Below are 55,882 nucleotides of genomic sequence, written 5' to 3' on the forward strand. Positions count from 1 at the left end.
TCTGCGTCGCCAGACCTTCTTCGGTCTGCTGTCGCGCTGGGCCGAGGGCGCGGCGTTCAACACGTGGGGCGTCTTCGCCATCACCTACGCCACCGGGACGCTGGCGATGGACAACGTGTCGGTGCTGTGGTCGGTGACGATCGCGACCGCGGTGATGGCCGTCGTGATCCCCTTCTCGGGACTGATGGCCGACCGCATCTCCCCCAAATGGATCTTCATCAGCGGGGTCGCCGCGTACGGCGTGGCCGTCTATCCGGTCTTCGCGCTGTTCAGCACCGGCGACATCGTGTGGTTCACCATCGGCCTGGTGATCGTGTTCGGTCTCGTGCACGGGTGGTTCTACGGCGCACAGGGCACGCTCTACGCGCTGGTGTACCCCACCGAGGTCCGCTACACCGGGATCTCGTTCATCTACAACTTCGCCGGCGTCTACGCGTCCGGCCTCACGCCGCTCATCCTCACCGCACTCATCCACAGCGGCAGCGGGAAACCCTGGGGTGCAGCGGGTTACCTCGTCGCGACCGCGGTCATCTCGGTCGTCGGGTCGGCGTTCCTCACGCCCGCACGCCCCGACGAGGCCCTCACATGGGTCGACGACGATGTCCTGCTCGCGCGACCCCATGCGGGCGAGTCGGTGACCGCCGGCGTCGGTGTGCCACGCTCGTAGGCATGACCGAGTCCATCACCTCGCAGTACACCCGCCGACAGGTCGCGGCCATCGTCGACCACACCCTGCTCAAGCCCGAGGCGACCCGCGCCGACGCGGAGGCCACCGTCGCCGAGGCCGCCGAACTGGGCGTCGCGGCGGTCTGTCTGTCGCCCTCGATGCTGCCCATCGACACCGGCCATCAGGCGACCTGCGTCGTCGCAGGATTCCCGTCGGGCAAACATCATTCGTTGGTCAAGGCGGCCGAGGCCCGTCTCGCCGTGGACTCCGGCGCCCATGAGGTCGACATGGTCATCGACATCGGCGCGGCCGTCGCCGGGCACTACGACGAGATCTTCGCCGACGTGCTCACCGTCCGCGAGGCGGTGGGCCCCGAGGTGGTGCTCAAGGTGATCATCGAGTCCGCCGCCCTGCTGGAACTCAGCGGCCCGGACTGCGTCACCCAGGTCTGCGTGAAGGCGGCCGCGGCCGGTGCGTCGATGGTGAAGACGTCGACGGGTTTCCACCCGTCCGGCGGGGCGAGCGTCGAGGCGGTGACGTTGATGCGCGCCGCCGTTCCCGGACGGGTCGGCATCAAGGCGTCCGGCGGTATCCGGACCGCGGAGTTCGCGGCCGAGTTGATCGCCGCCGGTGCCACGCGACTGGGGTTGTCGGGCACGCGCGCGGTCCTCGACGGGTTCGACGACGTCTGAACGCCGGTCGGTCCCGCGCGGTCAGGCGATGAACTGCGCTCTGTCGGTGGTCTTCTCGATGAGCTCGGTGAGCAGCCGGTCGTAGGCGTCGTGCTCCTCGATGTTGCTCATGTGTCCGGTGTGCGGCAGCACGAGGTACTCGTGGAGGTGGCCTGCGTCCTCGAGCGTCGCGGCTATCGCATCCGAGTGCTTGCGCGGGGTGAGGCGGTCGTCGGTCCCGACGACCACCGCGGTGGGCACGGTCAGGTTGAGCACGCCCTGCCACACGTCGAGGTCCAACATCGCGGCGCCCCATCGCGCCCGCGCGACGGCCGGGCACTCGGAGATCATGCGGTCGCAGAACTCCACGTGGGCGAGTCGGGCCTGGGTGTTCAACGCGATGTACTGCGCCATCTTGGGCGAGACGGTGGTGTGCGGCAACGGCATCGGGGTGGTCGCGATCATCCGACCGACCGCGAACTCGAGTGGGCGGGTGAACCGCGGCAACCCCTCGGGGATCACCGCGAGGTTCTGCATGATCTCGACCGCGGCCGTCGAGGTGAGCACGACGCCCCTGGCGAACCGGTCGACGCTCTGCGGATGATTCGCGGCCCACGCGAGCACCGACATCCCGCCCATGCTGTGGCCGGCGATGATGGCCCGGCGATCCGATGGGACCACAGCCTGTAGAACCGATTCCAGATCGGAGCCGAGCAGGTCTGTGCTGAGCTTGGTCTTGCCGAGCGGGGTCTCGCCGTGGCCGCGCTGGTCGTAGACCACCACGCGGCACGTGTCGGCGAAGTCGTTGATCTGCGCCCACCAGTGCCGGGTGTTGCAGGTCCATCCGTGGGCCGCGACGATCAGGTCACCGTCGGCCGGGCCGTAGGCGAGCACGTTGATCGGGTTGCCGTCCGCGGCGCGCACGGCGATCCGTTCGGGCGTCGCACGCGGTCGGTCGAGCAGGTGATCGGGGCCGTCGTCGACCGGCGGGGCGGCGGTGAGCGCCGAGCGCACCAGTGCGGTGAGAATGGTGCCGACGCCGATACCGACCGCGCCGACGCCGACACCTCCGGCGACGGCGAGACCGGTGAGTGCCTTGCTGGACCTGGTCATGGAATCGGTGCCTCTCGTCAGGTGGTCTGGGTTCCGCTGCCGTCAGGCGCGATGTCGAGCTGGTCGTCGAACTCGCCGTGGTCGCCCTCGAGTATCTCCGACGCCTCGCCGATCGCGATCGAGATCTTCCGGTCGAGCGCACGTCGGAAGGCCGACTGCACGATCTCGTGCGCCATCGGCCGCACCGTCCGGATGAGGTGGGCGGCCTTCGCGACCTCCTTCTCCTCGAGGTCGAGCAGTTGCCCGTCCTCGCCGAAGTACTTGTCGGTGATGATCGCGACGAAACTGTCGGCCACGTCGTCGAGGTCGTTCTGCACCCGCTCCCACTTGCGCAGCAACGACTCGAGGTCGATGCCCGCCTTCACCAGGACCTCGGCGCCCTCGAGGAGTTCCGGGCTCTTGATCGCGTACTGCGCACCCTCCTTGGCCAGCAGACCGAGACGCTGACTCATGGCGATGGTGGTGTCGGTGGCGCCGATGGTGCGGCGCAGTTCGGTCATGGTGATCGTCGCGGCCCGTTTGAAGGTCCGCCAGCGGCCGCCCTTGGGCTCGCCGTCGAGAACGTGCTCGACCTTCATCCCGTAGTGCGCGGCCAGCAGCAACTCGCTGATCGTCGCGAACGTGTAGCCGCGGTCGAGCAACTTCGAGATGAGGTTCAGCCGGACGAGGTGCTCCTGCGAGTACCACCCGGTCCGCCCCTTGATCTTGGGAGACGGCAGCAGACCACGGTCCTGGTACACCCGGATGTTTCGGACACTGACACCCGAGATGTCGGCAAGCTCGTTGATCCGGTATTCAGCCACCGGGCGATTCTATCCGCGCACGTCGCGCGTTCTCGTACGCGGCGATCAGATGATCGCGCCGCGACGCAGCAGAATCTTGCCCGGACCGCCGATGAGTCCGCATTCGTCGAGGAAGGACACGGTCTTCGCGCAGCCGTTCCGCTTGCGGTCGTTGTAGAACGTGTTGCGACGCGCAGCCTTGACGGCGGCCTTCTTGTCGAGCCCGGCCGCCTCGTACACCTTGGGGTTGACCAGGCAGAACACGACCATGTAGACGGTGATGGCAAGCATCAGCCGGGTCATGTGCCGACGGATCGGGCTCATGTCGGCCGCGATGCGCACGGTCTCCTCGCGGGCGAACCGGATGTGGCGCGCCTCCTCGAGCACGTGGATCTTGCTGACCGTGCGGGTGACCGGCTGGACGCGCGGATCCTTCATGAAATCGCGCTGCATCATGTCGAGGATCTCCTCGGCGGCCAGCGTGCCACCGAACGCGAGCGATCCCGAGGCCAGTGCCTTGAACGGCCGGCTGAGGAAGTTGATCCACTTCGGGCGCTCGTAGTTCGGGATGCCGAAGTAGTCGGCCGCCTTGGCGAACATCGTCGAGTGGCGGCACTCGTCGGCGATCTCGGTCAGCGCGAACTGGAAGTGCGGCGACGCGGGATCCTGCTTGTAGGCGTCGCGGATGAGCATCTGCATGAGGATGATCTCGAACCAGATGCCGGTCGCGCTGATGCTGGCGGCCTCGTGCTCGGTGAGCGTTATCCGCTGCTCCTCGGTCATCTGATCCCACATCTCGGTGCCGTACAGGCTGCACCACTCGGGGGTCATCCCGTAGAAGCTCTCGTGGTCGATGGGGGCTTCCCAGTCGACCTCGATCAGCGGGTCGTAGGACTTCCGTGCCGACGACGCGAGCAGGCGACGCGCAACATCCTGGCGATCCAGTACCTTGTCGAGCCGGGTGAGCGGTTCTGCGATGGTCATCGTGCACTCCTATGCGGGCCGGACGGCCCGTCGTCGACGACAAAAACCTTGTCAATCAACGATGCAACATGACACTGCTCGATGTCAAGGTATTTCGACAACGAACATTGTCATATCGGGTGCGCTCAGACCTTGCGGAACCACTTCTTGTTCTGGATCGAGTCGACCCGGGGACGGACGTCGACCAGGTAGACCAGCACGGCGACGATCCCGATGATGCCGAAGATGCCCAGGAGTCCGAAGAGCCAGAGGAACAGGGTCGCGACGACCAGGATGCTGACCCAGATCACCTTGCTCTGACGATCGACGGCCGGGAACGCATCGGGCCGCTGGATCGCGGCATGGATGAGTGCGATCACTGCCGCGACACCGGCGATCACGGTGAGGATCAGCACGAAGAAGCTGCGGGAGTAGTCCAACACGGAGACGAAGTTCACGCGCGCAGTCTAACCGGTGGGTAATGCCCTGTTTGTCGCACTCACGCGACCCCGGACACGACGACGCCCCCGGTGGACTCGATGAGTTCACCGGGGGCGCGGTCGAGCTGGTACGGAAGGGTTACTTCGCAGCCTTCTTGGCCGGGGCCTTCTTGGCCGGGGTGGCCTTCTTGGCCGGAGCCTTCTTGGCGGGCGCCTTCTTGGCCGGGGCCTTCTTCGCGGCGACGGGCTCGTTCTTCAGCTCGTCGAGCTTCTTGGCCGGCGAGTCCTTGGCGCCACGGCCCTTGGCCTCGACGGTGCCCGCGGCGCCGGCGACCTTGCCCGAGGCGAGGTTGGCGAGCTTGGCGGCGCGCTCGCCGACGGCCTTGGTCTGCGACGAGATGGTGCCCAGCGCGTCCTCGGTCAGGTCGATCGCGTCGTTGTAGGCCTTCTCCGCCTTCGACACGTTCTCCTGGAACTCGGGCTGCTGACGCAGGCGCTCGACGGTCTCCTCGCCGCGCTCGGCGAGCGAGTTGTAGATGCCGGTGGCGACCTCGATGTAGGCCTCGGCGACCTTGCGCAGCTCCTCCTGGGTGAAGCGGGTACGCAGCTCGTCGATGCCGGCCGGGACGTCCTCGGGCAGCGAGTTCAGGCGCTCACGGGTCTCCTCGATGCGGGTCTGCGCGGTCTCGGCAGCCGCCTCGGTGCGCTCGCGGAGCTGGCTGAGGACCTCGTTGACCTGCTGCAGGGCGAGGTCGCCCGCGCCGACTGCGGCGAAGATCGGGGTGGTGATCTTACGATCTGACTTGCTCATGCTGTCTCCCTCATTTGACTGATCTGGTGATGTCGGCGCGGTGGTCGCGACCGATGGATTCTCGAATAACCATGTGCTGCTAGGACTTCGCGGAGTCCGAGCTGTTCTCTCTGCAGAACGACTCGTAGATCTCCAGCAGCATCTGCTTCTGTCGCTCACTGATCGCCGAATCGACGAGCAGCGCGTCGCGCACAGGGCTGGCTGGGCGTTCTTCGAGAATGCCGGCGCGCACATAGAGCACTTCGGCCGACACGCGCAGACCCTTGGCGATCTGCGCCAGCACATCGGCGGAGGGCTTGCGCAGCCCTCGTTCGATCTGACTGAGATACGGGTTGCTCACGCCTGCGCGCTCCGCCAACTGACGTAGCGACACCTCCGCGGCGACCCGCTGAGACCGGATGAATCCACCGATGTCCAGTGCGGCACTGGCAACGCCCGCGACCGCTCGACTGGCTGCATCCTCGGAATCGACGTCAGCTGACGTGTTCTCCGTGGGATCAACCGCCTCTGGCTTCATCGGTAACCTCCTCTGGTTCCGATCGCCAGTATTCGCATGAGTGCTAGCAAATGCAAGCACTCAGCTAATTTTCCCCGTCATAAGTGGTCGACGCCACATTTCAGGAGAACAACAGCACCGACACCGAGTAGATGGCGAGACCGGCGAGCGAGCCGACGACCGTGCCGTTGATGCGGATGAACTGCAGATCGCGGCCGACCTGCAGCTCGATCTTGCGGCTGGTGTCCTCGGCGTCCCACCCGCGCACGGTCTCGGTGATCACCGAGACGATCTCGGTCGCATAGTTGTTCGCGACGTGGCGGGCGACGCGCACGGTCCACATGTTCATCTTGGCCTGCAACGGCTCGTCGTTGCTGACGCGTGTGGCGACCTTGATGACCGCGTCGGCGAGGTTGGAGCGCAGCGTGCTGTCGGGGTCGTCGAGGGCCTGTCCCAGCACCGCCTTGGCCGAGCGCCACGCCGTCGAGGCCGCACCGGCGACCTCGTCGCGGCCGATGAACTCGTCCTTGATCTGCTCGAGACGGGCAATGGTCTCGGGATCGTGCTGGAGGTCCTGGGCGAACTGTTCGAGGAACTCGTTCATCGCCCGACGGATGTCGTGGTCGGGGTCGGTCCGCACCTTGTCGGTGTAGTCGACGAGTTCACGGTGGATCCGGTCGCCCACCACGGCGTTGAGGAACTTCGGCGCCCACGCGGGCCCGTCCTTGTCGATGACCTTGTCGATCAGGCCCTGACTGCCCTCCGCCCAGTCGTGCGCGCGGTCGCACAGCATCTGGATGACCGGCGCGAGACGGTTCTCCTCGATGAGCGACTCCAGGACACGGCCGGCCGGCGGGCCCCACTGGGGCTCGGCCATCCAGCGCATCCCGGCGACGATGAACTGTTCGATGTCGTCGTCCTGGAGCATCTCCCCGGCGAGTCCGATGGCACGAGACGCCTCTGCACTGACCCGGGGCGAGTTCTTCGGATCGGCCAGCCACCGCGAGACGCGCTGCGGCAGTTCCAGCTTCGACACCTGCCCCTCGATGACCGAGGGGGTCATGAAGTTCTGTTCGACGAAATCGCCGAGCTGCTCACCGATCTGGTCCTTCTTGCGACGGATCAGGGCGGTGTGCGGGATCGGCAGCCCGAGGGGCTGGCGGAACAACGCGGTGACGGCGAACCAGTCGGCGAGCGCACCGACCATGCCCGCCTCGGACGCGGCCCGGACGTAGGCCACCCAGCCGGCGGTGTCATCGCCGCCCCGGTCCTCGAGCCATCGGGTGAAGAGGTAGACGAGCGCGGCGAACACCAGCAGTCCGGTGGCCACGATCTTCATCTTGCGCAGCGAACGGCGGCGTTCGTCGTCGGCGGCGGTACCACCGCTGAGGCCGCCGAGCGTGTTCGGCGACGGGGGCGACACAACGGTGTCGCGCTCCTGGACATGGGTCGGGTTCACCCGTCCAGTCTTACCCGAATCGGCCCCATCGGCAGTCACTGCGGCAGCAACGTCGTCGACCATCGTGACCAGCGATACTGTTGTGTCATGCCAGCCCGCCACACCACAGCCGCCGCCGCACGCGCCGCCGTGGCCGCGGCAGCGCACGCGACGAAGGGGCTGGAGGCGGCGCTGCGCGCCACGGCCCCCGCCGAGGCGAACGGCAGCAAGACCGACGGTCGCAAGCAGCGGTGGACGCAGCACAAGGAGGAGCGCCGCACCGAGCTGGTCGACGGGACCCTCGAGGCGGTCCGCGTGCTCGGCGCCGACGTGGGGATGGACGAGATCGCCGCCCACATCGGGGTGTCGAAGACCGTCCTCTACCGCTACTTCACCGACAAGAACGACCTGAACACCGCGGCGATGGTGCGGTTCATCGAGATCACGCTGCTGCCGCGACTCACCGAGACGCTGGTCGAGGACGTCGACGAGTTCACGATGACCCGGGGCGTCATCTCGGTGTACGTGCAGACCATCTCCGACGAGCCGGAGATCTACGCCTTCGTCACCAGTTCGAACTACGCCAGCCCGAAGGTCCTCGCGGACTCCGAGAAGCTCATCGCGCAGGTGGTCTCCTACGCCATGACCGATCGCCTGTCCGACCGCGACCTCGACACCAGCGGGTTCGAGACCTGGGCCTACGCCCTCGTCGGCGGGGTGCAGCTGGCCACCCACTGGTGGATGGTGGAGCGGCGCCTGTCACAGGAGGCGCTGATCAACCACCTGACGATGCTGGTGTGGACGTCGTTCGTGGGCATCACCGAGGTCGGCGGGTCGGCGGAACTGTTCAACGCGCAGGAACACCCGCTGCCGCACTTCCCCTCCGACGCCGCACCGTGAGCATCTAGTCTCCTTCCATGAGCGATGCCGATGAACACGGCCATGACGATGACGACGCGGGGAGTTACTCCGGCCCCGCCACGGTGACCGTCGCCGGGCGTCGACCCGTCGAGGTCGCCGTGCAGCTGGTCGGCCACTTCGACCCCATCGGTGGGAAGTTCGTGTGGCAGGGTCGTATTCGCGGGTTGTCCGCGGCGTCGGACCCGGCTGATCCGCCCGTGACCGACGGCACCGACGTCCACATCGCGACCCCTCGGGGCGCCGGCGACGGACTGCTCGCGGCGCAGGATGCATTCGGCGGCCACGTCGTGACCGGCGTGGGTGCTCCCCCGTTCGCGCAGCTGCCCGACGACGTGGACCGGTGACCGACCACCGGGTCGCCCTGGTGACCGGCGGCAGCCGTGGCGTCGGCCGCGGTGTGGCCACCGCACTGGGCGCGGCCGGGTGGACGGTCTATCTCACCGGTCGTGGCAGCACCGACCCCGACGACCCTCTCGGTCGGGTCGCGGCCGACATCACCGCGGCGGGCGGGCGCGCCCACGCGGTGACCTGCGACCACGTCGACGACGACCAGGTGGCCGAGGTCTTCGCCCGGATCCGCACCGACGAGTCGCGGTTGGATCTGCTCGTCAACAACGTCTGGGCCGCACCACGGGGTTTCGGCGGTTTCAGCGACACGTTCTGGCAGCGGCCGATCTCGGACTGGGACACCCTGATCGAGGTGGGTCTCCGGTCGCACTACGTCGCCTCGGTGCACGCCGCGCAGACAATGGTCCCGCAGGGCTCCGGGCTGCTGGTCAACATCTCGTCGTTCGGGTCACGGGGTCATCTGCACTCGGTGCTCTACGGGATGAGCAAGACCGCGCTGGACAAGATGTCGTTCGACATGGGCCACGAACTCACCGGCACCGGGGTCACGGCGATCAGCCTGTGGCTCGGCCTCATCCGCACCGAACTGCTCCTCTCGCTCGGCATGGACGAGTTCGCCGGGTTCTCGCTCGAACGCGCCGAGGACCCGACGTTCGTCGGACGTGTGATCGACGCGCTGGCCGCCGATCCCGAACTGGGTACCCACAACGGCGCGACGCTCGTCAGCGCGGAGTTGGGTGCGGGCTACGGACTCACCAACGACAACGGCAGCCGACCGGACTCGCACCGCGAGGCCTTCGGTGGCGGCGGCCTGTTCCCACCGGAAGGGTGAGGTAGATGAGCAAGACCAAGGACCTGGGCAGCAGCAAGAAGCCGGACCGCATCCGATCGTCGACGCTCCGACCGGAGACACTCGGGCGGCTCGACACCATCGACACCCGTGCGAAACCCGGTTTCGACGGGTCGAAGTCGGACGGCGCGAAGCTCCTCACGAAGCGCGGTGAACGTCTGGCCGGTTTGCAGGAGTTGCTCTACGCGGGCGGACGCAGCGGGGACACGCGGTCGGTGCTGCTGGTCCTGCAGGGGATGGACACCTCGGGCAAGGGCGGGATCGTGCGCCACGTGATGGGCATGGTCGACCCGCAGGGGGTGTCGCACGCGTCGTTCGGGAAGCCGACCGACGAGGAGCTGGAACACGACTTCCTGTGGCGCATCAAGAAGAAGCTTCCCGATCCCGGCCAGATCGGGGTGTTCGACCGGTCGCACTACGAGGACGTCCTCGTCGTGCGGGTGCATGATCTGGTCCCGATGCCGGTGTGGCAGAAACGGTATGAGGAGATCAACGCGTTCGAGCGTGAACTCGTCGACGCCGGCACCACCGTCGTCAAGGCGATGTTGCACATCTCCCCCGACGCACAGCGCGAGCGCCTGGCCAAGCGTCTCGACCGGCCCGACAAGTACTGGAAGTTCAACCCCGCCGACATCGACGAGCGCGCGTACTGGTCGGGCTACCAGGAGGCCTATCAGGCGATGCTGGAGGAGACCGACACCGACGTCGCACCCTGGCACGTCGTGCCGGCCGACCGCAAATGGTATGCGCGGCTGGCGATCACCGAGCTGGTCATCGACGCCTTGGAGGCCATGGACCTCGGGTGGCCGGACCCCGACTTCGATGTCGAACACGAGAAGAAGCGCCTCGCCGAGAGCTGACGCGGGATCGTCAGCAGAGTTTCCCGGTGAGCGGGAGAGTTTGCTGACGATCCGACACCGCGGGTCAGCGGGTAGCAGGCGAGCCCGATGAGCACGGCCGAGAAGTGTCCGAGGTTGGTGACACCGACATCGACGATCAGCGGTGTCAGGCAACAGGTCACGATGACCGCGACGTACACCGCACGCCACCGACCGGTGAACCGGTAGGCGAGCACACCCATGATGGCGAACATGAAGTAGCTGACGCCGACGTCACGCATCGACACCTCCGACGGCCCGGCGAACCCTGCGTAGATCGCCAGCCAGAGCGCGCCCTGACTGATGTAGGTGGCCAGCACGTGACCGGCGACCCCGACCATGAGCCACCGGCGCGCGCCCAGCCAGTGCTCGGTCGGGACGAGGAGCACGCCGAAGAACAGCGCGTACGGGAGCCAGTAGGCGCCGTCGAGCCAGACGAGGCTCGACGCCAGCACCGACAGCGGCTCACGCGAGAGATGTACGAGGTCGGTCGACGACTCGGCCAACCACCTCGACACCGTCGCCGCCGACACCGCGTGCTGCACGATCGTGGTGATCAGCAGCACCAGCAACCACGCCGTGGTCAACGGCGCGCGGGCGAAGTGCGTCCGTACCGAGCGCGCGAGTTCCATGCGCTCGACACTGCCGACGCCGCCTGTGGCCGCACTCGTCTGCGGCTGTGAGGTCGCTGGGTGCTCAGACCGGCCGATACCCGGCGCCCACACGACCCACACGGTCGAGGTCGGCGAGGATCGCGCCCATCGACGTGGCGGCCAGCGGGGTCCGCGCGGCATCGGCACGCGTCGAACACGAGGGATACGCGGATCCGGCGACGCCGGAGTAGACGACGCTCCCACGCAACAGTCCGACGACGCGGTCGCCAGCGACGACCGGGCCACCGGAATCACCGGGTTGCGCGCAGGTCGCGACGATGATCGTGGTCGCCGACAGCCGACGGAGCACCGGTCCGCAGCTGTAGCCGGTGGTTCGCCCCTGCTTGCAGGCCGTCGCACCGATGGCGGGGTCCCTTCCGATGCCTGCGATGACAACCCGGCCACGAGCGGCGGTCGGTCGGACCTTCCCGGTGTCGAAGCCGATCACCGCGTAGTCGAGTCCGGACACCGACGACGGTGCGGCGGTTCGTGTCGACGCTCGGACGACTCCGATCACGCCGGAACCCGCTGCATTCTCGAGTCGCACCGTCTCGCCGACGCTCGCACAGTGGCCCGCGGTGAGCCCGACCAGTCCGCCGAAGCGGTCGCGACCGATCGAGTTCAGAGTGCACAACTGCGCCGACGACCCGGTGCCGATGAGCACTCCGGCGCCGCCGCCGACGGTCACGTTCGGCGCGGCCTGCGCCGACCCGAGACCGCCCGACACCGACGCGATCACGAGGGCCACGACCAGAACCGACAATCGGACCCGCCGGCGAGCAGTCATCTCCACCTCACACCTGCGCCACCGGTTCGGTGACGTGGGAGAAGTAAACACCGCCGCCGGCGATCCGGCGCGGGGAATGCGTCTACTTCTTGGCGTACTCGTAGAAGCCGTGTCCGGACTTCTTGCCGAGGCGCCCGGCCTCGACGAGGCGCAGGAGCAGCGGCGGCGGTGCGTACAGCGGCTCCTTGTACTCGTCGAACATCTTGTCGGCGATGGACTTCACGGTGTCGAGCCCCACGAGGTCGGTGAGCTTGAGCGGACCCATCGGGTGCGCGCACCCCAGGACCATGCCCTTGTCGACGTCCTCGGCGGTGGCGAAGCCGCTCTCCACCATGCGGATCGCGGAGAGCAGGTACGGCACCAGCAGGGCGTTGACGATGAAGCCCGAGCGGTCGGCCGAACGCACGACCTGCTTGCCGAGGATCTCACCGGCGAACTGCTCGGCGCGGGCGGAGACCGCGTCCGACGTCGCGAGGCTGGTGATCAGCTCGACCAGCGGCAACACCGGGACAGGGTTGAAGAAGTGCATGCCGATGACCCGCTCGGGGTTGGCGGTGGCCACACCGAGTCGCGTGATCGGGATCGAGGAGGTGTTGGAGGCGAGGACGGCGTCGGGGTCGGTGACGACCTTGTCGAGCTCGGCGAAGACCTTCGTCTTGATCGTCTCGTCCTCGATGATGGCCTCGCACACGATCTGGCGATCGGCGAAGTCGGCGAGGTCGGAGGTGAAACGCAGGTTGTCGGTGGCCTGTTCGCGTTCGCGCTCGGTCAGCTTGCCGCTGCTCACGCCGCGGTCGAGCGACTTGAGGATCCGGTCGCGACCGGCGGCGACCAGTTCGGGGGTGTTCTCGTACACCAGGACGTCGGCGTGGGCACGTGCGCACACCTCGGCGATGCCTGCGCCCATCTGGCCGGCGCCGATGACACCGACCCGCGAAATCTTCTCGCTAGCCACAACTACTCCTTCAACAACACGACGTGAGAATTCAAGATGCTTGCGCAACAACAGATCAAAGGCGAGATGAGGGTAACCCTTATCGGGTACCGACTCAGATGACCGAAAGACCAGCAGGCGGCCCGCAGCGAAACGCTACGGGCCGCCTGACAGGTCGGCGAAGAGTTCCGGGGTGGCGGGCTAGTGGAACTGGCCCTCTTCGGTGGAGCCCTTCAGTGCTGCGGTCGACGTGTTGGGGTCGACGGTGGTGGCGATGCGGTCGAAGTAGCCGGCGCCGACCTCACGCTGGTGCTTGACGGCGGTGAAGCCACGCTCCTCGGCGGCCTTGAACTCACGGTTCTGCAGGTCGACGAACGCCGTCATGCCGTTGCGGGCGTAGCCGTGCGCCAGATCGAACATGCCGTAGTTGAGCGAGTGGAAACCGGCCAGGGTGATGAACTGGAACGTGAAGCCCATCGCGCCGAGCTCCTTCTGGAACTTCGCGATGGTGTCGTCGTCCAGGTGCTGTGACCAGTTGAACGACGGGCTGCAGTTGTAGGCCAGCAGCTGGTCGGGGAAGTCCGCCTTGACCGCCTCGGAGAACTTGCGGGCCAGCTGGAGATCGGGGGTGCCGGTCTCCATCCAGATCAGGTCGGCGTACGGCGCGTAGGACTTCGCACGCGCGATGCACGGCTCGATGCCGTTCTTGACGTTGTAGTAACCCTCGGCGGTGCGCTCACCGGTGACGAACTGCTTGTCACGGTCGTCGACATCGGAGGTGATGAGGGTCGCGGCCTCGGCGTCGGTGCGGGCGATGACCACGGTGGGCACGTTCGCGACGTCGGCGGCCAGACGAGCCGAGTTCAGGGTGCGGATGTGCTGCTGGGTGGGGATGAGCACCTTGCCACCGAGGTGGCCGCACTTCTTCTCCGACGCCAGCTGGTCCTCCCAGTGGGTACCGGCTGCACCGGCGGCGATGAGCGCCTTCTGCAGCTCGTAGACGTTGAGCGCGCCACCGAAGCCGGCTTCACCGTCGGCGACGATCGGGACGAGCCAGTTGTCGATGGACTTGTCGCCCTCGACCGCTGCGACCTCGTCGGCACGCAGCAGCGCGTTGTTGATGCGACGGACCACGGTCGGCACCGAGTTCGCCGGGTACAGCGACTGGTCCGGGTAGGTGTGGCCGGACAGGTTCGCGTCACCGGCGACCTGCCAGCCGGAGAGGTACACGGCCTTCAGGCCGGCGCGCACCTGCTGCACGGCCTGGTTGCCGGTGAGGGCGCCCAGCGAGTTGAGGTAGCTGCCGTCACCCTTGGTGACGCCGTCCCACAGGATCTCCGCGCCGCGGCGGGCGAGGGTGTGCTCCTCGACGACGGTGCCCTGGAGCTCCGACACCTGCTCGGCGGTGTAGTCACGCGTGACGCCGGCCCAGCGGGGGTTGGTGTCCCAGTCCTGCTGGATCTCGGCGGGGGTCTTCGGCTTTCCGACAGTGCTCATGTTCGCCACTTCGCTTTCGTTGTTTCATCGTGCGATTTGCGGACCGCCTACGTCGACACGAATTTCTTCGCAATCAACTGGCTGACTGGGCGGTGCCTGCAACGAGAGTGCCACAGAACAAACGTGCTGGTCCACACCTCGCAACTGCCAATTCAGGCCAGCATTTGCACAGTTCTTGCGAAGTTTGCAAAGTTGGGTCTGCGAAGCCCCGGGGCATCAGGCGCCAAAAAGTACGCCCGTACTGCGTTTTTACACGGGCGGGGCGCAGAGCCCGCCGCGATCGTCCGACGCGGCACACGACGTGTCCACACGGGGACAAGACGGCCCACAGTGACGACAATCACATTCCGGGTCCGACAACCCGGACCCTGTCGTCGGCGCGCGACCCCCGCCGAACGCGTCGTAGCCTGAGACGGTGAGCAAGACCTACGTGGGATCGCGACTGCGCCAGCTGCGGTCGGAGCGTGGGCTCTCCCAGGTCTCGTTGGCCCAGACACTCGCGATCTCGCCGTCGTATCTGAACCAGCTCGAGCACGACGCGCGGCCACTGACCGACCCGGTGCTGCTCAAGCTCAGCGAGGTCTTCGGGGTCGACGAGGTGTTCTTCAGCTCGCAGGACAACGTGCGGCTGGTCGCCGAGATGAACGAGGTGCTGCAGGATCCCGATGTCGGCAGTGGCACCGAATCGGCCGAGGTCACCGACATGGTCCGCGCCCACCCCGACCTCGCCCGCGCCATGGTCAACCTGCACCGGCGCTACCGGATCGCCACCGACCAGCTCGCGGCGGCGACCGACGACCGCGTCGACGGCAGCATGCGTGGCGCGATCACCGCGCCCCACGAGGAGGTCCGCGACTACTTCTACCAACGGCACAACTACCTGCACGACCTCGACACCGCCGCCGAGGAACTGACCAACCGGATGCGGATGCACTCCGGCGACGTGCGCCGCGAGATCCACAACCGGCTCGAGACCGTCCACGGGGTGTCGGTCGTACGCCGCGTCGACATGGGCGACACCGTCCTGCACCGGTTCGACCCGACCGCACGGCGACTCGAGATCTCGCGTCACCTCTCCGGTGGACAGCGGACCTTCAAGCTCGCGGCCGAGCTGGCCTACCTGGAGTACGGCGACCTGCTGAACACGTTGGCCGACGAGGGCAACTTCACCAACGACGAGGCACGCAGTCTGGCGATGCTCGGCCTGGCCAACTACTTCGCCGCCGCCACCGTGCTCCCCTACGCCCAGTTCCACGGTGCCGCCGAGGATTTCCGCTACGACATCGAACGGCTGTCGGCGTTCTACCAGGTGTCCTACGAGACCGTCTGCCACCGATTGTCGACGCTGCAGCGGCCGAACCTGCGCGGCGTCCCGTTCTCGTTCGTCCGGGTCGATCGCGCCGGGAACATGTCGAAGCGACAGTCCGCCACCGGTTTCCACTTCTCCTCGAGCGGCGGCACCTGCCCGCTGTGGAACGTCTACGAGACCTTCGCCTCGCCCGGCAAGATCCTCACGCAGATCGCGCAGATGCCCGACGGGCGCACCTACCTCTGGGTCGCGCGGACGGTCGAGCGTCGCGCGGCCCGCTACGGCCAGCCGGGCAAGACGTTCGCCATCGGCCTCGGCTGCGAGCTGCGGCACGCCGGGCGGTTGGTCTACGCCGACGGCCTGGAGATCGGCCCGCAGGCGCAGGTCACCCCGATCGGCGCCGGTTGCCGCGTGTGCGAGCGGGTCAACTGCGCGCAGCGGGCGTTCCCCGCGCTCGGGGCGACCCTGCAGATCGACGAGCACCGAAGCACCATCTCGCCGTACCTCATCGAGTGACTCGGCTACCGTCGACCGCGTGACCGAACCTCGCATCGCCCCAGGCACCCTCCGCCAACTCGGCCCAGTCAACTGGGCCTTCTGCCGTATCGCGTCGCGCACGCTGGGCCTGCCCGACATGCACATCTTCTCCACCCTCGGGCGCACCGGCGGGCTGTTCCGCGGGTGGCTCTACTACTCGGCCCGCCTCATGCCCTTCGGGACGCTGTCGCGGCGCGACACCGAGATGGTCATCCTGCGGACCGCGCACCTGCGCGACTCCGCCTACGAGATGGACCACCACATCCGCCTCGGCCGTCGCGCCGGGATCGACGCCGCGATGGTCGAACGCATCGTGAACGGACCCGACGCCGGGTGGTCCGCGCGGGACACGGCGATCCTGCGCGCGGTCGACGAGCTCGTCACCGACCGCGACATCACCGACAGCACGTGGCAGACGATCACCGAGCACCTGTCCGAGCGCCAGCAGATCGGTCTGGTCATGCTTGTCGGACAGTACGATTCGCTGGCGACCACGCTCGGGACCCTGCGCGTACAGCGCGACCGATGACCGCGCCCACCGACCGGATCCGGGCCCTGCTGACCGTGCCCGTCCGCGATGACTCCGCCGGCTACCTCGATGTCCTCGACCCCCCGGAGGCCGCGGACTCACTGAGCCTCCGGGTGATGCAGAACCCGCTGTTCGCCGAGGTCTACGAGCGGGCGTGGCGCCCGGTCTTCACCCGCCTGTTCAGCCTGGGTGGTGCGTCGACGGCCGTGCAGGACCGCACCCTGACCGCGCACCTCAGCCGATCGGGCGACCGGAAGGTCCTCGACGTCGCGTGCGGCCCCGGCAACTACACCCGACGCTTCGCCGCCGGGTTGACTGGTGACGGACTCAGTGTGGGCGTGGACTTCTCGGCGCCCATGCTCAGTCGGGCGGTGCGCGACAACAGCGGAGCGCGCACGGGATACGTCCGTGGGGACGCGCACGCACTCCCGTTCGCCGACAACACCTTCGACACCGTCGCCTGCCTCGCCGCGCTCTACCTGATCACCGATCCGTTCGCGGTGGTCGACGAGCTGGCCCGCGTCGTCGCGCCCGGTGGCGAGGTCGCGGTGTTCACCACCGTCCGCACCCGGATCACCGCGGTGCCCGGACTCGGCGTCCTCAACAAGGTCAGCGGCTTCCGGATCTTCGGCCGCCACGAGATCACCGACCGACTGGCCGCGGCCGGCCTGGTCGACATCGAGCAGACCATCACCGGCCAGGGCCAGTTCGTCACCGCCCGGAAATCCCCACAGACGACCTCGCGGTAACGGCCCGCCAGGGCGTCCGGTGGGTTAGCCTGGCACTCCATGCCGGGGGGTATGTACACAAAGCATCCGGGGGGAAGCTGCCATGTTCACAGGTGAGCGCACATCCAGCGAAAAATCGATGACCGACGCACTGCACGAGACATTCCGCTCCTACCTGCTCGATCCGCAGTCCGGGACCGACCTCGCACCGTTGGCCCACCACCTCGTCGACCGTGCCGCGGCCACCATCGCCTCGCACCGCATCCCGGCGCCGGACGCGTCCACACCCGTCGTCGACGCGCTCGTCGAGACGTCGATGCGGGCCGCGATCGCCACGGTGCCCGAGGCCATGGCGCCGGCGGGGTTCCTCCGCACCGGTCCCGAACCCCTTGTCCGCCTTCGTGAGACGGTCGCCGAGTGGGCCCGCGACGGCGTCGACCTCGCCTCGGTGTTGGCGCTGCTCGACCGCGGCTTCGACATCGTGTTCACGGCGCTCGCCGAACGTGCCGCCACCACCGGCCGGTTCACCACTGACATCAAACTCCTCGTCGACGTGCGCGCCGACGTCGCCACCCAGGCGGCCGGGGTGTTCGCCGCCACCGACACCCGCGTGGTCACGGCGTCGTCCCGCCGGGGCTTCGGCGAGGCGCTCCTGGCCGGACGGATCGACATCAGCGGTGCACGCCGGGTGGGTCTCGAGGTCGCGGAGCGCTATCAGGTGATCGCACTGGCCGTCGAGGAGCGAGTGCCCGAGCACGGCGGCGGCGACCCCGGCGCGACCACCCTCGGGTCCCTGGACTCCGCGGTCCGACGCGTACTGGGTCATCAGGCGTTGTCGGTGCTCAGTGAGGCCGGCGGCACCGTTGTCCTGCCCGCCGACCGGGCGCACGCACTCGTCGCAGCCGAGGCGGTGGCGGCCCTGGGTCGCGCCGTCGGCGCCGACATCACCGCGACGCGGGTCGTGGGCACGGCCGAGTCCATTCCCGACATGGCCCTGCGCGCCGACGAACTGCTCGATCTCGCTCGCGCGATCGGCCGACCGCCGGGGGTCTACACGATGGACGACCTGGTGGTCGAGTACCAGATCACCCGGCCCGGTCCGGCCCTCGACCGGCTCGCCGCCCTCATCCGCCCCTTGGAAGAGGCGAGCGCGGAGCTGTTGGAGACCCTGCGGGTGCACATGTCGTGCGGCATGAACCGCCGGGAGACCGCCCGTCGGCTCTCGGTCCACCCGAACACCGTCGACAACCGGATGACGCGGGTGGCGGCCGCCCTGGGCGTCGACCTCAACCGGCCGAAGGCCATCGCGCAGACGCAGTCGGCGATCCTCGCCTTCGACGCCCTGCGCCGACCCGGACGCCTGCGAACTCTGCCCGCGCCGGCGGGCTCGTCGCGTGAACGAACGATTTCGAGTTCTCTGTTCCCGGTCACCAGGACTGCGTTCGTTTCGTCTGTTTAGAATCGTCGGTGCCCATTTCGGTAGTTCTGCCCGCATACAACGAAGAAGCCGGCATCGTCTCCTGCCTGGAGCGCCTGATCCACCAGGGCGAGGCGGTCGCCGAGATCATCGTGGTGAACAACAACAGCACCGACGCCACCGCCGAGCTGGTGACCGGGATCGCGCGACGCGACAGCCGCGTGCGCATGATCGACGAGTCGAAGCCGGGGGTCTCCCACGCGCGATACGCGGGGTTCGACGCGGCCTCGCACGAGGTGATAGCCAGCATCGACTCCGACACCGAGGTCGTGTCCGGCTGGGCCGAGGCGATTGAGCAGACCTTCGCCGAGCACTCCCAGATCGCGGCGGGGGGATCGTTGATGATCATGCACGACCTACCGTTCCAGAAACATTTCCAACGCCGACAGGACCGCATCAAGCGGATGGCGGCGAGGCGGCTGGCCGACGGCAGGCACCTGCGACTGCTGGCGTTGAGCGGCGCCAACTCCGCCATCCGGCGCCACGCGTGGGAGGCGATCAAGGACCAGGTGTCCTACCGCCGTGACGTCTTCGAGGACCTCGACCGCAGCCTGCATCTGCAGGAGGCCGGGTTCGAGATCGCGCTGATACCGGGCATGGGCGCCACCGTGTCCGGCCGACGACTCCTCGCCGGGCCGCGCGAGTTCCTCAAGTACGCGGCGTGCGGCGCCCGGACGTACCGACTGCACGGGAAGACGGCGATGGCCGCGTTGGCGTGGGTCACCGGGATCGGCAACCTGGTCCGCATGACCGTCCTGCTGCCCGTCAACCGGGCCTGGGATCCGGACACCCGCACCTTCTCGCTCCGACACATGCGTTCGCACGACGAGTTCCGCGAGTCGCCGATCAAGTCCGGACTCGACTGAGTCGTCCTCGTGTCGGCGACCGCACTCAGATCGAGCGGTAGTCGCGGATCGACATCCGTGCGCCGTGCCGTTCGGCCCGGATGCCGAACATCTCGGTCAGGCGGACCACGCGATATCGCTGTCCCGCATACGGTTTCAGAAGCTCCAGCATGCCCGCGTCGTCGACCGGTCGGCCGATCAGCGTCTGCCCGACGGTCCGGCAGACGTGGTAGTCCCCGACCGGGACCACATCGGGATCGCCGAGTGCTCGACACCGGGTCTCCGACTCGGTCCACCGGCCGACTCCGCGCAACATCGTGAGCCGGGTGTGGTGGCGTTCGACGTCGAGCATCGTGGCGCCCCGGATGGTCCGCATCCGCACCGGCTCGGCGCCGCTGCGGTGCCACTCCCAACTGGGGATGTCCTGCCAATCACGCTGCGGCGGAGCAACTCTCATGTCGGGCGCACCCGGCGCCGGTGTGCCGTAGCGCATCAACAGATGCCGCCAGGCCCGAAACGCCTCCCGGCCGACGACTTTCTGTTCCAAGATCGCCGGGACCAACGCCTCCCACACGCGATCGGTGCGCCCCAGACGCACGCCCCCGGATCGTTTGATCAGCCCGGCGACCACCTCGTCCTGAGCGACGAGGGCGTCGGGGTCGTCGTCCGCGCCGAGAAGGCTCGGCAGGTGATCGAGCATCCAGGACGCCCCGGGCCCCCAGGCGTGACCGGTGACGACCCCGTCGCGACGGGTGATGGCCACCGTGCCCGGGCCGTCCGGCGTGTAGGAGGTCTTCCAGACCGAGCCGTCGGTGCGGAACCGGAACGCCGGATCGCCCGCGCCGCGGCGGTGCAGCGACAACGTCCGTCGGATGTCGAGCGGCCAGGGCGGTGTCCACGCCCTGGTCAGCTCGGCATCCATGGTGGGCCTCTCCAACAGCAGGCCTCTACGACGTCGGGCCCCTCGAACGGTCCTACAGGTTGATCATGTGGCCGATCGCTCCGTGGAACGTCTCCTGCATCGCCTCCGACAGCGTCGGGTGGGTGTGGACGTTGCGCGCCAACTCGTTGGCGGTGAGGTCCCACTTCTGCGCGAGGGTGAGCTCCGGCAGCATCTCGGCGACGTTGTCGCCGACGAGGTGCCCACCGAGGAGTTCGTCGTGCGTCGTGTCGGTGATCAGCTTGACGAAGCCGGCCGGCTCGCCGAGTCCCTGCGCCTTGCCGTTGGCGGTGAACGGGAAGGTGGTCACCTTCACGTCGTAGCCCTCGTCCTTGGCCTGGTCCTCGGTGAGACCGAACGACGCGACCTGCGGCTGACAGAACGTCGCGCGCGGCATCATCCGGTAGTCGCCGAGCGTCATGGTCTCGGCGCCCGCGATGGTCTCCGCGGCCACGACGCCCTGTGCCTCGGCCACGTGTGCGAGCTGCAGCTTGGCCGTGACGTCGCCGATGGCGTAGACGCCGTCGACGTTGGTGCGCATGTGGTCGTCGATGGCGATGGCGCCACGCTCGGTGAGCTCGACGCCGGCCTTGTCGAGACCGAAGCCGTCGACGCGGGGCGCGAAACCGACCGACATGAGGACCTTGTCGACCGTCAGCTCACCCTCTTTGTCCTTGGCGTCGGTGTACTTCACGACGACCTGCGAGCCCTGGTCGTCGATGGTGTCGACCTTGGTCGAGGTCATGATCTTGATGCCGAGCTTCTTGTACTGCTTGGCCAGCTCCTTCGAGGAGTCCTTGTCCTCGTTGGGCAGCACACGGTCGAGGAACTCGACGATGGTGACGTCGACGCCGTAGTTGGCCATCACGTAGCCGAACTCCATGCCGATGGCGCCCGCGCCGACGATGACGATCGACTTCGGCAGGTCACGGGTCAGGATCTGCGTCTCGTAGGTGACGACGTTGTCCGACAGCTCGACGCCGGGGAGCAGCTTGACCGTCGACCCGGTGTCGATGATGACGTTGTCGAAGGTGATCTCACGATCGTCGACCTTGATGGTCTTGGCGTCGGTGAACACGCCGTACCCGTCGATCTCGGTGATCTTGTTCTTCTTCATCAGGTAGTGGACGCCCTTGACGATCCCCTCGGAGACCTTCCGGCTGCGGTCGAACGCCGCGCCGTAGTCGAAGGAGACGTCTCCGGAGATACCGAAGGTCTTCGCCTGCGAATGGAAGATGTGTGCCAGCTCGGCATTGCGCAGCAACGCCTTCGACGGGATGCAGCCCACGTTCAGGCACACACCGCCCCAGTACTTCTCTTCGATGACGGCGGTCTTCTGCCCGAGTTGCGCCAGCCGGATCGCGGCGACGTACCCTCCGGGACCTGCGCCGAGGACAACTGTGTCAAAGTGTTCAGCCACGATGGTCAGCCTACGTGGCGACCCCGACTCGAGGTAGGCCGAGTGCCCCGGTGTCACGATGCCGGGCATTCCGCGCCAACCGGTCACCGACGTGGCCGAATGCCCTCGGCAGGCGCACACTCGGTCCGGTGAGCGCACTGCACGAACCGCTGACCGTCGAAACCGCCCTCGTCACAGGGCATCTCGACCTCGTCACCATCGCCGTCTGTCTTGTCGTACTTGCCGGATACTGGTGGGGGTGGCGGCGTTCGACGGTGTCGGTCGGGCGCGGCGTCGCGTTCAGCGTCCTCGGGGTCGGCATCTGGGTGGCGAGCACCTCGAGCTTCATCGGCGCATACGCCGACATCCTGTTCTGGGTCCGCGCCCTGCAGGTGGTCCTGTTGCTGCTGGTGGTCCCGTTCGGGCTCGCCGCGGGCATGCCGATCACCGTCCTGCGCGACTCCCTCGGGCCCGCGGGCACTCGCCGGTTCGATGCCGTGCTGGCGAGTCGGTTCGCGCGGGTGCTGACCTACCCGGCGGTCGCGTCGGGCCTCATCCTCGTCACACCGTGGCTGTTCTACCTCACCGGCTGGTACGAGGCGGTCCTGCGCGGGACGGCCACAGACGTCGCGACGCGGCTGCTGTTCGTCGCGGTCGGGTTCCTCTACTTCTATTCGCGTCTACAGCTCGACCCGGTGCCGCGTCGGTTCCCGCAGGTCATCTCGCTGGTCATCACCATCGTGGAGACCATCGGCGACGGTGCGCTGGGTGTGGTGATCTGGCAGGGCCACGACATCGCCCACGGCTATTACGCCGCGCTCGAGCGGACCTGGGGCCCGGCGCTGCGCACCGACCAGATCATCGGGGCCGGGGTGTTGTGGGTGCTCGGCGACGTGGTCGGGTTGCCGTTCCTGCTGACGCTCATGAGTCGGTTCACCTCCGACGAGAAGGTGCGGGCGACCGAGATCGACGCCGAACTCGACGCCGCCGACGCGGACGCGACCCCGTCCGGCACCGACCACGCCGACACCGCGGTACCCGCGCCGCCGGCACTGTGGTGGGAGGCCGACCCGGGCCTCAAGGACCGGTTCACCCGGTGAGTGGGCGGTCCCGGCGACGACACTGAGAGAATCGACCGGTGACCGACATCCACTCCGATCCCGCGGATCGCACCGCTGCCGACTCAGCCGCCGACGACCCGTACCTCTGGCTCGAAGACGTCTCCGGGGAGCGATCCCTGGACTGGGTCCGCGCGCACAACGCGCCGACGGTGGCCGCGCTCACCTCGGGCGACCGGTTCGCCGAGCTCCAGGCCTCCGCCCAGGAGGTCCTCGACACCGACGAGCGGATCCCCTATGCGCGCCGTCGCGGCGCATACCTCTACAACTTCTGGCGCGACGCCACCAACACCCGCGGACTCTGGCGTCGGACGGATCTGGAGTCCTATCGCACCGAGGTCCCCGTGTGGGACGTCCTCGTCGACCTCGACCAGCTCGCCGAGTCCGAGGACGAGAACTGGGTGTGGCAGAGCGCGTCGGTCCTGCGACCCGACTACGACCGCGCCCTGATCTCGCTGTCCCGCGGCGGCGCGGACGCCGCGGTGGTCCGTGAGTTCGACCTCGTCACGCGAACATGGGTCGACGCCGAATCCAACGGTTTCGCATTGTCGGAGAACAAGTCCGACGTCAGCTGGATCGACCGCGACACCGTGTTCGTCGGGACCGACTTCGGCGTCCACACCGACGGCCTGGCCTCGCTGACCGATTCGGGATACCCGCGGGTGGTCAAACGGTGGACCCGTGGAACCCCGTTGGAGGCGGCCGAGACGGTCTTCGCCGGAGACGTCGCCGACGTCGCGGTCCAGGTGGGTCACGATCACACGCCCGGCTTCGAACGCGACTTCCTGGTGCGCGCCACCGACTTCTTCCACCAGGAGATGGTCGAACTGCGTCCCGACGGCGAGGTCGAGATCCCGGTCCCGACCGACGCGCACACCATGATCCGATGCGAGTGGTTGTTCGTCCTGACCCGGTCGGACTGGGAGCACGGCGGCGTCACCCACCCGACGGGCACCCTGGTCGTCTTCGACTACGACGACTTCGTCGGCAGCGGCGACGCGCCCGGCGAGGTCCTGTTCCGCCCCGACGAGCACACCAGCCTGCAGGACGTGCAGTTCACCCGGTCGCACCTCGTGCTGGTCACGTTGCGCGACGTGCAGACCCACGTGCACCTGCGCGACATCGGCGACGGGTGGACCGAGTCGACCATCGCAGGCCTGCCCGAGTTGGCGACGATCTCCGTCCTCGACACCGACCCGGATGTGAGCGACGAGATCTTCCTGTCGGCCAGCAGCTTCACCACCCCGCCGAGCCTGCTGCACGGTACGACAACCGACGGGGTGTCGGTGCTCAAGCAGACACCGGCCTTCTTCGACGCCGAATCCATCTCGGCCACCCAGTTTTTCGTCTCCTCCGACGACGGCACCCCGATCCCCTACTTCGTCGTCAAGCGCGACGACGTCAGCACCGGCCCCACCCTGCTCTACGGGTACGGCGGCTTCGAGAACTCGATGACCCCCGGCTACTCAGCCATCTCCGCCCGTAGCTGGATCACCCGCGGTGGGATCTACGTGATCGCGAACATCCGCGGCGGCGGCGAGTACGGCCCGTCCTGGCACACCCAGGCGATCAAGGCCGGCCGACACCTCGTGTACGAGGACTTCGCCTCGGTGGCCAGGGATCTCGTCGCGCGCGGACTGACGACGCCCGCACAGCTCGCCGCGCAGGGCGGGTCGAACGGCGGTCTGCTGATGGGCGTCATGGCGACCTCGTACCCGGAGTTGTTTGGTGCGTTGGTCTGCCAGGTCCCGCTGCTCGACATGCGTAGGTACCACCTGTTGCTCGCCGGCGCGTCGTGGGTCGCCGAGTACGGGAACCCCGACGACCCGGCCGAATGGGAGTTCATCTCGGCGTACTCGCCCTACCAACGCGTGCGACGGGAGGCGACCTACCCCGCCCTGCTGGTGACGACGTCCACGCGCGACGACCGCGTCCACCCCGGACACGCCCGCAAGTTCACCGCCCGACTCGAGGAGTACGGGCACACCGTGTCGTACTACGAGAACATCGAGGGTGGCCACGGCGGCGCGGCCGACAACAAGCAGGCCGCGTTCAAATCGGCACTCGCGTACGAGTTCCTGTGGCAGACCGTGGGCGGAGCGAACGCCTGACCGAGGCGGGTCAGCGCGCCTGACGACGCTCGAAGATCAGCGACACCAGGATCCCGAGCGCCACGGCCACGACCCCCGCGCCACCGACGACCAACGCGGTGGTGTGGAAGTCGGCCACGGCCTTGTCGATGATCAGTTCGGCGACCCGACGCGGTGAGTTCTCGGCGCCGGCGACCTCATCCCGGGCACGGCTGCGCATCAGCGCCCCGAGCAACCAGCTGACCGCGGCAGCGGCCACCACACCGACACCCAGGGCGGCCAGGGTGAAGCCGCGACGACGGGCGATCACGAGCGCGAGGAGCGCGGCGATCGCGGCTACCGCAGCCGCCCCGAACCCGACCTGTGTGATGCGGTCGCCGATGGCGCGATAACGACCGGCCTCCAGGCCGCTGCGCTGCGACTCGCTCAGCGCCACCTCGATCTGCCCGTCGACCCGGACGCCGGAGAGTCCGTACCCCTTGAGGACACGGTTGACCATCGGCGTCAGGTTGAGCTCCATGATGCCGTTGCGCTGCGCCTCGGTGGTCGGTTCGGTGAACAACCAATCATGTTGCTGGCCCAGGACATCGGCGAAGTCGGCCGGGAACTGATCGCTGCGGGTGTAGGCGCGCGTCGCCGGCTCGACGATCGACGACGGGACCACCCCCGACGCCTGGTCGGAGATCTGCACCGCGAGTTCGTCGGCGATCAGGTCCTGGATGGCACGGTCGGTGGCCATGGGTTCGACGAACGACGTGAAGCCGGCCGGATCGACCACCCGATAGTGCGCCCACAGCGACGGCACCGCGCAGACCACTGCGATCGTCGCGATCAGGGTGAGCAGGCCCGCGCCGAGAGTTCGCACCCGTTCAGGCTACCGATGCGGTCGGTCCGGGTTCGCCTCCCGGTGTTGACGGTAGCGTCGGAGCCGTGATCGTCTGGATCAACGGCACCCACGGCGCAGGCAAGACGACGACCGGCGCCGTCTTGTCGACGTTGATACCGAACTCTCGGGTGCTCGATGCCGAGAAGGTGGGCGTGACCCTGATGGACATCACACCCGGGCTACCCGCGACAGACAACTTCCAACACTGGCCCCCGTGGCGATCGCTGGTGGTGGAGACCGCGCATCACGTGCTCGCGTATACGGGTGGTGTCCTGATCATGTCCATGACGATTCTTGTTCAGCAGTACTGGAACGAGATCAGCACGGGTATCACCGACCACGGGATCCCGTTGCGCCATTTCGTGCTCCATGCCGACCCCGGAACACTGCGCGGACGAATCATGAGCGACACCGCGATGGGCCCCTCGTCGTTCCGTCTGCGGTACCTCGATGCCTACGCAGATGCAGCCGAGACGTGGCTCCACGACGCTGCCGAGGTGATCGACACCTCCCACCGAGATCCTCGGAGCGTCGCTCGCGGCATCGCGGACGCCGTGTCCTAGGACGTGACGGGCCGACTCCGCGGCCATCGGTCGAGTTGTCCACAACCTGGTTTCAGAGACTGTCGGGTGTCAGACCCCCGCATTAGAATCGAACACATGATCGAAGGGGGCTGGTCCGGGGTACCGGCGGCGACGGTCGGATTGCTCGCCGAGCCGATCGGTGCGCCGGTCAACGACCTCCTGCTGGACATGAAACACGCGGCGGCGGGTCTGTCGTATCTCGAGTGGGTGCGGTTCCACCGGGCCGCGGAGTTGTACACGCAGTTGGTGGCGCCGGACGAGGCGAACGACAAGCGACGGCTGGATGCGTTGTCGCGGTGCGCGACCCGGATCGCGGTCGTACACGCCATCCCGCAGGCCACTGCGGAACGTCTGCTGGACACCTCGGTCGCGCTCCGCGACCGGTTGCCGACCGTGAGTGACTGCCTACGGGACGGACTGATCACGGCCCGACAGGTCACGACGATCGTCGAACGCACCGATCTCGTCCTCGACCCGGACCTGCAGTCGTCGGTCGATGCGGACATCGCGGCCACACTGCGCCGAGGCGGGTCATGGTCGACGCCCCGGATGCGCGACATGATCGACCGCATCGTGTTCCGAGTGGACCCGGCCGCCGTCCGAGCCCGACGAGCACGGGCCCGCGACGCGCGGGGGTACTGGTTCGAACGCGGCGAGGACGGGATGGCGACCGTCACCTCGTCGATGACGGCCGAGAACGCGATCGCCCTCACGCGGCGGATCGCGCTGCTGGCCTCGTGCGTGTGCCGCAACGACCCGCGGACGAAGCAGGCCCGGGGCAGCGACGCCCTGTTCTGCCTCGCGATGGGCGTCGCCTGGGAATGCCAGTGTGGCGGCACGGACTGCGATGCACCCACCGTGCCCGAGCCGAGCGCGCCCGCATCGAGGGACGTGCCGGGCGCGTCGGGGACGACCACCGTCATCCACGTCCTGTGTGACCTCGAGACCGCGGCCGGCGACGGCGAGCACCCCGGGTTCATCGACGGCTACGGCGTCGTCTCCGCTGACCATGTGCGGGACATGATGTCGGAGCCCGGGACCAAGATCCGGCCGATCGGCGCCGACGACGCACCCTTCCCGTCGACTCGACCCAGCGATCCGTACCGTCCGTCGACCGCCCTGGACACCGTCATCCGCGCTCGTGGTCTGTACTGCGACATCCCCGGCTGCAACCAGCCGGCGTGGCGCTGCGACCTCGACCACACCGACGAGTACGACCACGAGAACCCGGAGCGCGGTGGCCAGACCACTCCGGCCGGACTGGGCCCCAAGTGCCGGTTCCACCACAACATGAAGACGTTCAGCGACTTCCTCGACACCCTGGTCATCGGCGATGACGGTCGCGCGGAGACCAGCATCATCACCCCCGAGGGGCTGATCGTGCCCGGGCCGGCGTTCACCGGCGACGACCTGTTCCCGTCGCTGCGCGACATCCGATTCGAACAACCCACCCACGCTCCGCCGCCCACGGAAGACGAACCGGATCGCGAACCCACCAGACGCCGAGCCCGCCTGGAGGAGAAGCACGCCCGCCGACGGAACGCACGCGTCACCAACCAGCAGGCGATCGAGGACGCGGCGGCGGCGGCCGAGACAGCCGCAGCCGAGTTCGAGGCAAAGGTGGCCGACGACCCGTACGGCATCTACGACCTCGGACGGGTCGCCTCGTCCGAGACCCGCCCCGCCGACTACGGGTTCGACGACGACAGCGAACCGCCCTTCTGAGCGGTAAGCGGAAGCCGAGCGGGCGTTATTCGCCGATGAGGCTCTTCGCGCGTCCGACGATCAGCGGATCCGGGGTGGCGACGATGGATTCGTCCTTGCCGTCGTAGGCGAACAGGCTCAGGACATGACGCATCGCGTTGACGCGTGCACGCTTCTTGTCGTTGCTCTTCACCACCGTCCACGGGGCGAAATCGGTGTCGGTGTGGGAGAACATCTCCTCTTTGGCGGCCGTGTACTTGTCCCACTTGTCCAGGGACGCCAAGTCCATCGGCGACAACTTCCACTGCCGCACCGGATCGACCTGACGGATTGCAAAGCGGGTGCGCTGCTCCAACGCGGTCACCGAGAACCAGAACTTCACCAGGTGGATGCCGTCGTCGATCAGCATCTTCTCGAAGAGCGGGACCTGCCGGACGAAACGCTCGTGCTCGGCGTCGGTGCAGAACCCCATCACCCGCTCGACGCCGGTGCGGTTGTACCAGGACCGGTCGAGCAGGACGAGTTCCCCCGCGGCGGGCAGGTGCTTGACGTAGCGCTGGAAGTACCACTGGGTGGACTCCCGCTCGGACGGCTTCTCCAGGGCGACGACCCGCGCACCACGCGGGTTGAGGTGCTCCATGAACCGTTTGATCGTGCCGCCCTTGCCCGCGGCGTCGCGCCCCTCGAACAACAGGACAACCCGCGCGCCGGTCTCCTTCGTCCAGTTCTGCAGCTTGAGCAGCTCGATCTGCAGGAGCCGCTTCTCCATCTCGTAGTCGGCGCGCGACATGCGCTCGTCGTACGGATAGTCCTCGCGCCACGTGTCGACCACCGCATGGTCGGACTTCAGGATCAGCCGCGGATCGTCGTCGTCGGTGTCGTCGACGGAGAAACCCGACGTGTCCGCGAGGTCGACGATGTCGGCGAGCTGCTCGCGACCGATCGACGTGCTGAGATCGACGATGTCGGTGACGGGCGCCAGGTAATGATCCTTGAGTTCACTCACTGCTACACGCTAGAACGTCGTCGGTACGGACACATGGCCTGCAGGTGAACGAACGGGGCCTCGACTCGGTCGGCAGCGGGTCAGCGCACGTTGGTGAAGTACGTCCGACCGGTGCCGAAGCAGTAGGTGCCCGTGGTGGTGTCGTAGGCCGCGGCCGCACCACCCGAGCAGCGCACGCCGCCGGCGCCGGAGAACGCGTTGCCGCCGATGCCCGCGACGGCGATCGAGGTGCCGCCGAGGCGTGCCTGCGAGACCGCGATCCCGCCCGGTCCGGTGGTGACCGAGTAGCTCGTGCCACCGGAATCAGCGCCCGACAGCGCACTGGACTTCGGCGCGGTGTTGTACGAGTTGGCCCGACCGTTGCGCTGCGCCGAGGCGACGGCGGTGCCGACACCACTGCGGTCCTCGGCGTGGGCGCGGCTCGGGGTCAGCGCCCGCGCGCCGCAGCCGCCGGTGCCGACCACGCGGTTGACCTGCTGGCCGTTGACCGCGTCGCACACGAGCGGAGCGGCCGGTGCGCCGCCCGCACCGATCAGGGAGGTGAGGGCCACCGCGGACGAACCGATGAAAGCCACTGCGACGCCGCGCAGAGCAGACCGACGATCAACACGAAACATGGTGCACCTCAAATGATTTTCTCTTCGCAGCGAACAGACAGACAACTATTTCGTCTGCCGAATGATCGCTAGCGTACTACCAGCGACTGCGGTTTCGAGCGCGACGCGTGCAACGGTCCGATCACGAACTCCCGAGCCGGGACGCGGCGCTACGAACTACGACGCTTCGCCTCGGCGATGAGTCCCTTTTTGGCGGTGTCGACCGCCTTCTTCTGGGCCTGCTTGACGATCATCCCGGGGAGCTTGATCTTCAGGTCGGCCTCGAGCTCGAACGCGACATGCGCACCGCCGTTCTTCTCGGTGACGGTGTACTTGCCCTTCTGCGACGACAGCTGATCGGCCTCCACCAGCTCCCAGGAGCACGAGTTGTCGGTCCAGGTGTAGTCGAGCACCTCGTTGTCGGTCAGTCCGGCCATGCTGACGGCGACCTTGACCCGCTTCGGGGAACCGTCGGAATGCGTCTCGACGATCTCGGCGCTCTTGTGCGGACCCGACCAATCGGGCAACGCCTCCACATCGAGCAAGATCTCCATGATCACCGACGGCGCGACGTCGACATCGAATTCGGTTTCTCCACTGACAGCCATGCCGCGAAGTTACCCGACGTCACCGGCGCGGGGTGACGCTATTCGCGCTCTTCGAGACGCAGCAACCTATTCGCGCTCTTCGAGACGCAGCAACCTATTCGCGCTCTTCGAGACGCAGCGGCCAGGCCTCGTCCGGGATCTCGTGGATCGAGCACGGCCGATCGGCCGCGGTGAACCATCCGCGGAAGTGCATGATCTCGCCCAGGGTCACGTTGCGTACCGTCGCGTCGAGCCGGAACCGCTGCGCCTCGTCGTCCCACTCCTCCACGTAGCGCATCGACGTCGCGAACAGCCCGCGCATGCCCATGCGCAACCCGCGACTGAGCATCCGCATCGGCTCGCTCTCCAGGATCAGCGATCCGCCCGGCCCGACCCGCGGGGTGAGCGGGATCAGCAGGTCGGGACCGTCGCCGAAGTAGTCGATCAGACCGGTCGACCCGTTCACCAGCAGGGAATGCAGACGCTGCTCGCCGTTGGAGTACGCGAACCGACGGATGACGGCCAGGCACTCGCGGCCACGCTCGTCGCGATAGCAATAGTTGTCCATGAAGAACGGGACCAGGCGACTCGTCGTCGTCGGCATGACGTTGCGCTTGCGGAAGAAGCGCAGCACCGGCGGCGTGAGCTTCGACGTGCAGAAGACGGATTCGACCATGCCGCTGGTCATCTGGGCGACACCGGACGTCGAGTCCACCCCGTACCGCCACTGCACGTTGGGGTGGAGCTTCTCGAAGTCGCTGCCGAGCGCCGCGCGATAGACCGGAGTCATGGTCTCGACGCGCTCCGGACATGATCGGACATGGCTGCAGAATCTACCCCCGGCCCGCCTCCGATGAGCCACAAGCCCACCAAGAGTCCCCGTTCGCGCCCGACGACCTCCGATGACCTTCGACGAACGCAGTGGAATTCGTCCGCGGCGACGGTCGTTGACCCGACCATGAGCCACACCGTTGTCGCCACCGCGTTCGGTGGTCCCGAGGTCCTGTCCGTCATCGACACCGACGTTCCCGAGCCCGGCCCGGGCGAGGTCGTCGTCGACTTCCGAGCGATCGGGGTGAACCCGATCGACTACAAGCTCTACAGCGGAGCGTTCGGCACGGACGAATCGCAGCTGCCCAAGCGCCTGGGGTCGGAGGGAGCGGGCGTGGTGTCCGCCGTCGGCCCGGACGCCGTCGGACCCGCAGGCCCGATCTCGGTCGGTGACGAGGTCATCGCCTTCCGCGGGGTCGGGACGTACGCATCGCGGGCCGTGCAGCCTGCGTCATCGATCGTCCCGAAGCCCGCCCAACTGGACTGGGAGCAGGCCGGCGGACTGCTGCTCACCGCCGCGACCGCCTACGACGCGCTCGAGGTTCTCGGGGTCGGAGCGGGCGACACCGTCCTGATCCACGGTGCGGCCGGCGGGGTCGGACTGCTCGCCGTGCAGCTCGCCCGACTGCGCGGGGCGACGGTCATCGGCACCGGCCGCGAGGTCAACCACGACTACCTGCGCAGCATCGGCGCCGAGCCGACCACCTACGGCGACGGCCTGGCCGATCGGGTTCGCGGCCTTGCTCCCGGCGGGATCACCGCCGCGTTCGACACCGTCGGGACCGACGAGGCCGTGGACGTCTCCCTCGAACTCGTCGCCGACCGGTCCCACATCGTGACCACGGCAGCGTTCGAGCGCGCCCAGGCCGAGGGATTCCCGTCCATCGGCGGCTCGAATCCGGACAGCACCGAACGTCGCGACGCGGCACGCCTGGAACTCGTCGGTCTCGCCGGCGAGGGGAAGCTCGTCAACGCGGTGGCCAAGACGTTCCCGCTGGCCGATGTCGCCACCGCACACTCCGAGCTGCAGCAACCCCACGACATCGGGAAATTCATCCTCGTCCCCTGATCGTTCGGGGCGGGGCCGGGGTCGGTGGTGCACCGATGACGTAGGTTCACCGTCAAAGCCCTGTGAACCGGCGCCTACCGGGAGTGATCAATGCCCCTGAGCGACACGCTCGTCGACATGCCCACCGAGGGTTACGTCTTCCACACCTCATGGCCGGCGGCCACCAGCGACATGGATCAGTTCGAACAACTGAGTGTCGACGGTGTCGCCCGTTACCTGCAGGAGGTGGGGGCGTACCACCTCATCGACGCCGGCGCGATGGAGACCGACCCCTTCTGGATCGTCCGACGCACCGTCATCGACATGATCGAGCCGGTCAGCTGGCCGAACACGCTCACCCTGTCACGCTGGTGCGCTGCACTGTCGTCGCGGTGGTGCAACATGCGCGTCAAGATCGTCGGCGATCACGGCGGTCGAATCGAGACCGAGGCGTTCTGGATCCACATGAACATGGAGACTCGGGGGCCCGGCCACATCGAGGGCAAGTTCCTGGAGATGCTGGGCAGCACCACCGACGACCGACGCCTCAAGTGGTCCCCGTGGTTGACGACCCCGATGGCGCAGGAATCGCCGCGGACCTTCCAGATCCGCCACAGCGACACCGACCGGTTCGGCCACGTCACCAACGCCATCTACTGGCAGGCCCTGCGCGAGGTCTTCCCCGAGGTCCCCGACGTCGTGGCAGGCAAGCATCGTCTCGTCATCGAGTACAACAAGCCGATCATGTACGGCGAGGAGGTCCACCTGACGACCACACCGATCGACGACGGTGTGCTGGTGTACCTCTCGGTCGACGGGCGCGCCCGGACCCACATGTCGATCACCGCGTTGCCGCACTGATGGCGACCACCGTGACCGGCACGCTCGCCGACCTCCCCGACGAGGGCTACGTCTTCCGGACCTCGTGGCCGCTGTCGAGCGGCGACATCGACCGGTACGAGAAGCTCAGCGTCGACGGGATGGCCCGCTACCTCCAGGAGTGCGGCGCACAGCACCTGGTGGACTGCGGCGCATTCGAGACGCACAAGTTCTGGATCGTCCGACGCACCGTCATCGACGTGATCCGGCCGATCGAATGGCCCGACACCGTCCGACTCTCGCGCTGGTGCGCGGGCATCTCGCCGCGGTGGTGCAACATGCGCGTCCGGATGACCAGTGACGGTGTCGACGGACGCGAGGGCGGCCTCATCGAGACCGAGGGTTTCTGGATCAACATGAACATGGAGACCGGTGCGCCCTCGCGCCTCGAGGACAAGTTCTTCGATCTGCTCGCGACCACCACCGACGAGCGACGTCTGCGGTGGAAGGCCTGGCTGAACGATCCGGTGGACGCGCAGACCGAGCAGCCGTTCCCGCTGCGCCTCGGCGACACCGACCGACTCGACCACGTCAACAACGCCGTCTACCTGCAGGCGATGCGCGAGGTGTTCCCGCAGGTCGCCGACGTGATCGACAACCCGTACCGCCTCGTCATCGAGTACAACAAGCCGATCACCTACGGCGAGGACGTCCGCATCGCCACCGCCCCCACCGACGGTGGGATCCTCGTGTGGATGACCGTCGACGGCGAGGCCCGCACCCACGCGTCGATCACCGCACTGCCGAGCTGACCGCGGAACTCACACCGTCTCACCGCTGCCCGTAGCCCGGGTCGTAGGTGTCGTTGCGGTCCCGGGAGAGCGTGAAACCGACCGAGTTCGCCCAACACGAGATCCCGGTGGTCGACGACTCGCATGTCGTGCCGCCGACGGAGATGATCTGCCCGTACTGCAGCACCCGTCCCCCGACGGTGCCCTGGCCCGGGTTCCCGGATCCGCCGACGAAGATCGGCTGGTTCACGCACTTGCTCACCGCAGCACCGCTGATCAGCTGGGTGGAGTAGACGCTGTTGCCACGGTTGAGGCAGGTCACCCCGGTGGAGCTACGTACCGACGACAGTGCCTGACAACCACTGGGGACCTGAGGATTGTCGAAGTCGATGCCACAGCGCACATTCCCCGACGGAGACTGGAAGAAGTAGGCGTTGATCCCGGCGCCGGGGCCGAAGAAGTCGGCCGCGTTCACGTTGGCGTCCCTCGGGAACCGCATGACGGGCGCCCCACCCGTGGCCGGAGTGGGCTCCTCGGCGACGCCCGTCGACACCGCATCCGCATCGGACGCGGGTCCCGTGCTCGCCGCGGTCGGGTCCGACGCCGGTGAGTCCGACTGCGGTGAGTCCGACTGCGAGACGGTCACCGTGGAGGCGGTCGACGACGACGTCGGTTCGTCGGCCGCACATGCCGCCATGGCCAGCACCGCGCTCGCACACGAGAGCACTCCCACCAGCCGCACCATCGTGTCCTGTCGTCGCATCATCGCTCCTGTCGCCGGATTGGTACTTGTTGGTACCACCCTGGCTATCGACACATCCCGCGAAAGGGTTACCCATGTTGCGAAAGCGTGACCCTTGCGACCGCTAACAGTATGCGCGTACTGTTTTTAGCAGTACGCCCGTACTGTTGAGGAGGACCGACCATGTGGAACCCCGCCGAGTACCTGACCTTCGCCGATCACCGCGGACGGCCCTACGGCGAACTGCTCGCCCGCGTCGATCTCGCCGACCCACGCCGGATCGTCGACCTCGGTTGCGGGCCCGGCAATCTCACCGCCGAGCTGTCCCGCCGCTGGCCGGACGCCGCCATCGAGGCGACCGACAACTCACCGGAGATGGTCGACGCCGCGCGTGCACGCGGACTCGACGCCCGACTGCAGGACGTGCGCGACTGGACCCCCTCGGCCGACACCGACATCGTCATCTCCAACGCGACGCTGCAGTGGGTGCCGGAACATCGAGACCTGCTGCGTCGGTGGCCCACCGAACTCGTCTCCGGCGCCTGGTTGGCCTTCCAGGTGCCCGGCAACTTCGAGGCACCGTCACACCGCGTCATCCGCGCGGTGGCGCGGTCCGATCGATGGCGTGACGCATTGTCCGGCATCGATTTCCGTGGCGGCGACACCGTCGAGGACCCCACCGGATACGCCTCACTGCTGTCCGAGGCGGGGTGTCGCGTCGACGCGTGGGAGACCACCTACGTGCAGGAACTGTCCGGTCCCGACCCCGTGTTGGAGTGGGTCACCGGCACGGCGCTCACACCGGTCCGCAGCGTGCTGTCCGAGGACGACTGGGCGGCGTTCCGCGCCGACCTCGCGCCCGAACTGACCGCGGCATACCCGATGCGCACGGACGGGACCACCTACTTCCCGTTCCGACGCGTGTTCGTGGTCGCACAGGTCAGATGACCGTTGCGCCCGCCTCGCTCATCTCCGCCAGGGCCGCGGTGGACGATTCGGGAGCGACGCCGGCGACGAGATCGGTGAGCACCCGCACCGAGAACCCGGCGCCGAGTGCGTCGAGAGCGGACGCTCGCACGCAGTGGTCGGTGGCGATACCGACGACGTCGACGTCGGTGACGCCCAGTTCGCGCAACACGTCCGACAATTGCGCTCCGTCGTCGGTCGTACCCTCGAACATCGAATAGGCAGGCACGCCCTGTCCTTTGCGGACGTGGATGTCCACGGCCTCGGCCACCAGGTCCGGGTGGTACTCGGCACCGGCCGTTCCGGCCACGCAGTGCACGGGCCAGGTGGTGCTGAAGTCCGGCGGACCGTCGGTGGCGAAATGCCCGCCGTTGTCGTTGTCGGCGTCATGCCAGTCCCGCGACGCGACGACGACGTCGTATTCGGCGTCCGACGCCAGGTACTCGGTGACCCGACGCGCCACCGACGCTCCCCCGGCGACGCCGAGCGCGCCACCCTCGGTGAAGTCGTTCTGCACGTCGACGATCAACAGCGCTGTGGGCATGGTGACGATTTTAGTGCCTGGAGCCTACGGCCGGACGCGGACCACCTGCGGGTCGTGATCGGAGGTCTGCCCGGCGAACTCGGCGTTGAGGTGGATGACCTCGTAGCGCGCACCGGTGCGCAGGCTGCGGCTGACGAGGATGTGGTCGAGGACCTGCGACACCCCGGAGTAGACGTAGGTGTACTGCTGCCCGCGGGGCAGCGTCGCGATGAGATCGGTGAGGCCGGACCCGCTGCCGGTCAGGGTGCGGACCGCCGGGCTGAACTGGTAGTCGTTCAGGTCGCCGGCGATGACGATCGCGGCCCGCGGGTCGATGGCCTGCAGCGACCGGACCCACGCGTTCTCGACCGACGCCTGCGCCGCGCGTTGGGTTTCCGACGACCGGGTCGGCGGCTGGAAGCGTCCGTCGGCCGACTGGTCGCCGCCCTTCGAGTTGAAATGGTTGCCCACGACGACGACGGTCCGTCCCCGGAAGGTGAACTCACCCGCCAGTGGCTTGCGACTGTCCTTCCACGCGGGGTCGGCGGGCGCGATCCGTCCCGGCGACACCGACAGCTGCACCCGACCGGCGGGTCCGCGCTGGGCGACGGTCGCGGCCGAAGAGGACGGGGCACCGCGATCGACGAACGACACCCGGGAGGGGTTGAACAGGAACACGGTTCGGATGTTGCCGCCGGGTTGTCCGCCGTCGGTGTCGTTGACCGGGTCGATGCCCCGGTGGTCGTAGCGCGGGCCACCGGCGGCCGAGATGGCGGCGGTCAGTCGTGCGACGGTCGCGTCGGCGGCGACCGTGCCGTCGTCGGTCGCACCCGAATTGTCCTGCACCTCTTCGACGGTCACCACATCCGGGCTCGCGAGGTTGGTCACGATCCCCCGTGCGAGCGCCGCGTACTTGGCTGCGGAATCGCCGGGGGCGAGGTTCTCGACGTTGTAGGTGGCCACCGACATCTCGGCATCGGACGCCTTCGCCGCGACGGTCGGCGTCAGCCCGCTCGAGACCACCGCGGGCAGTGTCGGTGCGTCGATGACGTAGCCGCCGAAGTTCGACCAGTCGAGCGGTCCGACGACCGGGCCGGCGAAGCGGTCGCCGGTGTTCATCACGGGCTTGCTGCCGTCGAGCGCGGTGACCTTGATGCGGCCGGTGGGCAGGTTGTAGCTCGACAGCAGGGCCCCACCGTGGACAGACCGGTCCGAGTTCGGCTTCGAGGTGATGTACACGTCGCCGAAGGAGTTGCTCGGCGCGATGATGCGCGGGGACGGTACCGACACCCGTTCTCCCTCGTGCGCCTCGAGGAACTCCTGCGCCGAGCGCGCCGGTGTCGCGCGCCTGATCTGCTCGATGTTCCCCGACACCGGCGGCGAAAACCGCGATGGGACCGAGAAGGGGGTGATGGTCACCGGCGCGGGCAGCGGGTTGCCGGACGACGTCACCGTGACAACGGGTTTCGTGAGCTCGGTGACGCTCAGGTCAGGCGTCGTGGTATCGGTCTCGCCGGATCCGATGGATCGGTACTCGGTGACGGTCGCGGCCACCGTGACCGCGTCGCCCGGTGCGACAGTGGGCGACGTCGATCCGGTGAACACGAAGATGCCGTCGGAGGTCGACGGGTCGCGGTCGGGCACCGCGGACTGCATCCAGAACCCGCGTGGCGACGTGGTCTTCACCGTCGTGACGATCCCCGGTACGCCCGAGACCGTCTGGCCGGCCAGCGGGGAGACAAACCCGGGGCCCTGGACCGCAGCGATGGCCACTCCGGGCGGGGCCTGCGTCGGCAGCGCCTGGGCCGGGGCCGCGACGATCGACGCGGCGAGGACGGCGGTAGCCGACAGGAGCGTCATGGACGCACAGTTCTTCACCGACGGAACGTTAGCCGGGCGCAGTTCCCGGGAGATGAACGCGCGGGGAACGGAGTGGGCTAGTCGGACGACTCCACGACGGTGTCGGTGGCCGGCGGGATCGCCACGGCACACGCGTCGCCCTCGCAGGCTGCCGCGGCGTCCGAGCCGATCATCGTGAACGCCGGTGTCACAACGGGTTCGGCGCTCACTGTGCCGCCACCTGTCCGTCGGTGCGGGCCTGCTCGAGCGCGGAGCGGAAGACCTCGGGCTGCTGCGCGCCGGACACCCCGTAGCGACCGTCGATGACGTAGAACGGGACGCCGCTGATGCCGTAGGCCCGGGCCTGATCGATGTCGGTGTCGACCGCGTCGACGAACTCGCCGCCCGCGAGTGCGGCCAGCACCTCGTCGCGGTCGAGTCCGACTTCTGCGGCGAGATCCGCCAACTCCTCGTCACGACCGAGGTGGCGTCCCTGGGTGAAGTACGCGGCGAACAACCGCTCGGCCAACTCGAGCTGCAGACCCCGCTGCTTGGCGAAGTGCAACACCTCGTGGGCCTTGCGCGTGTTGGTGTGCGCCAGCGCTTCGTAGTCGAAGTCGAGTCCCTCATCCGCCGCCAGCCCGGTCATCTGGGTGAGCATCTGCTCGACCTTGTCGACGGGAATCCCCTTGTGCTGGGCCAGGAAGTCGACCTCGGAACCGTCGAAGTCCACCGGGGTGTCGGGGGCGAGCTCGAAGCTGTGATAGGTCAGCGTGACGTCGTCGCGACCGTCGAAGGCGGCCAGACCGGCCTCGAAGCGGCGCTTGCCGACGTAGCACCACGGGCAGGCGATGTCGGACCACACGTCGACGGAGATGGGGTTGCTCATAGAGGGCACAACACCGGATGGCCGCGGTCGATTCCGCAGCCGTGTGATGTGCCGTACATGTGACCGGGGTCCTGTTCTCGAGAGTGCCCCCGGGCTTTCGATGTGGGAATGAACAATGATGTTCGTCGACCGCTCACCGAAGATCGCCGCCACCGAGTCACCCGTCGGTTCGTGAAGGCACAAATCGCCGTTGTCGTCACCGCTCTCCTGGTGTGTATGGGAATCGCGATTCACAAGGACATGAACGCGGTCGACCCGTCGGCGGCACTTCTCATCGGCCTGCTCGTCCTGTGGGCCACCAGCTCATGGCTGGTCCTGACCTTCGGCTGGATCGGTGTCTACATGGCACCGACCACTGCCTGGCCGGTCATCGGCGGCGCGACCGTCATCGCGGTGATGTCCGGCTTTTTGTTCTACGGCGTCAGCATCGTGACGACGCCGGTGCTGCTCCTGGTCGGAGTGAGCGTGCGTGGCGTCATCGTCGGAATCCAGCGCTGGATGGGGATTCGGCTGGTGCCGACCGCTACCGCTTCGCCGGCAGCAGCGGCGTCGTGACCGGGGCCTGCGGCGCGCTGGACACCGAGGTGCGGCCGGTGCGGAGGTAATCGACGATCGCGGCGTCGACGACCGGGTTCGCCCGACCGAACTGCGCGTGGTCGCCACCACCGACGGAAATCAGGTGCGTCCGCATGCGATCCCGGTGCACCAGACCGCCCCGATACGGGGTCTGCGGATCACCGATGCTCTGCAGCTGCAACGGCTGTGTCGCCAGGCCACGGTTGGCGATCCGCACCGGGCGGGCCACCGGCGCCGCCCCGGAGCAGGCCAGGCCCGACTCGTAGAAGTAGCCCGGACCGGTGAAGACGTCGCCGATGACGAACGAGTCGAGCAGGGACGCGGGCGCCACCTGCGGGCGGGCGGGGACCGCGTTCTCGTTGCACAGCAGGATCGTCTGCATCTGCTGCGAGTTCACCAGCAGCTTCTGCACGTCCGGCGGGTACTTGGGCGACGGCTTCGGAGCGGCGATGATGCGCTGGGCGATGATCGGCCAGTTGTCACGGGATGGTGCGGCGGCGCGTGTCAGCGAGAGCAGCGTCGAGGCGTTCTGGGACCTGCCGGTCGCGATGCTCGCCACGAGGTTGTCGAAGTACACGCGGGTGGCCGCGTTCGAGTTGGTCCCGGCCAGATATGACTGTGCCGCACCTCGCAATCCCGGAGGTGCGTCGCCGACCCGGGCCGGCGGCGGCGCCAACGACGGCGGCACGCCGGCCTCCGCGGTCACCTTGCGGCTCCACGTGCGGTATACCGCCAACGGCGTCTTCCCGAGGTGATAGACGTTGTCGTGCTGTGCGATCCAGGCGAACAGGGCTTGTACGCGCGCCTTGTAACCCTCGGTCTGGGCGGAGAGCAGCGTGTTCCATTCCAGGTTCGGGTCGACGGCGGAGTCGAGGATCAACCGGTCGACGTGCTGCGGGAAGAGGGTCGCGTACGTCGACATCAGCGTTGTGCCGTAGGAGATCCCGAGCAGGTCGACCTTCGCACCGAGGCCGAGTTGCGCTCGCGCGGACTCGATGTCCCGCGCGGTGTTCGCGGTGGTGATGTTCGCGCTACCGCCCGGCGTGCGGGCATTACACGCCGAGCGGGCGACCGCTCCGGCGGTGAAGATGGCGGCGGGGCTGGTGCCCGAGACATCGGCGCACGCCACGGGATTCGCGTCGAGCAAACCGCGCGGCTGGACCGCGATCAGGTCCCACTGATCACGAAGGGGCGCCGGGGTCAGCAGCTGGCTGAACATCGGGATGGCGTCTCCGCCGGGACCACCGGGGTTGCCGATCAGCACGCCACGCTTGTTCGCCTGATCGCGCGCGGGCAGTTTCGACACCGTCACCGCGATGGTCCCGGCCGAGGCGCGCGCGTAGTCGCGGGGCACCCGCACGACCGTGCACTGCGTCGCGAGCGAGGCGCCGTGGATCTTGGGACACGGGCCCCAGTTGATCGGGGCGGCCTGCGCCGGCGATACCGCCAATGCGCTGGTCAGGGACGCGGTTGCCACCGCGACGAGGAAAGCAGCACCCAGCCGGACACCCCGGCCACTGTTGGTCACGCGAACAACGTACCCGATGTCCGATTCGCCGACGGCGTGGCAACGCCGAAGGCCGGCCACCCCGTGTGGGGTGACCGGCCTCCGGTCGTCAGCTGCGTTGCGCGACTGCGGGTTCTGATCTAGATCAGAAGCCCATGCCGCCCATCTCGTCGCCGCCCGGCATCGCCGGTGCGCCGCCCTTTTCGGGCTTGTCGGCGACAACGGCCTCGGTGGTGAGGAACAGGGCCGCGATCGAGGCTGCGTTCTGCAGCGCCGAGCGGGTGACCTTCACCGGGTCGTTGATGCCACGCGCGAGCAGGTCCTCGTACACGCCGGTCGCGGCGTTGAGGCCGGTGCCGATCGGCGAGTTGCGGATCTTGTCGGCGACAACACCGGGCTCGAGGCCCGCGTTGAAGGCGATCTGCTTGGCCGGGGCCTCGAGCGCGACGCGCACGATGTTGGCACCGGTGGCCTCGTCACCCTCGAAGGTGAGGCCGTCGATGGCCGACTCCGACTGCAGGAGAGCGACGCCACCACCGGCGACGATGCCCTCTTCGACAGCGGCCTTGGCGTTGCGCACGGCATCTTCGATGCGGTGCTTGCGCTCCTTGAGCTCGACCTCGGTCGCAGCGCCGGCCTTGATGACCGCGACGCCGCCGGCCAGCTTGGCCAAACGCTCCTGCAGCTTCTCACGGTCGTAATCGGAGTCGCTGTTCTCGATCTCGCCACGGATCTGCGAGACACGACCGGCGATGGCGTCGGAATCTCCCGCGCCCTCGACGATGGTGGTCTCGTCCTTGGTGACGACGACCTTGCGAGCGGTACCGAGCAGCTCGACGCCGGCGCTCTCCAGGGAGAGTCCGACCTCTTCGCTGATGACCTCGCCACCGGTGAGGATGGCGATGTCGGCGAGCATGGCCTTGCGGCGGTCACCGAAGCCGGGGGCCTTGACGGCAACCGACTTGAAGGTGCCACGGATCTTGTTGACCACCAGGGTCGAGAGCGCTTCGCCCTCGATGTCCTCGGCGATGATCAGCAGCGGCTTGCCGGCCTGGATGACCTTCTCCAGCAGCGGCAGCAGGTCCTTGACGGTCGAAACCTTGCCCGAGACCAGCAGGATGTACGGGTCCTCGAGGACCGCTTCCTGACGATCGGCGTCGGTGACGAAGTAGCCCGAGATGTAGCCCTTGTCGAAGCGCATGCCCTCGGTCAGCTCGAGGGACAGACCGAAGGTCTGCGCCTCTTCGACGGTGATGACGCCTTCCTTGCCGACCTTGTCCATCGCCTCGGCGATGAGCTCGCCGATGGACGGGTCGCCCGCGGAGATACCGGCGGTCGCAGCGATCTGCTCCTTGGTGTCGATCTCCTTGGCCGAGGCCAGCAGCGACTCGGTGACGGCCGCGACGGCCTTCTCGATGCCGCGCTTCAGGCCCAGCGGGTTCGCGCCGGCCGCGACGTTGCGCAGGCCTTCACGGACGAGAGCCTGGGCGAGCACGGTGGCGGTGGTGGTGCCGTCGCCCGCGACGTCGTCGGTCTTCTTGGCGACCTCTTTGACCAGCTCGGCGCCGATCTTCTCGTAGGGGTCCTCCAGCTCGATCTCCTTGGCGATGGAAACACCGTCGTTGGTGATCGTGGGGGCGCCCCACTTCTTCTCCAGAACAACGTTGCGACCCTTGGGTCCCAACGTCACCTTTACTGCGTCGGCGAGGGCGTTCAGGCCCCGCTCGAGGCCGCGACGGGCCTCTTCGTCGAACGCGATGATCTTGGCCATTGCGAAGTGATCCTCCGATTGGGGGTGACACTGAAAGATTCATGGCCGGATTCGGTGCCCGCGACGGACGACCGGGGTGTCAGTGAAGACCCGATCTCACCGGTCCGACCTGGCACTCACGGTTCGAGAGTGCCAACAGCCTTTTTAGCACTCGGGTGGGTCGAGTGCAAGGTCGGTGGGGCCTGCTCCGCAGGCCGCGAATCGCACTGGAACCAGGTCATTACCGTGGCTACGGTTGTCCGATGACATCCGCAGAGCGCCCGTTCCGGTTCGGCGTCAACCTGATCACCGTCGCCGATCGACAGTCCTGGCTCGACGGCGCCCGGCAGGTCGAGGATCTCGGCTACGACATCCTCCTGGTACCAGACCACCTGGGTTTCCCCAGCCCGTTCCCCGCGCTGGTGGCCGCCGCGGGCGTCACCGACCACATCCGCTTGGGCACCTGCGTGCTCAACGCCGGCTTCTACAACCCGACCATCCTGGCGCGCGATGTCGCCACCGCGGACCTCACCACCGACGGCCGGATCGAGCTGGGACTCGGCACCGGATACGTCCGGGCCGAGTTCGAGAAGGCCGGGCTGCCGTTCGAGTCGGCGGGCAAGCGCGTCGCTCACCTGCGCACCATCGTCGAGACCGTCTACGGCCACCTCGACGACTACTCCTACGCGCCGCGGCCAACCCAGTCGCACGTGCCGTTGTTCCTCGCAGGCAACGGCGACAAGATGCTGCGACTCGCCGCCGAGCGCGCCGACATCGTCGGGTTCACCGGGGCGAGCACCGACCGCGACGGGACGATGTCGCTCAACTCGGCTGCCGACCTCGAGGAACGTGTCCGGTTCGCCCGAGACGCCGCGGGCGCTCGGGCCGACGACATCGAATGGAACCTGCTCGTGCAGAAGGTTGTCGTCACCGAGGATCGTGAGCAGCGCACCGCGGAACTCCACGCCGAGTACGCACCGGGGCTGTCGGTCGAGGAGTTCGCCGCGTTACCTACGGTGCTGGTGGGTACCGCGGCGGAGATCGCCGACAAACTTCTCGACATCCGCGCGCGAATCGGGATCAGCAACATCACCGTGCTCGAGAACGCACGCGACGAATTCGCCGCGGTCATCGACATCCTGCGTCGATGAATCGTGCACCTCCGGGTCGGTATCGCCCCTAGGGCCCCGGCGACCCTGAACGGCACGATTTGTCGATAACACCAGTTGTCCACAGCCGGCGACAACAGGTCTTCTCACCCCGACGACGGGCACCGAGACTGCGGGGATGACGTCCCTCGAACAGCTGGTGGCCCGCGCCTCCGGGGTCGTGACTCGTCGACAGCTGGACGAGATCGGTGTCGGGGAGACCGAGATCCGCACGTTGCTGCGTCACGGAACCCTGCGCCGGCTGCGACACGGTTGGTACGCGACGCCGTTCGCCGACCCGACGGCCGTTCGAGCGGTGACAGCCGGAGGGGTGCTGACCTGCCTCGATGCGCTGCATCGCCACGGGGTGTGGATTCCCGAGCATTCACGCGGACTGCACCTGAGGCCGCCTGCCCGCGGAGCGCGCATCTCCTCGACACGGGCGTGCCGGGCGTTCGGAGACGTTGACCGAGCCAGGTCCGCGGTCGACGACGTGCCGACAGCGATACGTCATGCGGCACGGTGCCTCGACCACGAAGGGTTCGTCGTGGTCTGCGATTCGGCGCTCAACTCCGGTCTCGTCACCATCGACGAGTTGCGCACCTCGCTGGCCACGGCTCCGCAGCACATCCACGCCTCACTCGACCGTTGCGACGGCAAGGCCCAGTCGGGGACGGAGACGATGGTCCGGTTGCGGCTGCGGTCGAAGAACATCGCGGTCACGACGCAGCATCATGTGCCGTCGGTGGGCCACGTCGACCTGCTGGTCGGCGACCGTCTGGTCATCGAGGTCGACAGCGTGGCCCACCACACCGGCGTCGAGCGTTACGAATCCGATCGCACCAGGGACCGAGAACTGATCCGCCTGGGCTACCTGCCTCTGCGGTTCACCTACCGGCAGGTCGTCCACGACTGGGCCTCGTGCGAGACCACGGTCATCGACCTCGTCCGACGCCGCCGGCATCTTTGGCGCCACCACAATCGTCGATAGATCATGCGTCCGCGAACCGGCAGGCCCCGCACGTCGATGCCGACGCTCACACGCACGAGAAATCGACGAGGCACCGATTACCGTCATCGCATGCGCACCGTCCAGATCCTGGCGTTCGACGACATGGAGGTCCTCGACTACGCGGGCCCGTACGAGGTCTTCAACGTCGCGGGCGAACTCACCTCCCCCAGCGCGTTCACGGTCGCGTCGGTCGGCGTCTCGGACCGCCCGGTCGGCCGGGGCGGGTTCACGGTCGTCCCCGACCACTCCCTGGACGACGCCCCACCCGCCGACATCCTGATCATCCCGGGCGGGAAGGGATCGCGGGCGTTGCTGGCCGACGACCGACTTCTGGACTGGCTCCGCGACCGGGCCACACGAACCGAGCTGTTGTTGACCGTCTGCACGGGCGCACTTCCGCCCGCGGCGGCGGGACTGCTCGACGGGCTCGAGGTCACCACCCATCACACGGCGTTCGACACGCTGGCGGAGATCGCACCGTCGGCGACGGTGCTGCGGGGGCCGCGGTTCGTGCGGTCGTCGGACACGATCCGCACCTCGGCCGGGGTCTCGGCGGGCGTCGATCTGGCGCTCGACGTCGTGCGCGAGCTGGCCGGATCCGAGACGCACGCCGCGGTGGTCGAGGAGATGGAATGGATGTGGGGCACCGAGTAGCCCGTCGAGGGTTGCATTCAGCCTGATTTTCACGGCCGATCCGGGAATCCCGCGCTGCTGCCCGGTCGTTGGGCCGACCATGACTGCTCCCATTCACCTCGCCGTCGCACTCGACGGCGCCGGATGGCATCCGGCCGCGTGGCGCGAGGAATCCGCACGCCCCACCGAGTTGCTCTCGCCCCGTTACTGGATCGACCAGGTGCGCACGGCGCAGGACGGGCTGCTCGACCTGGTGACCCTCGAGGACTCCCTGACCCTGCGGCACGGGACGACACCCGACCGTCCACGCAACGACACCGTCGCCGGACACCTCGACGCGACGCTGATCGCCAGTCGCGTCGCACCGGCGACGAGCTCGATCGGCATCATCCCGACCGCGGTCGTCACCCACACCGAGCCGTTCCACCTGTCGAAGGCCATCGCCACGCTCGACTACGTGTCGACCGGTCGGGCCGGCGTCCGACTGCGCGTGTCCGCCCGCGACGACGAGGCGCGCCTGATCGGCCGCCGCGAGATCGCCGACCACCCGCTCGACGACCTCCTCGCCGAGGCGGGTGACTACGCCGAGGTGCTGCGCCGCCTCTGGGACAGCTGGGAGGACGATGCCGAGATCCGGGACGTCGCCACCGGCCGCTTCGTCGACCGGGACAAACTGCACTACATCGACTTCGAGGGTCGCTTCTTCTCGGTGCGCGGACCGTCGATCACGCCGCGCCCGCCGCAGGGGCAGCCGGTCATCGCCGCGCTCGCACACCGCGATCCGGTGTACCACTTCGCCGGTGCCGCCGCCGACCTCACGTTCATCACCCCCCGCGACGCCGACGACACCCGCGACATCGTCGGCCGGATCGGTGCGGCCCGTTCCGCCGCCGGTCGCGACGACGAGGTCGGGCACGTCTTCGTCGACCTCGCCGTGTTCCTCGGGGCCACCGACGCCGCGGCGGCCACGCGCAAGGAGCGGCTCGACGATCGGGCCGAGGCCGAGTTCACCAGCGACGCCGAGATCTTCGTCGGTACGGCTGCCGGTCTCGCCGACCGGATCAGCGACCTGGTCGGGCCGCACACCGGCGCGACCGGGGTACGCCTGCGGCCGGGCGCGATCCCCGACGACCTCGAGTCGATCACCCGCGAACTCGTCCCGGAGTTGCAGCGCCGCAACCAGTTCCGCACCGAATACGCCGAGTCGACGCTGCGTGAGCGCCTCGGTCTGACCCGTCCCGCCAACCGCTACGCCCAGGCAGGTGCCCGATGAGCTCCCCCACCCCCCGTAAGCAGGTCCATCTCGCCGCGCACTTCCCCGGCGTCAACAACACCACCGTGTGGAGCGACCCGGCCGCAGGCAGCCACATCGAGTTCGAGTCGTTCGCACACTTCGCCCGCACCGCCGAACGCGCGAAGTTCGACTTCCTGTTCCTCGCCGAGGGGCTGCGCCTCCGCGAGCAGAACGGCCTGATCTACGACCTCGACGTCGTCGGACGCCCGGACACGTTCGGCATCCTGGCCGCGCTCGCGTCGGTCACCGAACACCTCGGGCTGACCGGCACGATCAACTCGACGTTCAACGAGCCCTACGAGGTGGCCCGACAGTTCGCCAGCCTGGACCACCTCACCGAGGGCCGCGCGGCGTGGAACGTGGTCACGTCCTGGGACGAGTTCACCGGCGAGAACTTCCGGCGCGGAGGCTATCTCGCCAAAGAGGACCGGTACGTAAGGGCCAAGCAGTTCCTGCAGGTCGCGACCGAGCTGTGGGATTCGTGGAACAGCGACGACGTCGTCGCCGACAAGGAGACCGGCCAGTTCCTGCGCCGGGCCGACGTCGGCGACTTCCGCCACCAGGACTCGCAGTTCGACATCGCCGGGCAGTTCTCGGTGCCCCGCAGTCCGCAGGGTCGTCCGGTGATCTTCCAGGCCGGCGACTCCGAGGAGGGGCGCGAGTTCGCGGCCTCGACCGCGGACGCGATCTTCTCCCGTCACTCGACGCTCGACGACGGGCAGGCGTTCTACTCCGACGTCAAGAGTCGTCTGGCCACCTATGGTCGCAGCCACGACGAGCTGCTGATCCTGCCCGCCGCGACCTTCGTCGTCGGCGACACCGACGCCGACGCAGCGGAATTGGCGCACGAGGTGCGTCTACAGCAGGTGAGCGGTCAGACCGCGATCAAGTTCCTTGAGCAGATGTGGAACCGCGACCTCTCCGACCACGACCCCGACGGGCCGCTCCCGACGATCGACCCGCTGCCCGGCGAGAACACCGTCGCGAAGGGACGGGCGAGCGTCCGCATCCACCGCGACCCGCGCGACGTGGCCAACGAGTGGCGTGCGCTCGCCGAGTCGAAGAACCTGTCGACGCGCGAGCTGATCATCGAGGTGACCGGACGGCAATCCTTCATCGGTTCGGCGCGCACCGTCGCCGAGACGATCAACGAGTTCGTCCAGGCCGACGCCTCCGACGGGTTCATCCTCGTCCCGCACGTCACGCCCGGCGGGCTCGACCGGTTCGCCGACGAGGTGGTCCCGCTGCTGCAGGAGGCCGGGGTCTATCGCACGGAGTACGAGGGAACGACGTTGCGCGACAACCTCGGTCTCGCGTACCCGTCGTCGACATCGGCGGAGAACCGCTCAGCCGGTGTGCTCGCGTAGGTACCGCATGACATGCACGTCCGGCTGATCGACGATGTCGGTGACATCGTCGTGCTTGCCCACGTAGGCGGCGAACAACGGGCACACCGGCACGATGCGACGTCCCGCGGCGCGGGTGGCGTCGATCGAACCGCGCACCAGGATCGTGCCGAGTCCGCGGCCGCCGTAGGCCTCGTCGACCTCGGTGTGGAAGAAGATCCGTTGAGCGCCGGCCTGGGTGTCGTCTCGGTCGCGGTACAACGCGAACCCGACCGTGCCCTCGGGGTCGAGTGCGATCTCGAATCGCTGGAGTTCCGGGTTGTCGGTGACGGTGGTCTCGGCGCCGGTCTTGTCGGTGGTCATCAGCTGTCCTGTCGGTGATCGGTCGGGGTCTGGGCGCTCGGCGCGGGGTTGGAACGGGGCCGCAGAACGGTGTTCGGCAGGGTGGGCGCCGGGATCCGGTCGTGCGGACCGACGTATCCCTGCACCGACCCGAACCTCTCGGCGTGGGACTCCCACTGCTCGCGATACGCGGCGATCTCCTCGTGGGTGCGCCCGACGAAGTTCCACCACATGATGATCTCCTCGGTGAACGGCTCACCACCGAGCAGCAGACACCGCGCGGGCTCCGACCCCGTGTTCGAGATCGTCACCTGTGACGCACCGAGACCGACGTAGGCGAGATCGCCGTTGGGCAGGTCGGTGTCGGAGACCCGGAGCTCACCCTGATCGCTGAGCACACCGTGCTCGAAGTCCGAAGAGACGTCGAGCACGATGGTCGTGTGCGGGTCGATGACGATCTCTGCCCCCAGCAGCGGGGTGAACGTGGTGACGGGCGACGTCTCGCCGGCGAGCTCGCCGAGGAACACCCGCAGCACCGCGCCGTCGACGGCGACGGGGTCGGGGGCGTGGTGTTGGAACCCGCGCTCGGAGTGCCGCGCCGAGTCCGGCAGCGCAACCCAGAGCTGGGCGCCGTGCAGGACAGTCGTCTCCGGGGTGGACACCTCGGAGTGGCTGATGCCCGCGCCCGCGGACATCAGGTTCAGCTCGCCCGGCCGCACCATCGCGTGCACCCCGGCGCTGTCGCGGTGCTCGACCTCGCCGCTGAACAGCCAGCTCACCGTCTGCAGACCGGTGTGTGGATGGGGCGCGACGTCCATGCCCGCGCTGCGCGTGACGTCCTCGGGACCGTAGTGGTCCACGAAGCACCAGGCCCCGATCAGCGACCGTTGCCGTTGCGGCAGCGTCCGACGGACCAGCATCGCCCGAGGTCCGCCCAGCGGCACCTCCCGCGCGGAGAGCACCTCCACGCCCGTGGTCGGCGAACCGACGCACTCCTGCTCCACCGGGTGTTGCTCGAGATTGCTCATCTGTCGGGCCGCCTTCGCCGGTCTAGCGTCGTCTATCGTGATGTGTGCCAGAACAATACGCCGGCGCGAGTATTCCCGACGCGCCCAGCGAGAGGGACGACCGTGACCGGTTCGCACATCTACATCGACAAGCAGTCCCCCTCCGCCTATCGCGCGCTGGGCGGTGTCGCGACCGCGGTCGCCGACGTCGCGCACGACGCCGACCTGCCCCGCATCCTCGTCGAGCTGATCAATCTGCGCGTCTCCCAGATCAACGGGTGCGCGTTCTGCCTCGAGCTGCACTCCCGACGCGCGATCGCCGCGGGCGAGACCGTTCAGCGCATCGCGACGCTGCCCGCCTGGCGCGACACCGAGTTGTTCGACGCCACCGAGCGCGCCGCGCTACGTCTCGCCGAGATCTGCACCGACCTGCCGTCGCACGATCTGCAGGAGGTCGACTACGAGCGGGCCCGCGAGACGCTCACCGACGATCAGATCTCGGCGGTCATCTGGGTCGCCATCACGATCAACGCGTTCAACCGCGTGTCGATCCTCAGCCGACATCCCGTCCGGCAGTGACCGGGGCGTCGGCGTAGATCGGGTAGCTCGGCAGCACGAAGTCCTTGCCCGCGCGGGAGAGCAGCCGGTGCTCGACTCGTGCGCGCACAGCCGGTTTCGCGATCACCCGGTGCACGGTGCGAAGCACCCGCAGACCCCACGTCGTCCGTGGCATGACCGTGCGGGAGTTGCCCAGCGGTGGGGTCTGCACGGTCTCGGCGTAGGGCCGGATGATCCGTTCGTAGGCGGCGAAGGCGCGACGATTATCGATCGTCTTGCCGTCGCGGGCCGCGTCGAGCTCGCCGGCGAGGACGTACGCACCGACCAGAGCCAGGGTGGTCCCCATGCCGGTCGGGCCACCCGCCCACGCCGCGTCGCCGACGACGATCACCCGTCCGCGCGAGTACGTCGGCAGCACGACCTTGTCGGTGCGCTCCATGTAGAACTCCTCGGGTGCGGCCTCGAAGCCGTCGAGGATGCGGTCGGTCTCCCACCCGACACCGGCGAATCGGGTCCGCAGGACCTTCATCTGCGCGGCGTGACCGAGTCGGTCCAGGCCGAGGTCGGGTGCGAGGAAACCGAGGTTGGCGCGCATGGTGCCCCTGTTGTCCGGGCGGAGGCCGGCCATGCGGCTGTCCCGCGCGGTCATCTATCGCCACCAGTCGTCGTCGGCCGCGGTCCGCTCGATGGTGCCGTAGGCGATGTACAGACCGCGGCTGATCGTGCCGACCTCGTCACCGAACACCAGATCGCGCGTGGTCGAGTTGCGGCCCTCCGCCACGACGAGCAGGTCATAGCGTTCCCGAGACCCGTCGGCGAGTTGGACCTCGACCCCGTCGGACGTCTGATCGAGCGCCGTGACGTGGTTGCCGTAGCGATGCTCGACCTCACCCTCGGTGAGGCGCAGGAGGATCTCCGACAACGATCCCCGCAGGATCTCGAGTTCGGCAGTCGGACCGTCCGCCCCCTCGATCATCGGCAACTCCGCGTACGGGGCGCCGTGGTGGTCGTAGTAGCGGATCCCGACCTCGCCGGTCGACGCCGCCTTCACCTCCGCCCGTACTCCCATCGCGTCGAGGACGGCGTGGCCGGCGTCGCGGATGTCGATGTTCTGCCCGGCCTCACGCATCCGCGGCGCCCGTTCCATCAATGTGACCGCGAAACCCGCCCGGTGCAGGGCCCACGCCTGGGCCGGGCCTCCGACACTGCCCCCGGTCACCAGCACCGTCGGTCGGGTGTCGTCCTCTGATCGTGCTCGCGTCATCTGCTTCTCCTGGTCTGACGTCGGTAAAGTATGTAGACAATCTAGCTGTTAGATCACCAAAACACTAGATTGACTAGCGACTCCCGGCGTGATGGGATGACGCCCATGCCGAACGACGACGACTTCTACGGCGATCTCGACCCGGCCACGATCGCGGTGCGCGACATGGTCGGCGCATCACGGGAACTGGTCGGACGCATGGCCCACCGGATGGGGATGAACCCCAACGACATGTCGGCCATCGCGCAGCTCACCCAGGAGGGGCCGATGGGCGTGGCCGATCTGGCCACCCACCTCGGGATCAGGTCGGCATCGGCGACCGTGATGGTCGACCGTCTCGAACGAGCCGGTCACGTCGAACGCGTCCGCGACACCGTCGACCGACGCCGGGTGGTGGTGACCGATACGCCGACCGCGCGCCGAACCGCCGCGGAGGCCTGGGGTCCCACCATCGGCCGCCTCGACGAGGTGTGTCGAGAACTGGCCGACGACGAGCGAGATGTGGTGCTGCGCTTCCTGTCCCGCATCACCGAGGTGACCCGGGACAGCGGGACCGACTGAGTCGACGGCCGCGTCAGTCGGCGAACACGCGTGCGGGCACCATCGCGAGCACGTCGGCCACCATGGAGTGCGCGTAGGCCTCGTCGGCCGGGAGCCCGAACACGACGTGGTGATAGAGCGGAGCGACCACATGGTTGAGCACCTGCGCCACCGTCGGCACGGCCTCACCGCGCGCGGCGGCACGGGCGATCATCGCCGCGGCCTGCTCGTCACGGATCTCCCAGCACGGACACTTACCCGGAGTGCCCTCGCGGGCGCCGACCATGGCTCGCAGGTAGACGATGCGTTCCGGGCGGGTGATGTCGGCGACGATGATCCCCGACCAGGTCTCGAGATCGCCGCGGATGCTGCCGGTGTCGGGCATGGGCTCATCGCCGGTGAGTGCCGCGACCGCCACCTCCTCGAGCAACGACGACACCGCACCCCATCGCCGGTACACACTCGTCGGGTTGACCCCGGCGCGCTCGGCCACCTGCGGCACGGTCATGGTGTCGCGGAAACCCTCGCTCACCAGCTCACCGACCGCGGCGTAGACGGCGGCCTGCACTCGGGCACTCCGACCACCGGGGCGTCGGGATGAGGTGCGCGATGTGGTCATGTCTGCCATTATTGCAAACACGCTGGCTTTAAGACACCACTCGGTGCTATCTTCTCAAAAAGCAAAGATCATTGCTTTAATCGAGGAGTGACTGACATGCAGCGACGTATTCCGCATCCGATCGCCTTCTGGGTGGTCGCACTGATGTCGACGACCGCACTGCTGGCGTCGGCGGCGCCGTCCCCGCTCTACCCCGTGTACCAGCAGCTCTGGGGCTTCTCCTCGTTCACGCTGACGATCATCTTCGCGGTCTACGTCGTCGCCTTGGTGGGCACGCTGCTGACCGTCGGCTCGCTGTCCGATCACGTGGGTCGACGCCCGGTGCTGTTCGCCGCCGTCGTCCTGCTGATCGTCAGCATGGTGATCTTCCTCGAGGCCGACGGTGTGGCGCTGCTCATCGTGGCGCGCGTTGTGCAGGGGTTGGCCACCGGCGCGCTGGTGGGAACGATCAGCGCCGCCATGGTCGATCTCGCCCCGAGCCCGCGTCTCGGCGCGCTGTTGAGCAGCGCCAGCCCGCCCGCCGGATTGGCCGCGGGAGCCGTGCTGGCCGGCGCCCTCGTCCAGTACGTCCCACTGCCCCGCGTGATCGTCTATGTGGTCCTCATCGCACTGCTGGGCATCTTGCTGGTGACGCTCGCCTTCCTCCCGGAGACATCGCCGCGACACGGCTTCACCTCGAGACGCCACGTCCTGCAGATCATCTCGCCGAACATCTCCGTACCCGGCTACGCCCGGCTCACGTTCCTGACGGCACTGCCCGCACTGATGGCGAGTTGGGCCCTCGGCGGTCTCTACCTCTCGTTGGGGTCGTCGATCACCGCATCGATCCTCGGGGTGAGCAACCACGCCATCAGCGGTGCGATCCTGTTCGCCTTCTTCGGATGCGCGGCGGTCGCGGCAGCGCTGGCGCAGACCTCGTCGACCACAGTCCGGTTCACCCTGGGCTTCACCGGCCTGGGAGCAGGGGTGTTGATCTCCATGTTCGCCACGCTTGCGTCGTCCGCACCCGCCTATGTCGCCGGGTCGGTGGTCGCCGGAATCGGTTGGGGCATAACCCTGATCGGGATGATGTCGTCGATCACCGAGGTCACCGCACCGGCCGATCGGGGTCGCGTCTTCGCCGCGGTGTTCGCGGTCTGCTACACGGCGTTCAGCGTCCCCGCCGTCGTCGCGGGTCTGGCCGTCACGATGTTCGGATTGCGCTCCACCGCAGTGGGATACGCGATATTCATCCTGGTGCTCGTCGTCGCCGCTGCGATCGCAGCGATCGTCAACCTGCGTCGCGCGCCTGCTGTCGGGGTCGCTGTCGACGTGACGGCGAGCCCGGCGCAGGAGCCGGTCTCGATCCGCTGATCAGTTCTCAGCTCCGGGTCCGCGCGACCGCCTTGTCGTCGATGGCTCCCTTGTGCGCGGCCTTCTCGACGCGCCTGCGGGAGAACCGGCCGAGTCCGGTGAGCACGCGGGACACGACGGTCCGACGCCCCTTGCGGCGCTCGATCCGCATGCCTGCGGTCAGGCTGAGCCGGGCCACGATCGGCAGGACGAACGCCAGAAGCAGGTATCGATAGATGTAGCGGCGCGCGAGCAGCGGGATCATGTGCGGTCTCCTCGATCGGACGTGGACGAGCGGGTCACTTCAGGGCGCGACGTGCGCGCACCGTGCCACTGATGATCCACGCGATGACCGCGCCCACGGCTGCGCCGATCAACATGGCCACGCCGAGACCGAGGTCCAGCTGCCACGCCAGGAACTCCACGCTGACTTGATCGGTGTTCTGCAGCACGAAGATCACCACGGCCGCGATCAACACCACTGCGATCACCAGGGTGATGGCGGTGACGGGTCCGACGGTCCGGGACTTGGTGCGCGTCGCGACGGTGTCGGTGTGGGTGGCGCTCATGGCGGGCCTGCTTCCTGATCGATTTGTGTGCAAGTGAGAACAATCGAAGGATTTCAGCAGAATGTCTCGACGCAAGCGGCTGAATTATCACGAGCAGGTCACGAAAGATCACGGATCGATAACGGCAGCCCGTGGCCCGTCCGGTTTCGGAAAAACCCGCTCATCGCATTTCCGAGTTGGCGCTACCGGAGGGTAATAAGGAGGTATGCACCTCGCCCTCACCCCCGATGAAGCGGCGTTCCGCGATGAGATGCGGACCTTCTTCACCACCAAGATCCCCAAAGAGATCCGCGAACGGTCGGCCGCCGGGAACCTGAACTTCCCCGACGACATTGTCACCACGATGCGCATCCTCAACGAGGAAGGCATCGCGACCCCGAACTGGCCCGTCGCCGCAGGCGGCAAGGACTGGACCCCGGTGCAGCGCCACATCTGGCAGGACCAGATGAACCTCGCCGCCGTGCCCGAGCCGCTGGCGTTCAACGCCGCGATGGTCGGTCCGGTGATCGCACAGTTCGGTTCGCAGGAGATCAAGGACCGCTTCCTGCCCGCGACGGCGAACCTCGACATCTGGTGGTGCCAGGGCTTCTCCGAGCCCGAGGCCGGTTCCGACCTCGCGTCGCTGAAGACCAAGGCCGTCCGTGACGGCGACCACTACATCGTCAACGGCCAGAAGACCTGGACCACGCTGGCGCAGTACGCCGACTGGATCTTCTGCCTCGTGCGCACCAATCCCGACGCACCGAAGAAGCAGGCGGGCATCAGCTTCCTGCTCATCGACATGAACTCCGAGGGCATCGAACGCCGCCCCATCCAGCTCATCGACGGTGGCTATGAGGTCAACGAGGTGTGGTTCACCGACGTGCGCGTCCCGGTGGAGAACCTCGTCGGCGAGGAGAACGCCGGGTGGAGCTACGCCAAGTTCCTGCTGTCGAACGAGCGCGGCGGTATCGCACGGGTGTCGTACAACAAGATCCGACTGGCCCGCGCCAAGGAGATCGCCGCGTCGATCTCCACACCGAACGGCTCCATGCTCGACGACCCCTTCACGCGCGCACGGTTCGTCGAACTCGAGAACGCCCTCCTCGCACTGGAACTCACCCAGTTGCGCGTCGTCGCCTCCGACGGCGACGGCAAGCCGAACCCGGTGTCGTCGGTGCTAAAGCTGCGCGGCAGCGAGATCACCCAGGAGGTCACCGAGCTGATGACCGACCTCGCGGGCACCGACTCGCTGACCGTCTTCGACCCCGCGGTCGACGACGCGGAATGGGCGCACCTGGCGATGCCGACCTATCTGAACACCCGCAAGGTGTCGATCTACGGCGGGTCGTCGGAGGTCCAGCGCACCATCAT

At 67.8% G+C, this 55,882-nt stretch carries 60 protein-coding genes and 1 pseudogene (2 of these 61 running past the window's edge); 29 read left to right on the forward strand and 32 right to left on the reverse strand.

The genetic code is table 11. The annotated features are described in order from the left end of the window. Together LX13_RS05430 and deoC are read left to right on the forward strand one after the other, a co-directional pair. Window positions 1-667, forward strand: the end of a protein-coding gene (locus LX13_RS05430; protein WP_372499855.1) for an MFS transporter. It extends 755 nt beyond the left edge of the window; only the last 667 of its 1,422 coding nucleotides appear in the window; the start codon falls outside the window, past its left edge; its stop codon occupies window positions 665-667. A 2-nt stretch (window positions 668-669) separates the two neighbouring features. Next, window positions 670-1,359 (forward strand): deoxyribose-phosphate aldolase, encoded by a 690-nt coding sequence (gene deoC / locus LX13_RS05435; protein WP_253660258.1) that lies wholly within the window; start codon window positions 670-672, stop codon window positions 1,357-1,359. Between the two features lie 21 nt (window positions 1,360-1,380). On the opposite strand, the gene LX13_RS05440 is transcribed toward deoC, so the two are convergent. The 7 genes from LX13_RS05440 to LX13_RS05470 form a co-directional block, all read right to left on the reverse strand. Beyond that, window positions 1,381-2,451 carry an alpha/beta fold hydrolase gene (locus tag LX13_RS05440; RefSeq protein ID WP_253660259.1) on the reverse strand — a complete coding sequence of 357 codons (1,071 nt, stop codon included), beginning with the start codon at window positions 2,449-2,451 and terminating at the stop codon, window positions 1,381-1,383. Between the two features lie 17 nt (window positions 2,452-2,468). Beyond that, window positions 2,469-3,254: a MerR family transcriptional regulator gene (locus tag LX13_RS05445; RefSeq protein ID WP_253660260.1), complete on the reverse strand. Its 786-nt coding sequence runs from the start codon at window positions 3,252-3,254 to the stop codon at window positions 2,469-2,471. Window positions 3,255-3,299: 45 nt separating this feature from the next. Next, the gene (locus tag LX13_RS05450) at window positions 3,300-4,217 is read right to left on the reverse strand and encodes an AurF N-oxygenase family protein (protein ID WP_253660261.1); all 918 of its coding nucleotides are present in this window, start codon (window positions 4,215-4,217) and stop codon (window positions 3,300-3,302) included. A gap of 125 nt (window positions 4,218-4,342) precedes the next feature. After that, window positions 4,343-4,654 carry a DUF2516 family protein gene (locus tag LX13_RS05455; RefSeq protein ID WP_253660262.1) on the reverse strand — a complete coding sequence of 104 codons (312 nt, stop codon included), beginning with the start codon at window positions 4,652-4,654 and terminating at the stop codon, window positions 4,343-4,345. A gap of 121 nt (window positions 4,655-4,775) precedes the next feature. Then, window positions 4,776-5,447 carry a heparin-binding hemagglutinin gene (locus tag LX13_RS05460; RefSeq protein WP_253660263.1) on the reverse strand — a complete coding sequence of 224 codons (672 nt, stop codon included), beginning with the start codon at window positions 5,445-5,447 and terminating at the stop codon, window positions 4,776-4,778. A gap of 79 nt (window positions 5,448-5,526) precedes the next feature. After that, window positions 5,527-5,964 carry a helix-turn-helix domain-containing protein gene (locus LX13_RS05465; RefSeq protein WP_253660264.1) on the reverse strand — a complete coding sequence of 146 codons (438 nt, stop codon included), beginning with the start codon at window positions 5,962-5,964 and terminating at the stop codon, window positions 5,527-5,529. A gap of 100 nt (window positions 5,965-6,064) precedes the next feature. After that, the gene (locus LX13_RS05470) at window positions 6,065-7,282 is read right to left on the reverse strand and encodes a DUF445 domain-containing protein (RefSeq protein ID WP_253660574.1); all 1,218 of its coding nucleotides are present in this window, start codon (window positions 7,280-7,282) and stop codon (window positions 6,065-6,067) included. 207 nt (window positions 7,283-7,489) lie between these two features. Between LX13_RS05470 and LX13_RS05475 the strand changes: the two genes are divergently transcribed. From LX13_RS05475 to LX13_RS05490, 4 genes are read left to right on the forward strand one after another with little or no spacing between them, the layout of a single operon-like run. Further along, window positions 7,490-8,281 (forward strand): TetR/AcrR family transcriptional regulator, encoded by a 792-nt coding sequence (locus LX13_RS05475; RefSeq protein WP_253660265.1) that lies wholly within the window; start codon window positions 7,490-7,492, stop codon window positions 8,279-8,281. A 17-nt stretch (window positions 8,282-8,298) separates the two neighbouring features. Further along, a complete protein-coding gene (locus tag LX13_RS05480) occupies window positions 8,299-8,646 on the forward strand; it encodes a DUF4873 domain-containing protein (RefSeq protein ID WP_253660266.1) in 348 nt (115 codons plus the stop codon). Further along, window positions 8,643-9,482, forward strand: coding sequence for an SDR family NAD(P)-dependent oxidoreductase (locus tag LX13_RS05485; protein ID WP_253660267.1), 840 nt, complete (start codon window positions 8,643-8,645; stop codon window positions 9,480-9,482). The genes LX13_RS05480 and LX13_RS05485 overlap by 4 nt, the downstream gene beginning before the upstream one ends. Before the next feature lie 5 nt (window positions 9,483-9,487). Beyond that, entirely contained in the window at window positions 9,488-10,360 is an 873-nt protein-coding gene (locus LX13_RS05490; protein ID WP_253660268.1) for a polyphosphate kinase 2 family protein, read from the forward strand. Window positions 10,361-10,422: 62 nt separating this feature from the next. Here the strand turns inward: LX13_RS05490 and LX13_RS23405 are convergent. The 4 genes and pseudogenes from LX13_RS23405 to aceA form a co-directional block, all read right to left on the reverse strand. Then, window positions 10,423-11,172: pseudogene (locus tag LX13_RS23405) on the reverse strand (rhomboid-like protein); the annotation flags it as partial. Further along, window positions 11,075-11,818 (reverse strand): chymotrypsin family serine protease, encoded by a 744-nt coding sequence (locus tag LX13_RS05495; protein ID WP_253660269.1) that lies wholly within the window; start codon window positions 11,816-11,818, stop codon window positions 11,075-11,077. The gene LX13_RS05495 and the pseudogene LX13_RS23405, both read right to left, overlap by 98 nt. A gap of 82 nt (window positions 11,819-11,900) precedes the next feature. Beyond that, the gene (locus LX13_RS05500) at window positions 11,901-12,773 is read right to left on the reverse strand and encodes a 3-hydroxybutyryl-CoA dehydrogenase (protein ID WP_308214709.1); all 873 of its coding nucleotides are present in this window, start codon (window positions 12,771-12,773) and stop codon (window positions 11,901-11,903) included. Between the two features lie 180 nt (window positions 12,774-12,953). Next, entirely contained in the window at window positions 12,954-14,249 is a 1,296-nt protein-coding gene (aceA, locus tag LX13_RS05505) for an isocitrate lyase (RefSeq protein WP_253660270.1), read from the reverse strand. 415 nt (window positions 14,250-14,664) lie between these two features. On the opposite strand from aceA, the gene ramB reads away from it, so the two are divergent. The 5 genes from ramB to LX13_RS05530 all read left to right on the forward strand — a co-directional run bounded on the left by ramB (window position 14,665) and on the right by LX13_RS05530 (window position 19,695). Next, window positions 14,665-16,074: an acetate metabolism transcriptional regulator RamB gene (gene ramB, locus LX13_RS05510; RefSeq protein ID WP_253660271.1), complete on the forward strand. Its 1,410-nt coding sequence runs from the start codon at window positions 14,665-14,667 to the stop codon at window positions 16,072-16,074. A gap of 19 nt (window positions 16,075-16,093) precedes the next feature. Then, on the forward strand, window positions 16,094-16,624 hold the full coding sequence (locus tag LX13_RS05515; RefSeq protein ID WP_253660272.1) for a carboxymuconolactone decarboxylase family protein: 531 nt from the start codon (window positions 16,094-16,096) through the stop codon (window positions 16,622-16,624). Continuing rightward, on the forward strand, window positions 16,621-17,373 hold the full coding sequence (locus LX13_RS05520) for a class I SAM-dependent methyltransferase (protein WP_372499828.1): 753 nt from the start codon (window positions 16,621-16,623) through the stop codon (window positions 17,371-17,373). Before LX13_RS05515 ends, LX13_RS05520 begins: the two co-directional genes overlap by 4 nt. Before the next feature lie 118 nt (window positions 17,374-17,491). After that, complete coding sequence (locus LX13_RS05525; protein WP_253660273.1) at window positions 17,492-18,811, forward strand: PucR family transcriptional regulator; 1,320 nt, start codon at window positions 17,492-17,494, stop codon at window positions 18,809-18,811. A gap of 8 nt (window positions 18,812-18,819) precedes the next feature. After that, entirely contained in the window at window positions 18,820-19,695 is an 876-nt protein-coding gene (locus LX13_RS05530; protein WP_253660274.1) for a glycosyltransferase family 2 protein, read from the forward strand. A gap of 25 nt (window positions 19,696-19,720) precedes the next feature. Here LX13_RS05530 and LX13_RS05535 read toward each other — a convergent pair whose 3' ends face one another. Both LX13_RS05535 and lpdA read right to left on the reverse strand, forming a co-directional pair. Beyond that, window positions 19,721-20,596: a DNA-3-methyladenine glycosylase family protein gene (locus LX13_RS05535; protein ID WP_253660275.1), complete on the reverse strand. Its 876-nt coding sequence runs from the start codon at window positions 20,594-20,596 to the stop codon at window positions 19,721-19,723. A 52-nt stretch (window positions 20,597-20,648) separates the two neighbouring features. Next, window positions 20,649-22,034 carry a dihydrolipoyl dehydrogenase gene (gene lpdA, locus LX13_RS05540; RefSeq protein ID WP_253660276.1) on the reverse strand — a complete coding sequence of 462 codons (1,386 nt, stop codon included), beginning with the start codon at window positions 22,032-22,034 and terminating at the stop codon, window positions 20,649-20,651. A gap of 128 nt (window positions 22,035-22,162) precedes the next feature. On the opposite strand from lpdA, the gene LX13_RS05545 reads away from it, so the two are divergent. Both LX13_RS05545 and LX13_RS05550 read left to right on the forward strand, forming a co-directional pair. Continuing rightward, entirely contained in the window at window positions 22,163-23,113 is a 951-nt protein-coding gene (locus LX13_RS05545) for a cytochrome c oxidase assembly protein (RefSeq protein ID WP_253660277.1), read from the forward strand. 38 nt (window positions 23,114-23,151) lie between these two features. Continuing rightward, a complete protein-coding gene (locus LX13_RS05550) occupies window positions 23,152-25,242 on the forward strand; it encodes a prolyl oligopeptidase family serine peptidase (RefSeq protein ID WP_253660278.1) in 2,091 nt (696 codons plus the stop codon). A gap of 10 nt (window positions 25,243-25,252) precedes the next feature. Here the strand turns inward: LX13_RS05550 and LX13_RS05555 are convergent, their stop codons facing one another. After that, window positions 25,253-26,086, reverse strand: a complete 834-nt coding sequence (locus LX13_RS05555) for a hypothetical protein (protein WP_253660279.1) — start codon at window positions 26,084-26,086, stop codon at window positions 25,253-25,255. A gap of 65 nt (window positions 26,087-26,151) precedes the next feature. Between LX13_RS05555 and LX13_RS05560 the strand changes: the two genes are divergently transcribed. Both LX13_RS05560 and LX13_RS05565 read left to right on the forward strand, forming a co-directional pair. After that, entirely contained in the window at window positions 26,152-26,670 is a 519-nt protein-coding gene (locus tag LX13_RS05560) for an ATP-binding protein (protein ID WP_253660280.1), read from the forward strand. Window positions 26,671-26,766: 96 nt separating this feature from the next. Continuing rightward, on the forward strand, window positions 26,767-28,416 hold the full coding sequence (locus LX13_RS05565; RefSeq protein WP_253660281.1) for an HNH endonuclease signature motif containing protein: 1,650 nt from the start codon (window positions 26,767-26,769) through the stop codon (window positions 28,414-28,416). A 25-nt stretch (window positions 28,417-28,441) separates the two neighbouring features. Here the strand turns inward: LX13_RS05565 and ppk2 are convergent, their stop codons facing one another. The 4 genes from ppk2 to LX13_RS05585 form a co-directional block, all read right to left on the reverse strand. Further along, on the reverse strand, window positions 28,442-29,401 hold the full coding sequence (gene ppk2 / locus LX13_RS05570; protein ID WP_372499830.1) for a polyphosphate kinase 2: 960 nt from the start codon (window positions 29,399-29,401) through the stop codon (window positions 28,442-28,444). 80 nt (window positions 29,402-29,481) lie between these two features. Beyond that, complete coding sequence (locus LX13_RS05575) at window positions 29,482-30,018, reverse strand: DUF6764 family protein (RefSeq protein ID WP_253660282.1); 537 nt, start codon at window positions 30,016-30,018, stop codon at window positions 29,482-29,484. A 149-nt stretch (window positions 30,019-30,167) separates the two neighbouring features. Continuing rightward, window positions 30,168-30,605: an SRPBCC family protein gene (locus tag LX13_RS05580; RefSeq protein ID WP_188486019.1), complete on the reverse strand. Its 438-nt coding sequence runs from the start codon at window positions 30,603-30,605 to the stop codon at window positions 30,168-30,170. Window positions 30,606-30,699: 94 nt separating this feature from the next. Beyond that, on the reverse strand, window positions 30,700-31,374 hold the full coding sequence (locus LX13_RS05585; protein ID WP_253660283.1) for a DUF4166 domain-containing protein: 675 nt from the start codon (window positions 31,372-31,374) through the stop codon (window positions 30,700-30,702). 168 nt (window positions 31,375-31,542) lie between these two features. On the opposite strand from LX13_RS05585, the gene LX13_RS05590 reads away from it, so the two are divergent. The 3 genes from LX13_RS05590 to LX13_RS05600 all read left to right on the forward strand — a co-directional run bounded on the left by LX13_RS05590 (window position 31,543) and on the right by LX13_RS05600 (window position 34,094). Next, window positions 31,543-32,484: an NADP-dependent oxidoreductase gene (locus LX13_RS05590; protein WP_253660284.1), complete on the forward strand. Its 942-nt coding sequence runs from the start codon at window positions 31,543-31,545 to the stop codon at window positions 32,482-32,484. Window positions 32,485-32,574: 90 nt separating this feature from the next. After that, window positions 32,575-33,324 carry an acyl-[acyl-carrier-protein] thioesterase gene (locus LX13_RS05595; RefSeq protein WP_253660285.1) on the forward strand — a complete coding sequence of 250 codons (750 nt, stop codon included), beginning with the start codon at window positions 32,575-32,577 and terminating at the stop codon, window positions 33,322-33,324. 11 nt (window positions 33,325-33,335) lie between these two features. Further along, window positions 33,336-34,094 (forward strand): acyl-[acyl-carrier-protein] thioesterase, encoded by a 759-nt coding sequence (locus LX13_RS05600; RefSeq protein ID WP_253660286.1) that lies wholly within the window; start codon window positions 33,336-33,338, stop codon window positions 34,092-34,094. Between the two features lie 19 nt (window positions 34,095-34,113). On the opposite strand, the gene LX13_RS05605 is transcribed toward LX13_RS05600, so the two are convergent. After that, a complete protein-coding gene (locus LX13_RS05605; protein WP_253660287.1) occupies window positions 34,114-34,836 on the reverse strand; it encodes a hypothetical protein in 723 nt (240 codons plus the stop codon). Between the two features lie 162 nt (window positions 34,837-34,998). Here LX13_RS05605 and LX13_RS05610 point away from each other — a divergent pair, with 162 nt between their 5' ends. Continuing rightward, complete coding sequence (locus tag LX13_RS05610) at window positions 34,999-35,763, forward strand: trans-aconitate 2-methyltransferase (protein WP_253660288.1); 765 nt, start codon at window positions 34,999-35,001, stop codon at window positions 35,761-35,763. On the opposite strand, the gene LX13_RS05615 is transcribed toward LX13_RS05610, so the two are convergent. The 4 genes from LX13_RS05615 to LX13_RS05625 all read right to left on the reverse strand — a co-directional run bounded on the left by LX13_RS05615 (window position 35,756) and on the right by LX13_RS05625 (window position 39,032). Beyond that, the gene (locus LX13_RS05615) at window positions 35,756-36,325 is read right to left on the reverse strand and encodes an isochorismatase family protein (RefSeq protein WP_253660289.1); all 570 of its coding nucleotides are present in this window, start codon (window positions 36,323-36,325) and stop codon (window positions 35,756-35,758) included. The genes LX13_RS05610 and LX13_RS05615 overlap by 8 nt on opposite strands. A gap of 24 nt (window positions 36,326-36,349) precedes the next feature. Further along, a complete protein-coding gene (locus tag LX13_RS05620) occupies window positions 36,350-38,164 on the reverse strand; it encodes a DUF8508 domain-containing protein (protein WP_253660290.1) in 1,815 nt (604 codons plus the stop codon). 77 nt (window positions 38,165-38,241) lie between these two features. After that, window positions 38,242-38,373 (reverse strand): hypothetical protein, encoded by a 132-nt coding sequence (locus LX13_RS23170; RefSeq protein WP_301300516.1) that lies wholly within the window; start codon window positions 38,371-38,373, stop codon window positions 38,242-38,244. Further along, a complete protein-coding gene (locus tag LX13_RS05625; protein WP_253660291.1) occupies window positions 38,370-39,032 on the reverse strand; it encodes a DsbA family oxidoreductase in 663 nt (220 codons plus the stop codon). The genes LX13_RS23170 and LX13_RS05625 overlap by 4 nt, the downstream gene beginning before the upstream one ends. A gap of 216 nt (window positions 39,033-39,248) precedes the next feature. Between LX13_RS05625 and LX13_RS05630 the strand changes: the two genes are divergently transcribed. Next, window positions 39,249-39,587, forward strand: a complete 339-nt coding sequence (locus LX13_RS05630) for a hypothetical protein (protein WP_253660292.1) — start codon at window positions 39,249-39,251, stop codon at window positions 39,585-39,587. Here LX13_RS05630 and LX13_RS05635 read toward each other — a convergent pair. Both LX13_RS05635 and groL read right to left on the reverse strand, forming a co-directional pair. After that, a complete protein-coding gene (locus LX13_RS05635) occupies window positions 39,556-41,136 on the reverse strand; it encodes an alpha/beta fold hydrolase (protein WP_253660293.1) in 1,581 nt (526 codons plus the stop codon). The genes LX13_RS05630 and LX13_RS05635 overlap by 32 nt on opposite strands. A gap of 124 nt (window positions 41,137-41,260) precedes the next feature. Beyond that, window positions 41,261-42,886 (reverse strand): chaperonin GroEL, encoded by a 1,626-nt coding sequence (gene groL, locus LX13_RS05640; protein WP_253660294.1) that lies wholly within the window; start codon window positions 42,884-42,886, stop codon window positions 41,261-41,263. Between the two features lie 242 nt (window positions 42,887-43,128). On the opposite strand from groL, the gene LX13_RS05645 reads away from it, so the two are divergent. The 5 genes from LX13_RS05645 (at window position 43,129) to LX13_RS05665 (ending at window position 48,319) form a co-directional block, all read left to right on the forward strand. After that, window positions 43,129-44,016: a TIGR03621 family F420-dependent LLM class oxidoreductase gene (locus LX13_RS05645; RefSeq protein WP_253660295.1), complete on the forward strand. Its 888-nt coding sequence runs from the start codon at window positions 43,129-43,131 to the stop codon at window positions 44,014-44,016. 136 nt (window positions 44,017-44,152) lie between these two features. Next, window positions 44,153-45,004, forward strand: coding sequence for a type IV toxin-antitoxin system AbiEi family antitoxin domain-containing protein (locus LX13_RS05650; protein WP_253660296.1), 852 nt, complete (start codon window positions 44,153-44,155; stop codon window positions 45,002-45,004). Between the two features lie 90 nt (window positions 45,005-45,094). Beyond that, entirely contained in the window at window positions 45,095-45,679 is a 585-nt protein-coding gene (locus tag LX13_RS05655) for a DJ-1/PfpI family protein (protein ID WP_253660297.1), read from the forward strand. A 79-nt stretch (window positions 45,680-45,758) separates the two neighbouring features. Further along, window positions 45,759-46,931, forward strand: coding sequence for an LLM class flavin-dependent oxidoreductase (locus tag LX13_RS05660; protein ID WP_253660298.1), 1,173 nt, complete (start codon window positions 45,759-45,761; stop codon window positions 46,929-46,931). Then, a complete protein-coding gene (locus LX13_RS05665; RefSeq protein WP_253660299.1) occupies window positions 46,928-48,319 on the forward strand; it encodes an NtaA/DmoA family FMN-dependent monooxygenase in 1,392 nt (463 codons plus the stop codon). The genes LX13_RS05660 and LX13_RS05665 overlap by 4 nt, the downstream gene beginning before the upstream one ends. Here LX13_RS05665 and LX13_RS05670 read toward each other — a convergent pair. Both LX13_RS05670 and LX13_RS05675 read right to left on the reverse strand, forming a co-directional pair. Next, window positions 48,299-48,661 (reverse strand): GNAT family N-acetyltransferase, encoded by a 363-nt coding sequence (locus LX13_RS05670; protein ID WP_253660300.1) that lies wholly within the window; start codon window positions 48,659-48,661, stop codon window positions 48,299-48,301. The two genes, LX13_RS05665 and LX13_RS05670, sit on opposite strands and share 21 nt — an antisense overlap. Next, window positions 48,661-49,668 carry a pirin family protein gene (locus tag LX13_RS05675; RefSeq protein WP_253660301.1) on the reverse strand — a complete coding sequence of 336 codons (1,008 nt, stop codon included), beginning with the start codon at window positions 49,666-49,668 and terminating at the stop codon, window positions 48,661-48,663. The genes LX13_RS05670 and LX13_RS05675 overlap by 1 nt, the downstream gene beginning before the upstream one ends. A gap of 102 nt (window positions 49,669-49,770) precedes the next feature. On the opposite strand from LX13_RS05675, the gene LX13_RS05680 reads away from it, so the two are divergent. After that, the gene (locus tag LX13_RS05680) at window positions 49,771-50,226 is read left to right on the forward strand and encodes a carboxymuconolactone decarboxylase family protein (protein WP_253660302.1); all 456 of its coding nucleotides are present in this window, start codon (window positions 49,771-49,773) and stop codon (window positions 50,224-50,226) included. Here LX13_RS05680 and LX13_RS05685 read toward each other — a convergent pair. Both LX13_RS05685 and LX13_RS05690 read right to left on the reverse strand, forming a co-directional pair. Beyond that, window positions 50,201-50,854 (reverse strand): Rossmann-fold NAD(P)-binding domain-containing protein, encoded by a 654-nt coding sequence (locus LX13_RS05685; RefSeq protein WP_253660303.1) that lies wholly within the window; start codon window positions 50,852-50,854, stop codon window positions 50,201-50,203. The two genes, LX13_RS05680 and LX13_RS05685, sit on opposite strands and share 26 nt — an antisense overlap. Then, on the reverse strand, window positions 50,855-51,469 hold the full coding sequence (locus LX13_RS05690; protein ID WP_253660304.1) for an FAD-dependent monooxygenase: 615 nt from the start codon (window positions 51,467-51,469) through the stop codon (window positions 50,855-50,857). Between the two features lie 105 nt (window positions 51,470-51,574). On the opposite strand from LX13_RS05690, the gene LX13_RS05695 reads away from it, so the two are divergent. Continuing rightward, entirely contained in the window at window positions 51,575-52,030 is a 456-nt protein-coding gene (locus tag LX13_RS05695; RefSeq protein ID WP_253660305.1) for a MarR family winged helix-turn-helix transcriptional regulator, read from the forward strand. A 13-nt stretch (window positions 52,031-52,043) separates the two neighbouring features. Here LX13_RS05695 and LX13_RS05700 read toward each other — a convergent pair whose 3' ends face one another. Beyond that, on the reverse strand, window positions 52,044-52,628 hold the full coding sequence (locus LX13_RS05700; RefSeq protein ID WP_253660306.1) for a TetR/AcrR family transcriptional regulator: 585 nt from the start codon (window positions 52,626-52,628) through the stop codon (window positions 52,044-52,046). 96 nt (window positions 52,629-52,724) lie between these two features. On the opposite strand from LX13_RS05700, the gene LX13_RS05705 reads away from it, so the two are divergent. Then, the gene (locus tag LX13_RS05705) at window positions 52,725-53,981 is read left to right on the forward strand and encodes an MFS transporter (RefSeq protein WP_253660578.1); all 1,257 of its coding nucleotides are present in this window, start codon (window positions 52,725-52,727) and stop codon (window positions 53,979-53,981) included. Between the two features lie 7 nt (window positions 53,982-53,988). Here the strand turns inward: LX13_RS05705 and LX13_RS05710 are convergent, their stop codons facing one another. Further along, a complete protein-coding gene (locus tag LX13_RS05710) occupies window positions 53,989-54,225 on the reverse strand; it encodes a hypothetical protein (RefSeq protein ID WP_253660307.1) in 237 nt (78 codons plus the stop codon). 34 nt (window positions 54,226-54,259) lie between these two features. Next, window positions 54,260-54,529 (reverse strand): lipopolysaccharide assembly protein LapA domain-containing protein, encoded by a 270-nt coding sequence (locus LX13_RS05715; RefSeq protein WP_253660308.1) that lies wholly within the window; start codon window positions 54,527-54,529, stop codon window positions 54,260-54,262. 205 nt (window positions 54,530-54,734) lie between these two features. Here LX13_RS05715 and LX13_RS05720 point away from each other — a divergent pair, with 205 nt between their 5' ends. Beyond that, window positions 54,735-55,882 carry the 5' portion of an acyl-CoA dehydrogenase family protein gene (locus LX13_RS05720; RefSeq protein ID WP_253660309.1) on the forward strand. The gene runs 25 nt beyond the window's last position, so 1,148 of the gene's 1,173 nt are visible here — the first part of the coding sequence; its start codon is at window positions 54,735-54,737; its stop codon lies beyond the right edge, outside the window.

The sequence above is a fragment of the Williamsia maris genome, from assembly GCF_024171815.1.
Classification (GTDB): Bacteria; Actinomycetota; Actinomycetes; order Mycobacteriales; family Mycobacteriaceae; genus Williamsia_A; species Williamsia_A maris.

Bases quoted from the DNA above. Each gene is read 5' to 3' on its own strand.
- groL (WP_253660294.1), bottom strand. From the start codon at position 42,886: ATGGCCAAGATCATCGCGTTCGACGAAGAGGCCCGTCGCGGCCTCGAG.
- LX13_RS05520 (WP_372499828.1), top strand. From the start codon at position 16,621: ATGACCGCGCCCACCGACCGGATCCGGGCCCTGCTGACCGTGCCCGTC.
- LX13_RS05490 (WP_253660268.1), top strand. From the start codon at position 9,488: ATGAGCAAGACCAAGGACCTGGGCAGCAGCAAGAAGCCGGACCGCATC.
- LX13_RS05615 (WP_253660289.1), bottom strand. From the start codon at position 36,325: ATGCCCACAGCGCTGTTGATCGTCGACGTGCAGAACGACTTCACCGAG.
- LX13_RS05480 (WP_253660266.1), top strand. From the start codon at position 8,299: ATGAGCGATGCCGATGAACACGGCCATGACGATGACGACGCGGGGAGT.
- LX13_RS05565 (WP_253660281.1), top strand. From the start codon at position 26,767: ATGATCGAAGGGGGCTGGTCCGGGGTACCGGCGGCGACGGTCGGATTG.
- LX13_RS05665 (WP_253660299.1), top strand. From the start codon at position 46,928: ATGAGCTCCCCCACCCCCCGTAAGCAGGTCCATCTCGCCGCGCACTTC.
- LX13_RS05575 (WP_253660282.1), bottom strand. From the start codon at position 30,018: ATGTTTCGTGTTGATCGTCGGTCTGCTCTGCGCGGCGTCGCAGTGGCT.
- deoC (WP_253660258.1), top strand. From the start codon at position 670: ATGACCGAGTCCATCACCTCGCAGTACACCCGCCGACAGGTCGCGGCC.
- aceA (WP_253660270.1), bottom strand. From the start codon at position 14,249: ATGAGCACTGTCGGAAAGCCGAAGACCCCCGCCGAGATCCAGCAGGAC.
- LX13_RS05660 (WP_253660298.1), top strand. From the start codon at position 45,759: ATGACTGCTCCCATTCACCTCGCCGTCGCACTCGACGGCGCCGGATGG.
- LX13_RS05440 (WP_253660259.1), bottom strand. From the start codon at position 2,451: ATGACCAGGTCCAGCAAGGCACTCACCGGTCTCGCCGTCGCCGGAGGT.
- LX13_RS05655 (WP_253660297.1), top strand. From the start codon at position 45,095: ATGCGCACCGTCCAGATCCTGGCGTTCGACGACATGGAGGTCCTCGAC.
- LX13_RS05690 (WP_253660304.1), bottom strand. From the start codon at position 51,469: ATGACGCGAGCACGATCAGAGGACGACACCCGACCGACGGTGCTGGTG.
- LX13_RS05705 (WP_253660578.1), top strand. From the start codon at position 52,725: ATGCAGCGACGTATTCCGCATCCGATCGCCTTCTGGGTGGTCGCACTG.
- LX13_RS05715 (WP_253660308.1), bottom strand. From the start codon at position 54,529: ATGAGCGCCACCCACACCGACACCGTCGCGACGCGCACCAAGTCCCGG.
- LX13_RS05630 (WP_253660292.1), top strand. From the start codon at position 39,249: ATGGGAATCGCGATTCACAAGGACATGAACGCGGTCGACCCGTCGGCG.
- LX13_RS05585 (WP_253660283.1), bottom strand. From the start codon at position 31,374: ATGACTCCGGTCTATCGCGCGGCGCTCGGCAGCGACTTCGAGAAGCTC.
- LX13_RS05670 (WP_253660300.1), bottom strand. From the start codon at position 48,661: ATGACCACCGACAAGACCGGCGCCGAGACCACCGTCACCGACAACCCG.
- LX13_RS05625 (WP_253660291.1), bottom strand. From the start codon at position 39,032: ATGAGCAACCCCATCTCCGTCGACGTGTGGTCCGACATCGCCTGCCCG.
- LX13_RS05695 (WP_253660305.1), top strand. From the start codon at position 51,575: ATGCCGAACGACGACGACTTCTACGGCGATCTCGACCCGGCCACGATC.
- LX13_RS05650 (WP_253660296.1), top strand. From the start codon at position 44,153: ATGACGTCCCTCGAACAGCTGGTGGCCCGCGCCTCCGGGGTCGTGACT.
- LX13_RS05590 (WP_253660284.1), top strand. From the start codon at position 31,543: ATGAGCCACACCGTTGTCGCCACCGCGTTCGGTGGTCCCGAGGTCCTG.
- LX13_RS05475 (WP_253660265.1), top strand. From the start codon at position 7,490: ATGCCAGCCCGCCACACCACAGCCGCCGCCGCACGCGCCGCCGTGGCC.
- LX13_RS05495 (WP_253660269.1), bottom strand. From the start codon at position 11,818: ATGACTGCTCGCCGGCGGGTCCGATTGTCGGTTCTGGTCGTGGCCCTC.
- LX13_RS05605 (WP_253660287.1), bottom strand. From the start codon at position 34,836: ATGCGACGACAGGACACGATGGTGCGGCTGGTGGGAGTGCTCTCGTGT.
- LX13_RS05595 (WP_253660285.1), top strand. From the start codon at position 32,575: ATGCCCCTGAGCGACACGCTCGTCGACATGCCCACCGAGGGTTACGTC.
- LX13_RS05610 (WP_253660288.1), top strand. From the start codon at position 34,999: ATGTGGAACCCCGCCGAGTACCTGACCTTCGCCGATCACCGCGGACGG.
- LX13_RS05580 (WP_188486019.1), bottom strand. From the start codon at position 30,605: ATGGCTGTCAGTGGAGAAACCGAATTCGATGTCGACGTCGCGCCGTCG.
- LX13_RS05470 (WP_253660574.1), bottom strand. From the start codon at position 7,282: ATGAAGATCGTGGCCACCGGACTGCTGGTGTTCGCCGCGCTCGTCTAC.
- LX13_RS05460 (WP_253660263.1), bottom strand. From the start codon at position 5,447: ATGAGCAAGTCAGATCGTAAGATCACCACCCCGATCTTCGCCGCAGTC.
- LX13_RS05465 (WP_253660264.1), bottom strand. From the start codon at position 5,964: ATGAAGCCAGAGGCGGTTGATCCCACGGAGAACACGTCAGCTGACGTC.
- LX13_RS05450 (WP_253660261.1), bottom strand. From the start codon at position 4,217: ATGACCATCGCAGAACCGCTCACCCGGCTCGACAAGGTACTGGATCGC.
- LX13_RS05620 (WP_253660290.1), bottom strand. From the start codon at position 38,164: ATGACGCTCCTGTCGGCTACCGCCGTCCTCGCCGCGTCGATCGTCGCG.
- LX13_RS05645 (WP_253660295.1), top strand. From the start codon at position 43,129: ATGACATCCGCAGAGCGCCCGTTCCGGTTCGGCGTCAACCTGATCACC.
- LX13_RS05535 (WP_253660275.1), bottom strand. From the start codon at position 20,596: ATGGATGCCGAGCTGACCAGGGCGTGGACACCGCCCTGGCCGCTCGAC.
- LX13_RS05685 (WP_253660303.1), bottom strand. From the start codon at position 50,854: ATGACCGCGCGGGACAGCCGCATGGCCGGCCTCCGCCCGGACAACAGG.
- LX13_RS05700 (WP_253660306.1), bottom strand. From the start codon at position 52,628: ATGACCACATCGCGCACCTCATCCCGACGCCCCGGTGGTCGGAGTGCC.
- LX13_RS05525 (WP_253660273.1), top strand. From the start codon at position 17,492: ATGACCGACGCACTGCACGAGACATTCCGCTCCTACCTGCTCGATCCG.
- LX13_RS05675 (WP_253660301.1), bottom strand. From the start codon at position 49,668: ATGAGCAATCTCGAGCAACACCCGGTGGAGCAGGAGTGCGTCGGTTCG.
- LX13_RS05710 (WP_253660307.1), bottom strand. From the start codon at position 54,225: ATGATCCCGCTGCTCGCGCGCCGCTACATCTATCGATACCTGCTTCTG.